The sequence below is a fragment of the Chitinophaga sp. RAB17 genome (assembly GCF_052114225.1).
GTDB lineage: Bacteria > Bacteroidota > Bacteroidia > Chitinophagales > Chitinophagaceae > Chitinophaga.
In genome coordinates this window covers 1,384,115-1,441,785 of sequence record NZ_JBFREI010000001.1, presented here as the reverse complement: position 1 = coordinate 1,441,785, position 57,671 = coordinate 1,384,115, and the positions used below count along the sequence as shown (strand labels likewise).

Below are 57,671 nucleotides of genomic sequence, written 5' to 3'. Positions count from 1 at the left end.
GCCAGCGAATATTTACTCACTGATCTGCAGGATAAATCTGATTATCACTCTGTACAATATTGGAACGATAACGTGATGAACGTCGCATTACCTTCTACTTATCATTTCCTCGATAAAGTAGTGGAAGAACTGCAGGCCATGTATAAAGAAGCAGGAGCGCCGCTCTCCGCTGTGCATATGGGTGGTGACGAAGTTCCCGGTGGTGTGTTTGAAAAATCTCCCGCTTGTATTGCATTGATGCAACAGGATAAATCGCTTACCAGCGTAAATGATCTCTGGTATTATTACTACCGTAAAGTAAATGATCTGGTAAAAGCACGTGGCTTAACGGTAGCCGGATGGGAAGAAGCAGGTATGCGTAAAACTTCTCTGAACGGAGAGGCACAAAGTATTCCTAATCCGGATTTTGTGAATGATAATTTTCAGTTGAACGTGTGGAATAATGTGATCGGTGGTGGCCAGGAAGATTTATCATACCGGCTTGCAAACGCAGGCTACAAGGTGATCCTGTCTGGTGTGAGTAATTTTTATTTTGACATGGCTTACATGAAATCTTTTGATGAACCAGGTTTCTACTGGGGTGGTTTTGTAGATGTGGATAAGCCGTTTTATTTCATTCCGTTCGACTACTACAAAAATTCAAAAGTAGATGGTAGAGGGAATCCGGTAACAGCGGAACTGTTTGTAGGTAAAGACCGTTTAACTGGTTTTGGCGCCTCCAATATTCCGGGTATACAAGGGTTGCTGTGGAGTGAAACCGTTACCAGCTCTGATCGCATGGAATACATGATGCTGCCTAAATTACTGGGCCTTGCAGAACGTGCATGGGCGCAGGATCCAGCCTGGGCTACTGAAAAAGATCCGGCTAAGGCAGATGCGTTATATGCACAGGCATGGAGCGTATTCAGCAATGTAATGGGTAAACGTGAAATGCCTCGCCTGGATTACTACGATGGAGGCTTTAACTGGCGTATTCCTACTGCAGGTGCTGCTGTAGAAAATGGGGTAGTTACCGCTAATGTACAAATGCCCGGTCTGCAGATCAGATACACTACTAACGGTGAAGAGCCTACGTTTAAAAGCCCGCTGTATACTGCACCAGTGTCCGCAGGTGGAAAAGTGGTAAAACTGAAGGTATTCAGTACACGTGGCCGCAGCAGCAGAACTACTACTGTAAAGGTTCCTGTGGCAGATACACAAATGAAAAATAATAAGTTGTAAAATAGCTTTTAGCCATTAGCTTTTAGAAAAAATGCAGCGAGTATGAAACAGTATATTAGTTCATATTCGCTGCATTTTTTCTAAAAGCTAAAAGCTAATGGCTAAAAGCTGTTTCCCCATTCATCCCTTTTTTACTTCCTCTTTTTTCAATTTTTGTATTTTGTTTGTTCAACCCATAACGACCTGATGTTTCGTATCATTCCACTAGTATTTTGTTGTAGCCTGTTTGGTGTCGCTGTAATGGCGCAAAAGAAAAATGAATCGTATCAATTGCAGATGCGTAAGGCTGTTTCACCTGTAAAGATAGATGGCGTAATAGATGAGGCGGCCTGGCAACAGGCAGATGTGACGCAGCAGTTTCATATGGTATTGCCTATGGATACCAGTTTAGCCAGACTTCGCACAGATGTACGGATGACATATGATGACAGGAATATTTACCTGCTGGTGGAAAATTATACCACCGGGGAGGGGCCTTATATGGTAGAGTCGTTGAGAAGAGATTTTGCTTTTCTGAAGAATGATAATTTCCTGTTGTTCATGGATCCGTTTGATGACCAGACCAATGGTTTTTCATTTGGCGCAAACGCTGCCGGTGCACAATGGGATGGGTTAATGTATGACGGGGGGAAAGTGGATCTGAGCTGGGATAATAAATGGACTTCTGTGGTGAAAAATTATCCGGATAAATGGGTATTTGAAGCGGCTATTCCTTTTAAAACCATCCGTTATAAAAAAGGGATTACCAAATGGGGTATTAACTTTAGCCGCAATGACCTGCAAACAACGGAGAAGTCGGCCTGGGCACCGGTACCAAGGCAGTTTGCCACTGCATCGCTGGCATATACAGGGAGTCTCGTTTGGGATGCAGCTCCGCCGGAAGCAGGCGCCAATGTATCACTGATTCCTTATTTATTGGGAGGGATCTCCAGGGATTATGATAAAGGGACCAAAGAAAAATATCGCCGGGATGCGGGGCTGGATGCTAAAGTAGCAGTCACCTCTTCCCTGAATCTGGATTTAACGGTAAACCCGGATTTTTCGCAGGTAGATGTAGACAAGCAGGTGACCAACCTCGATCGCTTTGAGTTATTCTATCCGGAGAAGCGGCAGTTCTTCCTCGAAAACGGGGATCAGTTTTCTAATTTCGGTTATTCCACCATTCGCCCTTTTTTCTCCAGGCGTATCGGTCTGGGGGGCGTGCCTATTCATTTTGGCGCCCGTTTGAGTGGAAAGATCAATAAGGACTGGCGGCTGGGCATCATGAATATGCAAACAGGTAAACAGGAAGAAACCGGGTTGCCGGCACAGAATTTTACCGTAGCCGCCTTGCAGCGCCGGGTATTTTCCCGTTCCAACCTGGGATTCATTTTTATTAATAAGGAATCTGTTAACTATGATCCGGCGAAGGTAACCGATCATCCGGTGTACAACAGGTACAACCGGAACATGGGCCTGGAATATAACCTGGCTTCTTCCAATAACTTCTGGACCGGAAAGGCGATGTTCCTGAAGTCATATAGTCCGAATAAAACCGGCCATGATATAGCCCATGCGGCCAACCTGCAATATACCAGTAAGGAATGGAATATTGGCTGGCAGCATGAGTATGTAGGGCGTAATTACAATGCAGAAGTGGGCTATGTGCCCCGGCAGGGTTATGTGAAAATAGCGCCTCAGATCACTCACTTGTTTTTCCCTTTATCCGGCAAGGTGCTGAGTCATGGACCGCAGGTAACCAGTACCTGGTTTTTTGATGAGAAAAATCTTCACCGTACGGATAATGAAACCATCCTTAACTATGGGATCGTATTTCGCAAGCGGAATACCCTGAATGTATGGGCTTCCAACACCTATATTAAATTATTGCAGCCGTTTGACCCTACCAATACCGGGAAGGATAGTCTGTTAACCGGCTCGCAGCATAACTGGAATACGGTGGGGGCGGATTATGTATCCAAGCCTCAGCGTTTGTTTACCTATGCATTATCTGCCCGTTATGGCGGGTATTATGCAGATGGTACGAGGTTGATGACCAACACCGAGTTGGGGTATCGTTTTCAGCCCTACGTAAGTATTGCGCTCAGTGCGAATTACAATTATATTAGCCTGCCTAAACCCTGGGGCACGAATTCTTTTTGGCTGGTGGGTCCCCGCTTGGATGTGACCATGACCAACACCTTATTTTTTACCGGCTTTATGCAATACAATGGGCAGCAGAAAAATATGAACCTGAATACCCGCTTCCAATGGCGTTATAGGCCTGCCTCCGACCTTTTTATTGTATATACCGACAACTATCTGCCTGAGCCTTTTTACGTAAGAAACAGGGCGTTGGTACTAAAACTGGTGTACTGGTTTAATATTTAAATCCGCTTTTGTATTAACAGTTAAGAAACGATTAACACTTCTGTATTTTATTCCTGCTAACATTGCACCACTAAATTGGTGTATCAAACGGCAATACCCGTTAAAATATATATTAAGTTTTCATTTACTATCGTTGTGAATATTATCTCCCTGTGGTCTTTACCATGGGGATTTTACCATTTAAAATCCTTTTTATGCGTCCTCTTATACCCGGGCAGCTACTGCGTATATGCTGCGTATTCATATTGCTGGCAGGATCCGCTGCAGCACAAACCTCCGCCGTTATTACGGGGAGGGTAACAGATCGTCCGGTACGAAATGTATCGCTGGCTTACTGGTATGATCCGGGTATTTCCCCGGCACTTACGCAGGATACCTTATTAAAACAGGATTCCTTTTATTTCCGTTTGCCACTGTCTGCCGGCAAGCAGGTATTTTTTTATGCAGATGCCGGAAGCGGATACCAGTTTTATGGACTGGTCCGGGAGGGAGACAGTATACATATAAACATGCGGGGAGATAGTTTATCATTTACCGGCAAGGGAGCGGTGGTTTGCCGGGCGATGTATGCTGCGGGGAGAGAACAGGCAGCTGTAGCTATTCCGGCGAAGGCGACTGCGCAGACACTGGCCGCGGCATACCAGCAGCAACTGTTGAAGGGCAGCCAGGTATTGGCTGTTTACCGGGATAGCCTGACTGCCATGACCTGGTCTTTGGTGAATGCGCATGTGCAGGGAGAAGCCGGGGCGAGGTTGGTAAGTACGTTGTGGAAATTGCCGCCTGCGCCGGATAGTACCATGGAGGAGCGGCAGGTGCGTTTTTATCAGCGGGAAATTTTGCCCGCACTTCCGCAGATAATACCTTCAGATACTACGGCGATGGCTATACGTTTTTTAAGTTATCTGCTGCAGAAAGCGGAGGCAGATTATTTTATACAACATCGTTTCGAATGCAATAACAGGGCTATCTATGAATGGATTAAAACGCATTATAGTGGCCGTTTCCGGGATAAATTGCTGGCGCATGCACTTACCCTGGGTTTTGCTGCCGGTAATCAGGCAGAAGAACAGGAGTGGTGTGTGCGGGACTATCTCTCGATGGCACAGGATGACGCCTGCAAACAGGCTATAGGAAAGATTTATGGACGATCCAGGAAAGGAATCAGTAAAGGGAGTGTAGCACCTGCTTTTAGTTTTCCGGACCAGCAGGGGAAGCTGGTAAGTCTGCAACAATTCAGCGGAAAAGTAGTGCTACTGCACTTCTATAACAGCACGGATTCACTGGTGAAGATACTTTCCGAAGTGAAAACATGCTTTAATGAAGGGACGGTTTCGTTTGTGAATATCTGCTGTAATGGTAGCACTGTAAAGGATTTGCCAGGATGGTTGTTATATGCGGATGAGCAGCATCAGGAGGTATTAACGCAATATAATATCAGTAAATATCCATCGTTGATTATAGTGGGGAAGAATGGAAAAATATATGCTACCAGGCCGCCGGATCCCGCAGCAGATCACGGTACAGCCCTTGCCAACATTATCTATGAAGCATTGCTGCAGTAAGCATTTATTTTATACTATTCAACCAATAAAACGAAGGCGCCTACGTTTAATATCCGTACGCAGCTAAACCGCATCAGCGCCATTGTTCCGCAGCTAATTTTTGAAAAACCCGTTTAAACCAGTTTGTTAATATTTACATTTAAATATATATATGCGAATACTGGTTTAATCAAGGCACATATCGTATATTCAGTAAATAACCGTTAAGACCCCTCTATGCCACATGCCAAAGCGTTATTTTGACAGACTACAAACCATTGATTACCTCATCAGGATCAAAGGGACCGGTAAGCCAGCTCAGTTAGCCAAGCGGCTTCGTATTTCCGAAAGAACACTCTATGAATTCCTCAAAATGATGAAGGAGTTAGGTGCTCCCATTGAGTACGACCGGTACAAAGAAAGTTACTACTACTCAGAAAAAGGCGGGTTCAACGTCAGGTTCTCAAAAAACCTGATCACCGTGAGTACGATGTTACTTTTATTCCTGCACATTTGGTAAACATGGTCCGCGCACTGACCAGTTAACCGGCCTCCCTGTTAGCTTTCCTGCGCTCACGCTGCCCGTTTTTCGGGCCTTAGATCTATCCACAGCTGTTAACACAGTTGTTACTGGATCTTTTATGTAAGCCTCCTTAAGTGGTGGACAGGAAAGGTGTTGTCCTTGGGGCAATAGCTTATCTGTCCACCTTCTTTTTCCATAATACTTAACATTGGATTAACTGTTCCTACTTTAAATAGATCCAATTTTATCAGGGAAGTATATTGTCAGCTTTTGATAAAGTATTATGCGAACAATAACTCTTTTTTCATAACGCGGTTTAGATTAGATTTTAGATAATACGCGGGTCTCTATTCAGTCACCTGCCCAACTTAAATCTTCTGTGTCCGCGGGCAACTGACTCGAATAAATTTTCGTACCCATATTTGATCAAAATCAGCTCTATGGTACTAAACTGTATTATTTTGGGTAATGACCCGGAGGGATTCGGGGAGCTGGAGCATTTTTTGTCTGCTATCCCATATGTTTACCTGGTAAACCGTTGCAATACCATGGAAGACGCACGTTTCTGGCTGGAAGCTCAAACCATAGATGTGTTGATTGTTGGAAGCTACGAAGATCCGCTCCCGCCACCGCCCGGACGACAAGATGTATTACCGGTAATGATGATGATGTATACCGAACATCCACCTGGAGGATTTGATTTTCTGCCGGCCGGGCTACTGCAGTTGCCGTTTACACAAACAGCATTGAATGACTTGATTTCTAAAATATATAATACCATAGAAATGGAAGGAATCACCCGCCCCACAAAATATTCTGCTGAATATTTTATACTGAAAACACAACACCGCCATGAAAAGGTATTCTATAACGACCTGCAATATGTAGAAGTGATGGATGATCATATCACTTTACACCTGGGCGATCAAAAACTGGTGACAACAGAAAAGCTGGATTGGATCATCTCCCAGCTGCCCGCCAATGCATTTATGCGGGTACATCGCTGGTTTGTAGTAGGGTTCCGCCATATTACCCACCTCGATCTGGATCATGTAATGGTAGGAGAAGCCAGAATAGCACTCACCTCCGCCATGAGAAATGAACTGGAAAAACGGTACAAGCTGCCGACCTAATTGCACTGATAACTAAGGCATTTGCTCACTCATTCCTATATGTCAGGGATGCAGTGCCGTAAGTATTTTACCCGCTACACCATTAGCGTCTTCATCATACGCATGTCCGCCCGGAAGGATCAGCTTCTGATAAGGAATATTAAGCGCAGAGAAATTAAAGTCTTTTTCTTCTGCCCCAAATACAAGCAATAAAGGCTTATCGGTAATTTTATTGATTTCTCCCGGAACACTCAGCCCTCTATTACTGGACTTCCCCAGCATATCCGACACATGCACTTCCAAATCTGTGTATAAAGAAGGAGACAGTAATACCAGCTGCTTTACCTCGGCGGCTATTTCTGCAGGTAAACTGGTATATATAAATGGCAGCACATCTGCGCCTAAAGAGTAACCAATCAGTAAAACGCCGTGGTTACTGCCCCATTGCGACTGGTAATATTTAACCAGGGCTGCCACATCTTTTGCCGCCTGCTGGGGTGTTTTTTTGCTCCAGAAATATTTAAGGGCATTTAAAGCTACTACCGGGTAGTTCTTTTGGTGAAAGGATTCTATCACGTTGGCAGAAAATTTTTTCATCCCACCATCACCGGTAATATAGATGATCAGCGGTGCCGTAGCACCCGCCGCCGGAACTTTAGTAACCACCGGCAGGTTGTTGATCCCGCTTTGCGCATGTATCTGTAGTACGGCCAATAATAATAATAAACCGCTGAACAGTTTTCCTGTTTTAGAGAACATTCCTGATAATAACATATGGCCTTCTGCTTGCAATTGTTAAAGGGAGCCATTAATGGCTGGCAGCTAAATTAACGCTTGCTTATGAAACAAAATCCATTCCGCAATTGTTCGTCCGCCAACCGGCACTGCATCTTTTAACAATCCTTATGGCTGCATTACTTTGCTCAGCGCAGAAGGTAATTGTATCAGGTCAAAATCATGTTCATATACCAGGTATTTGTTAGTCCATTCGGTAGCATATTTTTCCTTGAACTCACGTAGCCCCTGGTAGTGCCGGAAAAAACGCAATTTCTCATAAGCATACTTCACCATTTTCTCCGCAGTATTTTCAGGTTGAATGATCCCGGACATCGGCACCATGCCCAGGTTCAGAAAATGTAGTTCTTTTTGCTGAGCATCCTGTATCAGCGCAATAATCAACGCATCCATTACGCCACCGGGAGCGTCAGAGCGCTTGCGGATAAGATCGTAGGTACATTCACCCGGCGCATAGTCCGGGATCATGTTCAAAAAGGCGGCTACCTGTCCTTCTGCATCGGTAACAGTAATAACATCCTGTCCACGGATACTGTCGGCATCAAAAAGGCCCTGTGAAAAAGTAAGCTCCTTTACCTCATATTGCTGCAGCCATTCATCGCTGACAGATTTTAACGCCTGCAGCATTGCCGGCGTTTGTGGCGCCGTATGAAAAGTAGTTACATAGCCTTTGTTAGCCAAACTATTCAACCCGTTGCGCAGCGATTTTTTGTCTTTGCCACTCAGGGTAAAATTGCGTATATCCATGATGGCTTCCTGGCCTATCAGCATCTTTTTCTTTTTAAGATGACTGAAATAATAGGTGCTGTCTTCATCTACCCGATAAAAGGCAGGCCGCAGGCCCATCTTACGGCATTGTTGTTCAAACTCCTGCAATAAATCGAGTTTATTATTTTCACTGCATACCGGTTCTTCCAGGACAATGGCAAAGCTGCCTGCCACCCGGTAGGCAATAAAACCTTCGTACTGATCAGATATAAACAACAGTTTATCTTGTCCTACCTTGAAATAATCCATGGGAGAGTCGCCATACTGGCTCAGGTAGAAGCGTGCTTTTTCAAGACTGGTATTGGTTTGTTGTGTTACATGCAGATAAGGACGGATGATGGTATAGAAAAGAAAAGCCCAGGCGCCTACACCCAATACCCTGATTGCCGACATAAATTCTTTTCCGAAACGGGTAACCGGCTGCAGTCCGTCATCTTCCAGCAACATAAAACAGTGGAATGCATGGCGTATGGATTGCTGCCAGGTAAAGTCAATTCCAAAGTGGCGCACATTCAGAAAATAAAATCCAATGGTACCAAAAATCAATACCACAAATAAAGTGGCCAATGCCGTTACTACGCCAATATTCACCAGCTGCGGATTACTTTTTACACGGTATTGTTTGGAGGTGATCAGCAATATCACGCAGGTAACCAGTGCCAGTGAGGCTTCTTCATAGTCGAGTGCTTTTCCGATATGGCCAAATACCGATAGCATAGATACTGCCAGCGCCACTATCCATGCACTGCGCAATCCCCGGAAAAGGAAGGTGGCTGTTACCAGCAATACCAATCCCAGGAAAACCACTAATAAATTGGTGGCATGTATGGAGGTGCCGGGAATATATGCGCGGAGCAAATGCATGCGATTGGCCAGTGGGGGGGTGAGCACAGAGAAGATATTTACCATGCCCAACAAAAAGATCAGAATAGGTGGTAATAAGCGAAGTACCAGCTCACGACCTTTCAATGCAAACGCAAACATCCCTGCAATCAGTGGCAACCAGAACTCAAACAAACGGAACAACAGTGTGATTTCCAATGCCTCTAATGTGCTGAAGCCATAATTGCTCAGCAGATAGGCCAGTGATAATTCAATGGCGCCAAGTCCACGCAGAAAAGGAGATATAATGAGAAAGATGGTAGCTACAATATATCCAACGCAGGCCGCCTCCAGGGAAGGGGTAACGCCAACTGCCAGCATACTCAGGTACAAATGTGCCACCCCTGCTACTTCTATCAGCACGGAAGCCAGCACCGTATTCATAAAGGCAGGTACAGATAATTGAAACGYAAAAATTTCATCTACCTGGTGCGCAGCTCCGGGAAAATATTTAACGAGCAACTGGTAGGCTTTGCCTCTTGTTTGCATAGAACGTACCAACAGGACTACGCTCAACAATAATCCGCAAATAGCCGCCAGTCCCCAGATCGCATCTCTCATACTGCCGGCATGCAGCATGGAATATATCACTACAGGAATACCTACCAGGAAAACAGATAATATCCCCACAAAGCCATAGATCCCGGATGCCTGATGTATTTGTTGTTTATGTAATTGCGTACGACGTAAGCTCTGTGGTAAATAGGCGAGTGAACTGATGCCACCTGCCGGGAGAAATACCGACAAGAGGTTGCGTTTCAGAAAGAGCTCTGTACTTTTTATGGTGTCGAGTCTGGCGCCTATAGCGCGGAAGCTGAACACATACATGGCAGCCTGTAATAAAATATATGCCAGCGTAACGGCTACGCCTATTACTACCCAACCCCTGTCTGCTTTTTCAATAGCGGGAATCAACGAATACAATTCATGGCGTTGTGAACGGAAAAAGTAAATGGCCAGTAATATAAATAACACTGCCAGCAGCTCTTTCAGATGAAGCTTGCGCAGGAATGCCGCAGTAAAAAATTTCTTTCTCAAAGGTTTGTAGGTTTCGTGAAATTGGGTTGTTCGCACTAACCCGCAAAGTTACAGTAACTTTAGTAGCTATCCCTTAACTGTGCGGAGTTTAAGCGGATTTTAATATGTTGCCTATTCCATTATTATTACTTTCTCAGTATGCAGCAGCTCATCATTTTCGCCGATAAACTGCAGGAAGTAAGTTCCTCTGGCCAGGTTAGGAGGCACATTTAGTTCATAATAATTACGTTGTTGTAATGGTTGCTGGAACTTCTGGTATATTAACCGGTGTCCTGGCACATCAACGAGCGACAATGCCTTTATGTGCTGACTGGATCCATAATATATATGTATTACACCGCCTTGTACCGGGTTAGGCCATACGATAATATCACCGCTGCTGTTTTTACCCTTCACCAAACGCACTGGTCCATAGAAGAAGGAACCATCTGTCATGATAACTTTGAGCCGGTAAAAGATAAAGCCATCATTATGTGGCGCGTCTACAGCATCATAGCCTACCGGGTAGAAGCTGATGCCACCAGGTGATTTGCTGTTGACAAACGCGATGGAATCAAAATTTGAGTTAGCGGCAAATCTTCGTTCTATGGCGAAGCCACTGCAGAAGTATTCTCTGCCGGTGATCCAGTGAAGGAGTACACTGTCTTCATTATCACTGCTGCGATATGCGCTGAAGAAATCCAGTGTTGTTCTGTTGGGACTGTTTACCGTTTCTGCTACCAGGCTGGTAAAATAGTTAGACGAGCGCAGGTGCTGAAAGCTGCGTGATACGGCTACTTTTTGTCTGTCTGGTGGGCCGGTGGTATAGCTGCCGGGTGTGCCGGGAGCCGCTCTGATACTGGCAATATCCCAGGCTGTATCCGCGAACCTGGCCAGGTAGGCCGTATTCCGGTTGGCTTCATATACCGGCCCCTCGTCCGACCGATCGAAAACAAGGTGCAGCCTTAATTCTGCATCAGGTTGTGACGCCGTTATTTCCCATGTTTTATTAATACTGGTGAGCATCAGGTTGTCGCCGGTAGTAAGGTTTTTTCTGACACTATCGGAAACGCCCGTACGAATGTTGGTAGTGGCGCCCGGATTATCCAGTACTACAGGTGTATAGCTGGAGGGCCTTGTGCCAATAGGAAAAATCACGTTTTTGTCTGCCGGGGAAATATGGTTACGGTAAAGCGCACCGCCGCCAAAATTACTGCCGGTAACAATAAAATGTTGGGCAGAATAATGCATAATATTTCCGGGAGTATGATGTCCCATCACCAGGTTCCAGCCATTCAGGAAAACATATCCATTTTGCAGATCCAGTCCATTTACAATTTTAAGATCGCTGAGATCATCCAGGAAAACGCCCGGGGAATTTTCCACACTGATATTTGGGAAGCTGGGACCTTCGCCGGTGGCTGCGCTGAATCCTCCGCTGATGTACTGATACAGCGCGGGATTTGTTTGCATGAAGCGGAATAATCCTCCTGCTGCACTGAAGCCGTCACTGCTTTCATCGAGTATGCTGGCGTTGTTGCTGTTACGCCAGCGTAATCCATAGAAGTTTACAACAGATCCACTCACAGAGAGGATGTTGCCTTCATTGACCATATCACCAAAAACAGCAATGGTGTCTGCACTGAATATACCCATCCTGGTGTTGGGATGTAACCAGGTGGCTGACTGTGCCCGGACGGCCATATGAGCCATCAGGGTAAAGCAGAAAATTAATATGGAGTATTTAAGTTTTATAACGTTAACGATTGTATGAAATTGATGAATATTTTGTTTTAATAGCCAATGACCGTGACGAATATTTTTGTGGTATTTGCGGTACTCGGGTCCAATCCTTCTACAGTACCTCCTATCAGAATGCCGGTGGTTTTACTTTCCATCAGGAGAAAATTTATTTTGGTTAAACTATAACCCAATATGGAAACCAGCGGAGCATTAGTCACATCGGTACCACCTTTTGCGGTGGCGGTGATTGACATGATCTTAGTAAATCCTGCGTTGGAAATATCCACAGCCAGTTGTCCGGTTGCGAGCGGTGTTACAGGCTGACTGACGGAATCTGCCCAGATCTTAATATTCTGCGATACCACACCGCCGGCATTATAAAACACTGGAGCCGTTGCTGATCTGACCACATTCCCGCTACCGTCTACGCCCAAGGCTCCCGCCCCCACCGTGATGGTTGCGGTGTTGGTTAGATTTTCCAAGCGTACCCCCGATGTATTGGCAACCCCCGTTTTTACCTGCAATAAGGAAGTAGGTGCGGTATTACCAATGCCCACATTGCCGGTGGAGGAAATCGTGAGTCGTGCTATATTATTGGTGCGGACATTAACGGCGTTTGCATTGGTGCTGCCAATAAATTTTGTGGTACTGTCTGCGAGGGCGTTACCTGTCAGCAGCCATTGGTTGTTGCTGACAGCTGTGCTGTCCGCCAGTTTTGACCAGGAACCATTCCGCCGGATCAGTAAACTGCTGGCCGGTTTGTAATAGATAATCATACCATCCGGAGAGGCGGGAAGTGGTGCTAACGTAGTATCCGTAATCCTGGGCAATAGCAGGCCCTGATTGGTAGTATTCAGTTCCAGCAGTGCGGCTTTGATCGCGGAAGACGTGGGGTCTCCCAGCTTGAGCTGTTGCGCATGTACCTGTACAAGCAGCAACAGCAGCGCGCATAGCAGTATGCTGCTTTTAATTCTTGCTTTCGGCATGAATAACAATTTACGGGTAACAATAAAGAGGTTTTACTTTCTGATCACATACCAGTTAGTGCCATCTGTTTGAATTGTTACGTAGGTATAATTGTTATAAATCACGTAAGAAGTACTGCCTTCGATCTGGGCGCCACCTGAAGGCTGCAGTGTAACTGCATTATCGATGGTGCCGGAGATTTTTTTAATAGTATATACTCTGCCGATAATATTTGCTACCGGTGGCAGGGTGATGGTGGTATTAGCTCCGGTGGCATTTACCAGCAATGTGTTATCTGTTTCTGCCAGCGCCTCTGTAGTATTGCTGGTGGTACGGATATTCAGTGACATGGAACCACTTACCTGCAGGGTGGAGTTAGGGGCTGTGCCGGCACCTACGATGGCGTTTTTGGCTACAGCTAATGTATCGCGGATCGTTTTAAAACCTGCAAAGGTCTGGGCAGAATCATTCACCACACCACGGGCAGTAGCACTTGCATCCGGAATATTCAGGGTGAGGGTGTTAGTCACGCTGGTACTATCCAATGCAATGTCGGTTCCTGCTTTGCCGGTTTTGATATAGATATTGGGGCCGGTTTGATTATTGATTCTGCGGATACCAACGGAGAAAGCAGCGGAATCAACGTCTCTTTTTTCCAGAGCGCCGGTAACAGGATTTCTGAAGAGGACAGTGGTGGTAGCGGTGCTTACATTGGGAGGTGCAGTGTTCAGGGTAACATTGCCGGTAATATTGGCGCCACCAGCAGTTACTTTGATGCCATTGTTAATGGTAGCTTGTCCGGTTACACCCAGTCCGGTGACGATGCTCACGCTGTCGTTAAATGTTTTGGCGCCACCAAAGGTTTGGGCCACTGCGGATATGCCACCGGGGGTGGTAGCTGTGGCGGCTACCAGGTGAAGTACACCGGCGGCGCTGTCCAGTACCAGACCATCGGGACTGCCGGGAGTCAATATAAATGCACCGATGGTAATGGCTTTTTGCTTGGTGCTGAAAGATAACCAATCGGCATAGGTGAGTAACCCCGTTCTGGCACTGGCAGTACCTACTATAGGGATATTCAGGGAAATGGTACTATCCGCAGGGGTAGTCGTTACCCCAAAATTTGCGTTGAGGGTATCTGCCTTTATGGTGAATCCCTGTTTCGCTACACCATTGAGTGTGCGGATCGCGTCTGTGAATGCCGCTGCCGAAAGGTTCCGCTGATTAATCGTTCCTGTGGCAGGATCTATCATCAGTACGCTGATGAGCGTGGCGCTGGCAGGCACCTGTTTCAGCGCCACGGTTTGGGTAGCACTGATATTGATGGCTTCTGTGGCGTTGGTACGGATCGACAACGCCTGGTTGTCGGAGGTACCCAGGTAATTATTTGTGGGATTGGTACCTGTATTACCTTTCAGTAGCCAGGTGCCGGCGGAAGCGTTTAAGCTATCCACCAGTTTTGACCAGTAGCCGGCGCGTCTTACGAGTAAGCTCTGGCTCGGGGTGTGATAAATGATCATCCCGTCCGGTGCCGTGCTAAGCGGAGCAAGCGTGGTATCCAGGATGCGGGGCAGCAATAAGCCCTGCCGGAGACTTTCCAGTTCCAGGATAGATGCTTTGTTGATAGTTGCCGGGTTGTCACCGATCTTCAGCTGTGCAAATGCGGCTGGGGCGGACAACAGAAAGAATAATACCAGCAGCAAACCTTTTGAGGAGTAATTTTTCTTCATAGCAGAGAGTTAGAGATGAAGGGAAAGTTGTGTCAATAAAATTTCGTTACCAGTTTTGGGGCTGGAAGGAGGGTAGTAGGACCGTAGATGTACTTTAATTATTCATTATAAATATAAGCTTTATCATGCGTATATGCGACAGCGTAGTGCCAAAAAAATCCCGGCGAAGCCGCCGGGATCCTGCAACAGCCAGAGCCGTTGCTGTTGTGGTTTTATTGATTGTTGAGTGATAGTTGTTGGGCTGATTAGTGTTCCTGCTGATTATAGGGAACCACCAGTACTGGTATGCGTGAATGCCGGATAATATATTCCGCATTGCTGCCAAGCAGCATATGATCCAGGCCGGTTCTGCCATGTGTACCTACTACCAGCATGGTAGTATTGCCATTATGCGCCTGTTCCAGTGTTTCGTTTTTAGGATTCCCGGTAGTCACCAGGATCTGGATATTATTATTGTCCGGATAATTTTGTTTATAGGCTTCCAGTCTTTCCTCTACTTCGCGGATGCGTGCCGGGATATCATCTGTAAATACAGGGCCGGCCTCCGGTAAACCTAAGCCTATGCCTATTTCTACTACGGAAAAGAGCGTAACCGATGCCTTCATTTTATTGGCCAGTTCTAAGCCTGTCCTGATCAGGTTTTCTGAAAAGCTGCTCAGGTCTACTGCGATCATGATGTCTGACATATGCATGGTGTATTTATTGTGAATAATTATTCATTATAACTTATGCTTTCAGCGCATCCCAGCAAAGATCAAAAGTGGTGTTTACCCGGCTTCTGTTCAAGGTAATGCCGCTGTAATGCGTTTGTTTCACCAGTTCATTCATGGTGCCTATCATAAAGGTGAGTAACAATCCCGTATCCACCTGTTTGATCAGCTGTTCCTTCTTACCTCTTTCCATCAGTTCATAGAAGGGGGCAGACAGTTGCTGCGCCTTCTCCCTTGTGTCGGCGGTGATAAAAGGCGAATGGTAACATTGTTCCAGGAAAACGACTTCTTCGAAATTTGCCAGCTTGTAGCGTAAGATGTTGAGCCAGATATGTCTGAATCCAAGTTTGAACGGAATTTGTGGCTGATAGCCTTTAAAAGCTACCTGTACGGAATTTCCCCTGCAGGCGGCAAACAGGGCATTGATCAGCTCATCCTTGCTCTTGAAGTAAACATAGAGGGTGCCGGTAGCTATCCCGGCCTCTTTGGAAATATCTCCCATCGTCATGCCCGACAATCCTTTCCTGGTCACCAGCTTGAGTGCTGCCTGGAAGATCTGCGCTACTTTTTTATCATCTTTCAGTTTCACACTACAAAGATAAGTGAATATATATTCATTTTCAAGACAGAAAAAAGCCTTCGCAGTGGAAACCGCAAAGGCGCTGTAGCTAGATGATGATTAAATCAAAAACCCATTGGTCGTCAGACCGGTGGGTGCTTGTTCTATCTCTGGTGGCCGGACGGAAATTGCTTCATAGAAGCTCCTATGGGCAATAAAATAACCCCGTCGGCCTGGAGAAGCCAACAGGTACTGCTGAGATATTTGTTAGTTGTATGCATTTTTCAGTTATCGTGAATATTTGCGCAGTCCTGGCAATGGTTTCTTACCGGTTCAACGCAAAACGATGCCACAATATTAAGCGGAAGCGTTACTTGGAGAGTTAACCGAACCTAAACAAGAATTGAAATAACGAGAGCGCCGGGGCAAGTTGAAAGCATCGGGGATACTGTAAATCTTAAACATACAGTTTAGTCCATCTATAAAGGAAGAATGCCATAGATCCAAGCCCTGCCAGCTACCCGAAAACCTGCATCACAGATGTTTTAGAAGGACTTTTATCTTCGTTTTCTCTAAATAGTCGTTTAAGATATAGTGCATTAAGAACCCCCATTATTATAGTCAACATTACCGCTTCATTATGGTGAGACTGTCGATTATATGCCTGAGTCCCGCTATGTACATGCAGTAGCCCTGCAGTAGAGGTGGACTTGATGCGTAGGTGAGTTCCGGAAGCGGCCATAGTAGCGCAGCTATAGCAGACTGTAGCAGGAGAAAATGTATTGTTTAGAGAAAGCAGGTAAAAAGGGTTTTATTCATCAAAATATCTCCTGGAGGCAGTATTGAAAAAGATATTTCCCTGATTTTCAACCTGAATCGCCGGGGGCGGGGTAAAAATAAGAAACCCCTGCTGATGACATACAGCAGAGGCTTTTAAAACATTCACATGGCACCTTGGTATTGCACCAGATGCTTATAACACATTATAGCCTATATAATAGCTTAAATAAGATGATTGCTTAATCTGGAAAGTTACATTAATGCTTAGGTAGTGTAACTTGTCTGAATCGAAATTAAGTATTACTCCTGGTAATATTCGTTAACCGTTGGTTAATACCATTGCAGTCTGTTTAATTGTACCATTTTCCCTTTCCCTGATACCATTTTCCATGCATTTGCTTATACCAGTGGATATGTATATTTTTTACGGCTGGTTACTAAAATTCAGAGCTATGTCCCACCGGGTTCCATGTTTATTGTTGTTTCTTGGCCTGTTGCTGCACGCAAAAACGCAGGCACAGGATATGCCTGATATGTGGAACAAGGCAGCTACTGCTAATCCGGCGCATCCGGGATTAAAATGGTTTCAGCAGGCTAAATTCGGACTATTCATACACTGGGGACTTTATTCCAAACTGGCCGGCCGCTGGCACGACAGTAGTTACTACGGCAGCGGCGAATGGATTATGAACCGCGCCCAAGCACCAGCCGCAGAATATGCCAGAGTAGCACAGTCATTCAACCCCGTTGGCTTTGACGCAAAAGAGTGGGCAGAAACAGCAAAAGAAGCCGGTATTAAATACCTGGTCATTACCGCCAAACATCATGAAGGTTTCAGTATGTTCGATTCCAAAGTAACGGACTTCGATATCATGGATGCCTCCCCTTATAAGAAAGATCCCATGAAAGCCCTGTCGGCGGCATGCAAAGCGCAGGGAATACCATTCGGATTTTATTACTCGCAGTTCCTCGACTGGCACGAACCTAATGGTGGTGGCAACAACTGGGATTTTAATAATAAAGAGAAAGATTACCAGGAATACTATCGCACCAAATCAATACCACAATTAAAAGAACTACTTACCAACTATGGCCCGCTGGGCCTTGTATGGTTTGATATGCCCGGCGGCTTAACGACCGAACAAACCCGGTTGATGATTGATAGTTTGCGCGTATTGCAACCCGGCTGTTTATTTAGCAGCAGGGTAGGACATGACCTGGGCGACTACCGCGATTTCGGTGACTCTGAAGTTCCACCGGTACCTATTGCCGGCGCCTGGGAATCTATTTATACCCACAACGATTCCTGGGGGTATATTCAACACGACCTCAACTTTAAATCTCCCCAAGAAATTATTCACCTTCTTTCCAATGTAGCCTCTAAAGGAGGTAACCTGATGCTCAACGTAGGACCGGATGGCAATGGTAAATGGCCTGCCTATTCTGTGGCCTACCTGAAAGCAACCGGTAAATGGCTGCAGACATACGGTGAAAGTATTTACGGCACCACCTGGGGCCTCATTCCGGCACAACCCTGGGGTGTAACCACCAGCAAGCCAGGCAAATTGTTTTTGCATGTATGGCAAATGCCCGCCAACAGACAATTGCGGGTACCTGGCGTTACAGCAAAAATCAAATCGGTGAAAATACTGGGCAGCAATAAAGCGCTCACCTGGAAACAATTACCGGAAGAAACCATTATCCAGTTGCCTATAACGCTGCCGGATACACGAAATACGGTGCTGCTGATGGAATACAGCGGACAACAACCAGACCTGTCACAGCTCCGTACACAAACCGTCAGCAACGAATATCCGCAGGCGGAAATACCTGCGGTATGGGCTGTCTTCAACGGCGCCGCCAAAAGTAAACTGTTTACCTACTCCCATTATTTCGGCGACTGGAAACATGATAACTGTATTACCGGTATGGTGACGCCTGACGATGCCATTGTATTTCCACTGGACATACAGGATGCCGGAGATTATAAAATTATACTCGACTATGCCTGTGAACCAGGCAGTGCTTCTCAACAGGGAATGGTAACCGTGGGTGGACAACAACTTCCTTTCCTGACACTGACGACAGGCACCTACGACAGTCACAAACCGATGCAGTTTATTCAACATGCCGTTGGCATTGTACATATTGATAAAGCCGGAAAACAAAACCTGGCAGTAAAGCCGGTATCCGGTAATAAAAGTGAGCTATGTTGGTTGAGGAAAATTATCCTGCAGCCCGTAAAATAATTTTATAAGAATAGCATGAACATGAAAAAAACTAACCTCCTGGCAGGACTGGTTACCTGTTTGTATTCCGGTATGGCACTGGCACAGATGAAGCCGCCAGTAAATGACTGGTTGATTAATCATCAGCCGTACACTGCCGCTGTTACAGAAAAGGGTAAAGAAATTACACTCAGCAATGGTTTACTGAGTCGCAGTTTTCGTATAACCCCCAACGTGATATGCACGGATTATCGTAACCTGGTAAGCGGAGAACAATTACTGCGTGCAGTGAAACCGGAAGCCAGGATAACGGTGAACGGACACGACTATATGATAGGTGGTGCGCAGGGACAGCCCCAGCAGGCCTATCTGTTGCCGGCCTGGCTGGATAAGCTGCAGGCGGGTAAATCAGATTTCATGTACAAAGGACACCAGGTCACCAGCATTGCACCTTACTTAAAATGGACGGCACATGGTTGGTGTACAAATCCCAAACAACCTACCGGCAAAGCGCTGATCTTCTCCTACGAGGCACAGGCACCTGAACTGAAAGGGTTATTGGTGAAAGTGCACTACGAAATATTTGATGGCATCCCTTTATTATCTAAATGGCTGGAAATAACCAACCAGAGCGGGGAGCCGGTTAAGCTACAACAGGTAGTGAACGAAATACTGGCTACGCCGGAAGAAGAATCGGCAGTAGTAGGTGGCGTAAATAAAATGCGCGTACCACATGGTATCTATATTGAAAGTAACTACGCTTTCAATAACGCCATGAAAGCAAATCTCAGTGACCAAACCACTCACTGGAAGGCCGATAGCACCTACACTTCACAAGTGAATTATGACTACCAAACGCCCTGTGTGTTGGAAGTATATCCAATAGTACCAGTTGGCATTACCATGGCTGCAGGAGAACATTTTGAATCTGTACGTACTTACGAGTTACTATTGGATGGTTACGACCGCGAACGCAATGGTCTGGCTCAACGCCGTATGTACCGCACCATTGCACCGTGGACAACGGAGAATCCCATTTTCATGCACCTGGTAAGTACAGATCCTGTAAAAGTAAAGGCGATCATTGACCAATGTGCCGCTACCGGCTATGAAGGCGTGATCCTGAGCTTTGGCAGTGGTTTAAATATGGAAGATACCAGCGCTGCCAACATCGCGAAATTTAAAGCACTGGCGGATTATGCACACAGCAAAAAAGTACTGCTGGGTGGCTACTCCCTGTTTTCGAGCAGGCGTATCAGTGAGGAAGACGATGTAATCAGTCCTGTTACCGGCAAACGCGGTGGCGCCTTCTTTGGTAATGCCCCCTGCCTGGGAAGTAAGTGGGGGTTAGGTTACGTGCAGGAGTTAAAGCGCTTTATCAGTGCTACCGGCTTTGATATTTTTGAAAATGATGGTCCATATCCAGGGGATGTATGTGCCTCTACCACGCATCCCGGACATACCGGACTGGAAGATTCTCAATGGAAGCAAATGCAGTTGCAGAAAGCGCTTTACCATTGGTGTAATGAAAGAGGTGTTTATGTAAATGCGCCTGACTGGTACTTTATGGATGGTACCAATAAAATTGCACTGGGTTACCGGGAAGTGAATTTCTCCCTGCCAAGAGCAGAACAGCTGATCCTGAACAGGCAGAATATTTTTGATGGTACCTGGGAAAAAACGCCTTCCATGAGCTGGGGATTTGTACCACTCAGTGAATACCAGGGTGGTGGCGCCGCCGCTACGCTGGAACCGCTGAATGATCACCTGGATTCCTATGAGCAACTGATGGTGCAATACTATGGCGCCGGTGTACAGGCTTGTTATCGCGGTCCACGTTTATACGATACCGATAGTACCAAAACAGTCGTTAAAAATATGATCAATTGGTATAAAAAATACCGGGATATACTCAACACCGATATTATCCACCTTCGCCGGCCGGATGGCCGCGATTGGGATGGTGTCATGCACGTAAGTCCCACATTGCCGCAAAAGGCACTGATCATGTTGTACAATCCAACAGAGCAGGCAATTGTACGGGAACTGACTTTACCGATGTATTATACCGGCGCGAAGCAAAGCGTGCGTATCCGGGAAAAAGAAGGTGCAGCAAAAGCGTATACCCTTGACCGTGAATACCAGGCGCATGTGAAAGTGACCATTCCTGCGGCGGGTTATACCTGGCTGGTGGCAGAATAAAAAATGTATCAAACCAAATTAGCATAAATAATTAGTTATGAAAAAACTATCACTCTGTGCCGTTACTTTCCTACTGTTCCTCCTGCAGGTACAGGCCCAGGAAAAGAAAATTTTTAATGAAACGCCCGAGCAAAAAGAACAAAGATTGGCGTGGTGGGTAAATGACCGTTTCGGTATGTTTATTCACTGGGGCCTGTATTCTATGCCTTCCCGCCACGAATGGGTAAAGAGCAATGAACATCTTACAGACGCCGATTATCAGAAATATTTTGATCTGTATAATCCTGATCTGTACAATCCAAAAGAATGGGCCCGTCAGGCAAAGGCTGCCGGTATGAAGTATGCGGTGATCACCACCAAACACCATGAAGGCTTTTGTTTGTTTGATTCTAAATTCACGGATTATAAAGCGCCAAATACAGCCGCTAAAAGAGACCTGATCAAGGAATTTGTAGAAGCTTTCCGCGCAGAAGGGTTGAAAGTAGGGTTCTATTATTCCCTGATCGACTGGCATCATCCGGATTATACCATTGACCGGGTGCATCCGCAGCGTCCCAATGATCCAAAGGATTACGAGCGCCTGAACAAAGGTCGTGATATGGAGAAATACAGGGCTTATCTGAAAAACCAGTTGAAAGAACTGATGACTAATTATGGTAAAATTGATATCCTGTGGACAGACTTTTCTTTCCCTGRTGATAACGGTAAAGACCATAACGACTGGAATTCACTGGAGCTCATTAAAATGATCCGTAAACTGCAGCCTGGTATTATCGTTAACGATCGCCTGGATTTGGGTGAATACGAAGATGGTGGCGACTTTGCTACACCGGAGCAATACAAAGTATCCGAATGGCCTACGCGTAATGGCAAGCGTATTCATTGGGAAACCTGTCAGACCTTTTCCGGTTCGTGGGGTTATTACCGTGATGAAACTTCCTGGAAGGATAATAAGCAGTTACTGGTACTGCTGATAGAATCAGTGAGCAAAGGTGGTAACCTGTTGCTGAATGTAGGACCTACCTCCCGTGGTACTTTCGATAGTCGCGCACAGGATAGGTTGAAAGGCATGGGTGCATGGATGGAAGTAAACGGTCGTTCTATTTATGGTTGTACAGAGGCACCTGCAGAATTTAAGCGTCCGGACAACAGCCTGTTAACTTACAATCCTACTACCAAGCGTTTATATGTTCACCTGTTGGATTATCCGTTGCAGCGTTTTGAACTGCCTGGCCTGAAAGGGAAAGTAAAGTATGCGCAGTTGCTGAATGATGGTTCTGAAATAAAAATGCATGGTACCGATAAAGGTGATCTGGCGCTGGATTTACCGGTACGTAAGCCGGATACTGAGATACCGGTGATAGAGCTGATATTGCAGTAGGCAGAAAGCGAAAAGCAGAAAGCAAAAAGCTATTGAAGCGAATGATTAACACGTATAGTATATACGCTGAGGTCATTCGCTTCAATAGCTTTTTGCTTTCTGCTTTTCGCTTTCTGCTTTCCTCCCAAAGATTAATTTCATTTTTTATAGGAATTCTCCGGAAGATGTATATTTTTATGGTCACCATTTTTTATTGTTAAACATCCCGGATGAAGAGAGTTTATTTTTGCCTGTCTGCTTTATTTTTGGCGGCTGTATTATTCAGTTTCATCAAGCCTTTGCCAGTCGTTAAAAAGCCAAATATTGTGATCATCTTTATGGATGATATGGGTTACGGTGACCTGGAATGCTTTGCCGGTACCCCCTGGCATACCCCCAACTTAAACCGTTTGGCAGCACAGGGAATGCGATTCACTTATTTTTATGCAGCACAGGCCGTATGTTCGGCTTCCAGGGCTGGTTTGCTGACAGGATGCTATCCTAACCGGGTTGGTATCAATGGTGCTTTATCGCCGGTGGCGCCTATTGCACTTGATACTGCAGAACAAACCATTGCTACCGTATTAAAAAGCCAGGGCTACCGCACGGGCATGGTAGGTAAATGGCATCTGGGATGTAAAGAACCCTGGTTGCCTTTGCAACATGGTTTTGATGAATACCTGGGATTGCCTTATTCCAATGATATGTGGCCGGTGCATTACGATGGCAGGCCTTATGCCGATACCTCCTCTAATCCCCGCAGAAAATATCCGCCGTTGCCGCTGATAGAAGGTAACAAGCCATTGAGATATATTAAAACGCTGGAAGATCAATCCGAGCTCACCACTATTTATACGGACCGGGCCTGCCGGTTTATAAGGGAGCATAAAAAGCAGCCCTTTTTTCTTTACCTGGCGCACAGCATGCCGCATGTGCCGATTGCTGTTTCCGACAAGCACAAGGGAAAAAGTAAAGATGGATTGTTTGGAGATGTGATTGAAGAAATTGACTGGTCGGTGGGGCAGGTGCTGAAAACCCTGGAAGATAATGGGTTGGCGGAAAATACGCTGGTGGTTTTTACCAGTGACAATGGCCCCTGGTTATCTTATGGCAATCATGCTGGTAATACGGGTGGTTTGCGTGAAGGTAAAGGCACTTCCTGGGAAGGAGGGTTACGTGTACCCTGTATTATGCGCTGGCCGGGTAAAATACCTGCTGGTACAGTTTGTAACAAGATGGCTGCTACTATTGATCTGTTGCCTACCATTGCTAATTTTTGTGGTGCTGCTTTACCCACAAGAAAAATTGACGGGGTGGATTTGAAATCATTATTATTTAATGAGGCAGATGCAAACCCAAGAGACGAACTGGCCGTATATTATCAGGTAAATAGTCTGGAGGCTATTCGTAAGGGTCCCTGGAAGCTGGTATTACCGCACAGGAGCAGGACCTATAAATTAAATCTGCCGGGTTATGATGGTTTCCCGGGAGCGCAACCAGAAGTAGAAGTTCCATTAGCATTATATGACATGCGTCGTGATCCGGGGGAAACCTTAGATGTACAAAAGCAGTTTCCTGAGGTGGTAAAAGAGCTGCAGGGGATAGCAGAAAAGTACCGGAATGAACTCGGAGATGACCTGACCGGAAGGAAAGGAACTGAGCGAAGAACGGCCGGAAAGGTGCAATTGTAATATATATGTTTAAATATAATTTGTTTTAAATGAGAGAAGTGCCAACTTTTAAGTAGTTGATTTGTAAGCTATTACATTCCTGTTAATCCATTAAAGGACTACGAACTACCACGTTACACGTTTGTTTTATGGCTAATATAAAACAAATTGTATATTAATATTTATTGAAAAACCATATACGTATCCGATTGACTACTGCATGTAATTGTTTCAAATTTGTTACGGGTATGGAAACCGTGTAATCTTTCCATTTATATTTTATCAGCCATACCAGCTTCCGAGAACTTGCAGTTATCAATGGGAGATTTCATATGAATATACATAACCCAAAAGGAATATTATGAAAAAAGTGCGGCCTATAAGTCCTGGTAATTTGGGAGAAGCGCGTGTTTTGGAAGTTTCGGGATTGCACAACGAATCAACAGAATTGTTACAACAATTAGCAAAAGATATCTGCAACCTGGTTTTTATGGATATAGAGATACCTGGATTGACCGCGATAGAAGCCGCCAGCATAGTAAAAGCAGCTTACCCTGATATAAATGTGCTATTGCTTACCCTGAACGACAAGGAACAGGAATTGAGACCCGTATCGGTAGCACGGCAGGGATATGAACTGGATCATGTACCTCCTGTGTCCTTGTCAGAGTTTATATCTCAGGTGTATGAGACGGCTTTGCAGTCGAATTTAGTGGCGGTTAACAAAGTGCTGGCATTTTTCCGGAAAGAGAAGCATGTCTATCAGGACCCTTATGGATTGTCGCCACGGGAGAAGGAAATTTTACGTTGCCTGGTAAATGGAGACACCTATAAGCAAATCGCTGAAGTGTGTCATATCAGTGTGGGTACAGTACGCTCCCATATCATGAATATTTATCGCAAGCTCGATGTAAATTCCCGCTCCAATGCAATTGTAAAGGCAATGAAAGAACACCTGGTCTGATGCCATAAAAGCTTTAGCCCCAGAAACCCTGTGCCTTTACTTGTCCGCCTTGCTGACGCAACGATTTACGCACCTGCACTACCATCTTTTGATTACCTGCCACATAATAAGTCGTGTCTGCTGCGGGGAAATTGTAATGATACAACCACTCATGCAGATCGGTGAAATAGTGTCCGTTATTGGAAAGCGGTTGCACCGGCATTTCCAGTATTTGCCTGGTCATCGGACGCTCCAGTTGCAGGAAGCAGTGGAAATTTTGCAGGGCTGTTTTACGCTGATAGATTGAATGAAAATGTCCTGCTGCGCTGGCATCGCCTATGCATACGAGGTGTTGGGCAGTAGTAGGCTGATGTATACCGCCACCGGGTCCTGCATAATACACTTCCTGGCCGGGTTGGAGCTGAAGTGCCCAATAGCTGCCTGCGCCATCGTGTCCGCAATCTATCAGCAGCGTGGCAGACTGTGTCACCATATCCCATTGTGCTACCGTGTAATCACGGTAGGTATACGGAGCTACTTCGCATTTGAGGTGTTGTGTGCTGCGGTCAGGCAGCGATTGTGGTAATTGCAGGTCTACCTGTAACAGCAAATTGCCAATGCGTGCTACGTTACGTACGGACGCGGTTTTCCCTATGCGCGACATCAGTAAACTGGTCGCCCTGTCTTTAATTGAAGGCATGAAAAGTTTATTTTTCGGGTGTTATAATTTACCTGCCATATCAGGCCAGGCTTGCAGGATAATAGTTTTGATGTTTTCAGACCGGATGGCCAGGTGTTTAAAAACACCCAGCAGTTCCAGTGCAGGAACTAATTCGAGCATATCTTTTAATGCTTCCATATAGGCCTGGCCGGTAGTATCAATGTTGTTTTCAATAATATTTACATTCGCCAGAAAAGCAGCAACAGAGCCTTTTCTGAGGGTTTGTCCGTTTATTTCTACGTTGTTGATATCATCGGGTAAAATTGCTGATGGTTTCATGTGATGTCTATAATTTAAGCAAAGCTACCGGACCTGCCGTTACCCGTTATTATACTATTCCGGGTTATAATTATACTTTTCCCGGCTGGAGATACGGAAGGCAAGCGGAGTTTGTCCGGTATGCTGTTTGAAGAAACGATTGAAGTAAGTCACTTCATTAAATTGCAGATACCACGCAATTTCTTTAATGCCATGTGTGGAATGCAACAACATCCGTTTGGCCTCCAGTATACGCCTGGCGGCCAGCAGTGCAGACGCTGTTTGCCCGGTTTCCTGCTTTACCACCTCGTTCAGGTGATCAGTGGTCACATGTAATGCCCGGGCGTAATCACCGCAACTACTCCAGCTTAGTAAATGTACCTCCATCAACTCCCGGTAGCGGGTCAATAGCTCTGGCTGTAACTGTTTGCTGCTGGCATTTTCCGGTAAGTAACGCGTAAAGAGCGTGAGTAACAGGGCCAGGTAATGTTGTAACACCGGTTCCTGCAAGGCTTTGCGGTGATTGAATTCCTGCAATAATCGCTGACATAAATACCAGATCTCTTTATATCCTTCCGGATCAGGCGTGATCGCCTTTTCCATACATACCGGTAACGCCGGCGCTCCCGGTGGCAGAAATTCTGATGTAAAGGAAATCAGGAACAGGTCTGATACCAATATAATGTCCTGTGGCAAATGTATCTGCCAGGGGGAGAGTAAAAAAATGCTCTCCGGGGGCATCTCTACCTGCCGGAAATCTACCATATGCAGACTACGCTGATGGCCGGTAACGGCCAGCGTATAAAATTCGTGCCGGTGCGCCTGGGTTAGATCCACATGCGGATGATGATGATCATCCCCGGCTGTTTTGTAGTGAACATCTATCATCAGGCCAGGAACAACCAGTAAATCCTCCAAACGGTAAGATGTGATGACGGGTTGTTTATCCTTCTTCATAACTGCAAATTAAATCTATCTGCCGGTACTGTATCATGTTCCGAAATATGGGTTAAGTCAAATACAGGTATCACCTCGTGACAATGGTTAAAAGCCCTTTGTGCCGCCGCCCAATGTCCTGCTCTTTTAACCAGACGAATGAAAAAAATAATTATTGTACTCCCTGCCCTGAAAAAGATACCTGAAATAGGTAAAATTGCATACATTTATCTGCAACCGATTGCATAGTTTCGGATCTTATTAGCGCAACAAATCTGATAATACCTGTAAATAATGATAATAGTACTGATTTAGGCGCCTGATTTTTTTTGCAAACGTTTGCTATCAATTGATTGAATTCCATAAATGAAAAATTACTGCCACTGATTAAAACAGGGCAGGAATTCCTGCCATATAAAGTATAGTAATAAAAAGAAGACAGACAAGGATTTGTCGTCAGATTTATTCCGGTTATAAAAACAACTGTACGAAAATGTTGATAAGAAGAATAGCTGCCTGCTATGCTATCCTGGCGGCACTACTTTATTCCACACGTGTAACGGCCCAGCAATCTGCCCGTATTAACCAGCCCTGGGAATTCCTGCAGGGTGACCTGGGTGGTATCTGGGAGGCGGTAAGACCCGCTGCAGAAGGCAGCCCTGAATCAGTGACCCTGTGGAAAATCATTACACTCCCTCATTGCTTTAATGCCCGAGATGCTGTAGACCCGGATCAGAACTACTACGAAGGGCCAGGCTGGTACAGAACCTTGCTGGATATCAACAACCCCTACGATAAAGGACGTACGCTGCTGCACTTTGAAGGCGCCGGACAAAAAACTACCGTATATGTATATACGACAAAAGTAGCGGCACATACCGGCGGCTACGATGAATGGTCGGCAGACATCACCACAGCCGTGAACGACTTTCTCCAATCGCCGGCAGCAAAACGTTACAAAGGAAAAATACCCATCTCCATCCGTTGCGATAATACCCGCGACCTGGAAATGATTCCTTCCGGTATGTCTGATTTTAATGTTTACGGCGGATTATACCGGTATGTAAATATCGTATATGCCCCCGCGTTATCCTTTGATGCATTTCACGTACAGGCACAAACAGACGCCGCAGGAAAAGAAGGTATGCTGCACATCAGCACTGGCTTTTCCGATGCGGAAAACATTACCACTGGTACGCTGGAACTGCATGTACTGGACCCGCAGCATAATATCATCAAAACAATTAAACAAACAATTACTCCCACAAAGGACATACAACAACTATCCGTCATCACTGTTAAAAAACCACAGCTATGGTCGCCTGATCAACCACAGTTATATACCGTGGAAGCCACTTTAACCAGTGCTGCCGGCGTGGCCACCTGGTCAGGGAAAACGGGCTTCCGGCATTTTGAATTTGTAACGCAGGGCCCATTTTTACTGAATGGTAAACGCCTCCTGTTACAAGGTACTCACCGCCATGAAGATCATGCCGGCGTGGCTGCTGCTATGACGGAAAACATGATCCGTCAGGAAATGATCCTGATAAAAAAGATGGGCGCCAATTTTATCCGCCTCGGCCACTATCAGCAATCACGCATTGTATTGAACCTGTGCGATAGCCTGGGCATCCTCGTATGGGAAGAAATTCCCTGGTGCAGGGGAGGACTGGGTGGAGAAGTATATAAGGCACAGGCCCGGCGAATGCTGACGAACCTCATTACACAACACCGCAACCATCCTGCTGTGATATTATGGGGCCTGGGAAATGAAAACGACTGGCCGGGCGATTTCCCCGAGTTCGATAAACAACAGATCCGCACGTTTATGTCGGAGCTCAATACACTCGCACATCAGCTGGACAGTACCCGCAAAACCACCATCCGCCGCTGTGATTTCTGTAAGGATATTGTAGATGTTTACTCTCCATCTATATGGGCAGGCTGGTATCGTGGCCGCTACACAGAATACAAACAGGAAAGCCTGAACGAAATAGCCAAAGTGCCACATTTCTTCCATGCGGAATGGGGAGCCGACAGCCACCAGGGACGCTATGCAGAAGATCCTGAAAAATTCATTAAACAGATAGCTACCGGTAAAGGCGCCGATGAACGCACCGGCGATTTTGCCCTCACCGGCGGTAATGCCCGCGCGTCTAAAGATGGCGACTGGTCTGAGTCGTATGCAGTGAACCTGGTGGACTGGCACCTGAAAGAACAGGAAACCATGCCACAACTGACCGGCTCCGCCTACTGGGTATTCAAAGATTTTTCTACGCCATTGCGTCCTGAAAATCCCGTACCTTATGTAAACCAGAAAGGTATCGTTGCCCGTGATCTCAGCCCTAAAGAAATATATTATGTATTTCAGTCTTACTGGACCAAACAGCCCATGGCACACATCCTGGGCCATGCCTGGCCGATACGCTGGGGAAAAGAAGGAGAAGAAAAAGAGATCCGCGTATACTCCAATTGTGCCGAAGCTGAATTGTTTGTAAACGGGAAAAGCGTGGGTATCCGCAAACGCAGCAGTCCCGATTTTCCTGCCGCCGGTTTGCGCTGGAAGGTAGCGCTGAGCAACGGTAATAACATCGTGAAAGTAATTGCCCGCAACGGAAAACAAACCATCACTGATGAAGTAAACTGGCAATACCAAACTGCCTCCTGGACAGCACCTGTGAAACTGATACTGGAACATACCGGAGACCTGGTGAAAGTGAAGGCAGTAGATGCCGCCGGTGTATTATGCCTGGATGCCGCCAACGAAATCGTATTTTCTATTGCCGGTAACGGCCGGCTGATAGATGATCTGGGCACTGCCGGAGGATCACGCAAAGTGCAACTGGCCAACGGACAAGCGAGTATTCGTGTAGCCGTTAACGATGGAGAAGTGGTAGTAGCGGCCGCCGGAGAAGGAATGGAAACAGGCATGACTCAAATTAAAAAATAATGAATTAATGATAAAGTATCTGTTAGCATCTGCTGTAATGCTTTTTGGGCGCAACACCTGTGCCGCGCCACCTGCAGACTCTCTGCTGAAACTCTGGTATAGGCAGCCTGCCCAAAACTGGGTAGAGGCATTACCGGTAGGAAACGGCCGTATCGGCGCCATGGTATTTGGTGGCGTGCAACAGGAAGAACTGCAGCTGAATGAAGGCTATCTCTGGTCAGGCGTGCCCCGTGATGGCAACAATCCGCAGGCAAAAGAAACGCTGCCGGAAATGCGTAAACTGTTGTTTGAAGAGAAATATGCAGAGGCGAATGTGCTGGCAAAAAAAATGATGGGTACCTATAGTGCCCGTTATCTTACACTAGGCAGCCTGCTGATTGATAACGATATACCGCAGGAAGCAACACAATATAAGCGCGAACTGGACCTGAATAAAGGAATCGCACGCGTAAGCTATATGGCTAACGGAATTGCCTATACGAGAGAAGTGTTTTCCAGTTATCCGCAACAACTGCTGGTGATACGCTATACCGCAGGTAAAGCCGGACAACTGAATTTCAGTACCCGTTTTGCCAACGGCATGCCGCATACCAATAGCGTAGTGAATAATCATTACCTGGTGATGAAAGGCAGATGTCCGGAATATGTGGCAGCCAGACCTTATGAACCTAAGCAAATCGTATATGGTGAAAAAGGTATTCGCTATGAAGTACACCTGGATGCCCGTGTTAGCAGCGGACAGGTAAAAACAGATACCGCTGGTGTACATATATCAGGCGCTACAGAAGCAGTATTGCTGCTCTCCATTGGTACCAGCTTTAAAGATGGCCAACCCAATGGGAAAGATGAACATGCTGCCGCTGCCGCGCCACTGCTGAAAGTGGGGAATTATGCACAGCTGCTACAGGCACATTTAAAAGATTATACCACATTATTTAACCGCGTGACTATCAACCTCGGTGTAGACGATGCTGCCACGCTGCCAACAGACGAACGACTGAAAGTATACACTGAGCATGGTGGTAACCGCGATCCGCAGCTAACCACACTGTTGTATCAATATGGCCGCTACCTGATGATTGCAGGTTCCCGCAAAGGCGGACCAGCTATGAATCTGCAGGGGTTGTGGAATAAGGAAATGCAGCCACCGTGGGGATCCAACTATACCATTAACATCAATACTGAAATGAACTACTGGCCATCAGAAACGGCTAACTTATCAGATTGCGGTATCCCTTTATTTGAGTTTATTAATAAGCTGTCGCAGAGTGGACGTGTAACCGCTGCCGTTAACTATGGCGCAAAAGGTTGGACAGCGCATCATAATTCAGACATCTGGAATATGACCAATCCCGCCGGCGGCATAGATTTCAAAGACCCCAATGGTAACCCTAAATGGGCTATCTGGCCTATGGGCGGCGCCTGGCTTAGTCGCCACCTGTGGGAACATTACCAGTTTACCGGCGATAAAAAGGCACTGCAGCAAATGTATCCTGATCTGAAAGGCGCTGCTGAATTTATGCTGGACTGGCTCGTGAAAAATGAAGCCGGACAATGGGTGACCAATCCATCTACTTCTCCGGAGAATAATTTCCGTATCGATGGCAAACCTACTGGTACCGTGAGCATTGCTTCTACCATGGACCTGTCGATCATTCATGACTTGTTTAATAATACCATACAAGCCGCCACGGTATTAAAGCAGGATGCACCATTGGTAACACGTATCAAACAAACTATGTCCGAAATGTATCCTTTTCATACGGGGCAGTATGGTCAATTGCAGGAGTGGTACAAAGACTGGGATGATCCAAAGGACACCCACCGTCACGTATCTCATTTGTATGGCCTGTTTCCTGGTAATTTCATCTCTCCCCGCAGGGATAGTACACTCGCGGCTGCGGCTAAACGTAGTTTACTATTGCGCGGCGATGGTGGTACCGGATGGTCCAAGTCGTGGAAAATTAACTGGTGGGCGCGGCTGGAAGACGGCAATCACGCCTATACCATGTTAAACAAACAATTATTCCTTGCTGGCGGACAAACTGTGAGTGTGGCAGATAACAGCGGAGGTTCCTATCCTAACCTGTTTGATGCACATCCTCCTTTCCAGATAGACGGCAATTTTGGTGTAACCTCCGGTATTACAGAAATGTTGCTGCAAAGCCATGATGGCGTAGTATACCTGTTGCCTGCGCTGCCGGACGCATGGCCTGCAGGTAATGTAAGGGGACTGAAGGCGAGGGGTGGTTTTGAAGTAGATATGGAATGGAAAAACGGACAACTTACTCATGCCGTCATCAGATCTGCTTTGGGTGGTAATTGCCGTATTCGTACACGCGTTGCCGTGAACGTAGATGGTAAACCGGCGAAAGCAGCAGCAGGTAACAATGATAACCCATTCTATCAATTACAGGTACCAGGCAAAACGGTAGTAAAAGACCCAACGAAATTGCCAGTGTTGCAGTTGGAAAAAGTATTTGAGTATGATATTTCAACTGCACCTGGTAAAACTTATCATATTTTATGAGCATCCGAAAAGCGATTTTGAGTGTAGCCGTTGGCGTAATAGCTTATTCGGCTGTAGCGCAGGTAAAAGGAGATGATGAAGGTATACTGACACAGCGCGCTGCTACACGCGACAGCATCGCTGTGAGTACTGCTGTGAATGGCTGGTGGACAGCTTCTATGAAAAATCATGATGCACGCATTGCCTGGTGGCGGGAAGCTAAGTTTGGCTGCTTTATTCACTGGGGAGTATACTCTGCTGCTGGTGGAGAATGGAAAGGAAAGAAGGTGGATGGCTATGCAGAGCACCTGATGAGAAAAGAAAAGATCAGCCGGCAGGAGTACGCCGATCAACTGATAAAAACATTTAACCCTGTTCACTTCAACGCTGATGCCTGGGTGCGTATGATCAAAGCAGCAGGCATGAAATACCTGATCATCACCGCCAAGCATCATGATGGAGTAGCCATGTATCCTACCGGCATCGGGGATTATCATATTCAACAGGACCCGCTGGCGGAGCTGTCTGCCGCCTGTAAAAAGTATGGTATCCGCTTCGGTTTCTACTACTCCCATGCATTCGACTGGGAGCATCCTGATGCGCCGGGTAATGACTGGGATTATAAAAATCCGGGGGGAGATAAAAACCTTTATGGTGGCACCACCTGGTATGATGCACATCCCGAGCTGCTGCCTAAGGCAGTGAAGTATGTGAATGAAAAAGCTATCCCGCAGATTGTAGAATTGCTGAAAAGATATCATCCGGATATTTTATGGTTTGATACACCACATAAATTACCCCTGAGTGAAAACATCCGGGTATTACAGGCTATCCGTGCAGTGGATAAAAATGTAGTGGTAAATGGTCGTTTGGCCCGGAGTAGCCATATTTCTTTTGGTGATTATATCAATACTTCTGACAGGCCCGCGGAGTTTTATCCCGTTACCGGCGATTGGGAAGCAATTCCCACCACCAATGAATCCTACGGTTACTCAAAATACGACAGCAGTCATAAGCCCGCTTCCTTCTTTATCCGTTTGCTGGCTAAGGCGGCAGACAGGGGAGGCAATCTGCTTATGAACATCGGTCCCGAAGGAGATGGCAGCATTGATCCAAGGGATACGATCATACTGCATACCATTGGTACCTGGATGCAACAGAATGGAGAAAGTATTTACGGCAGCAGCAGTAGCCCGTTGCCGGTACAGCCCTGGGGCGAAAGCACCCGTAACGGCAACAAATTATACCTGCATGTTTTCGACTGGCGGACGGCCCTGTATGTAGGTGGTCTGGAAAGCAAGGTTAGTAAAGCTTACCTGCTAATTGATAAAACTAAAAAAGCTTTACCGGTACAACGCAAGAATGCAAAGGATATCCTTATAACGCTGCCAGCAGTAGCACCAGACAGCATTAACAGCGTGGTGGTGCTGGAGATGGAAGGTATTAAAACAGATACAGTGCGTGTGCTGGATACGCAGGATATTACCAACGTATTGCGGGCATTTGACGGCATACTTCATGGCCGCGGCTGGCAGAATGGTGATGGCAAGAAGGCCGCGTATTTTGTACATAACTGGAAAGATACCACACAATACGTGAGCTGGAAAGTTCGTACAGTGGAGGACGCCACTTATCAGATCGGTATAAAGTATAGTGCGGATCAGTCGGCAGCGGGAAGCTACCGTATTCGTGTAGGTGATAATGTTATTACCGGAGATGTTCAGCCGGCGAAAGTAACAGTGAAACCGTTGAAGGCAATTTATCTCCCTGCAGGTGAGTATGAAATAACTATCCGGGCGAATGAAATTAAGGGGAGTGAGTTGATGAAATTATTTGAATTAACAATGCAACCAAAATAATATCCACGATGAAAAAATGCAACTTGCTTTTACTGTGTTGTTTGCTGGGAAGCGTTATTACAGCCATGGCAGGAGATCCGGAACGGTTTGTACAGGCATTGAAAAATAGTATGCCGTTGGCATATACTGCTGATGGCAGCCCGGCGCCTTCATTTATTAAAGTAATCCGCAGTTGGAAAGGAACGTTCTGCGAGGTGCGTGTAGTCAATACCGGTAGTACACCCGTGCGATTGAAAGAAGTGATTACTGGTGTTGTGGGTAAAATACTTCCGGCGGCTACACCTTTTTATGCAGAAGGGTTTCAGATGCTGACGCAAACAGCCGGTACACTGGCTAAGCCGGAAAACCTGGGCAACTACACAGATGCAGGGCATTACAAAATACCACAACCGGATGGCTACCTGGCCGTATATAACCTGTTGCGTTTATATCCTGCCGGTGATGTACAGTTGCTCTTAGGATATACTTCCAGTAAACGCTTTGTAGGCAAGTTTTATTTATCTGCCGATACCATTAAAGTAGTAACAGACCTGGAGAACCTGGAATTATTACCCGGCGCCACTTTTAACCTGGAAGAGCTGATGCTGGATACCGGCAAAGATGGTAACCAGCTGCTGGATCGTTTTGCAGATCGTATCCATCATTTTCATCCCCGGCTGGAATTTAAGCAACCACCTACCGGCTGGTGTTCCTGGTATTGCTTTGGCCCTAAAGTAACGGCGCAGAATATTTATGATAACCTGGATTATATCAAGAATAATATACCGGCATTAAAGTATATACAAATCGATGATGGATATCAGCCGCATATGGGTGACTGGCTGGAAGTGGGCAATTCCTTTGGTGGTAATGTACAGCAGGTATTGCGCAGTATCCGGGACAAAGGATTTGAACCGGCTATCTGGGTGGCGCCATTTATATGCGACAGTAATTCGACCATCTATAAAAATCATAAAGACTGGCTCGTAAAAGATGCAACGGGTGCACCCTTGCGCAGCGACCTGGTTACCTTTGGTGGCTGGCGCTGGAAGCCATGGTATGTACTGGATGGTACAAACCCGGCGGTACAGCAGCACCTGGAGCAGTTGTTCCGCACCATGCGCAACGATTGGGGCGTAACGTATTTTAAACTGGACGCCAATTTCTGGGGCGCTATTCATGGTGGCTATTTTTATGACAAGCAGGCTACGCGTGTGGAAGCTTACCGCCGTGGCATGGAAGCAGTGATCAAAGGGAGTAAAGATGCGTTTTTACTGGGTTGTAATCATCCGCTGTGGCCTTCTTTAGGCCTGGTACATGGCAGCCGTAGTTCTATGGATATCAAGCGTAACTGGACGGTGTTTGAACGCTCGGGCCGCGAAAACCTTTATCGTGCCTGGCAGAATGGCCGTTTGTGGTGGAATGATCCGGACTGCCTGGTGTTAACAGGCGCCATGCCGGATAATGAGTTTAACTTTCACGCTGCGTTATTATACGCTACAGGTGGCATGTTGCTGAGTGGAGATGACCTTACTAAAATATCACCTGAACGACTAAACGTTTTGAGGAAAGCTGTGCCACCAACCGCTAAAGCAGCAGCTTTTGAGAATACAGATTTCGAAGCGGGAAGGGTCACTACAGCGGCAGGACAACAGGTGATCTTACTCAACTGGCAGTCATCTGCCAAAAAAATATCCGTAAAACTTGATAAAACATACGAGGTAACAGACTATTGGACAGGCAAGGTGTTAGGCAGCTTCAGTGGTAATTTCTCTTTGGAATTAGCCGGACATGATGGTCGCGTATTATCATTAACTTCAAAAAAATAGGCTATGCGCAAACATACGACCTGGCTGTTGGCATTGCTGTTCAGTGTAACCTATACTGCCCATGCACAGTCGCCTTTCGTGAAGCAGTTAATAAAAGATACCCGCCCCGCTATTGTAACCCGTGCCAATTGGGCTTTACAGCAGGCGCCGGAAACAATTACGGCTTTTCGTTGCGATCGCAGTGCGGGAGGTTTGCATGATTTCTATTCTGAAGGAGATTACTGGTGGCCGGATCCGGCCCATCCGGATAGTCCTTACATTCAGCGGGATGGACAAAGTAACCCGGACAATTTTGTGGCACACCGGCTGGCGATGATAAAGCTGAGTCGTGTAATGGGCGCGCTGGCAGCGGGATATGTGGCTACGAAAGACAATACCTATCTGCAACATGCACTATTGCATGCAAAGGCCTGGTTTGAAGATAGCGCCACCCGTATGAATCCTTCCCTGTTATATGCACAGGCAATAAAAGGAAGGGCTACGGGCAGGGGCATTGGTATTATCGATACTATTCACCTGATGGAAGTAGTGCAGGCATTAAGCATTATGGAAAAGGCAGGAGCTATTCCACCCGCTGATCTGAAAGCGTTTAAAGACTGGTTTAGTACTTACCTGCAATGGCTTACCACGCATCCTTATGGCAAAGATGAAATGAACGCTGCCAACAATCATGGTACCTGCTGGGTGATGCAGGTAGCGGCTTTTGCCCGGTTTGTGAACAACCGGGAGCTGATGGACTTTTGTATAAACCGGTATAAAACGGTATTGCTGCCTGGGCAAATGGCGGATGATGGCAGTTTTCCACGGGAGTTGAAACGTACTAAACCTTACGGCTACTCGCTGTTTAACCTGGATGCGATGAGCACTGTTTGCCAGTTGCTGAGCACTAAAGAAAATAACCTGTGGCAGTATACCCTGGAAAATGGCCGGAGTATCGGCAAGGGCATGGCATTCCTGTCTCCCTATGTAAAAAATAAAAGTAGTTGGCCCTATGCTCATGACGTGATGTACTGGAATAACTGGCCGGTAGCGCAGCCGTTCCTCATTTTTGGCGCTGCTGCCCTGAAAAATGGGGAATATTACCATTTATGGCTGTCCCTGGACCCCGATCCCCAGGAGGAAGAAGTGTTACGTAACCTCCCTGTAAGGAACCCTGTTATCTGGTTCTGAGCACTTTAGAATTTACAATTAATTAAGATTCAGATGGTATATTTTGTTAATGTAAATGCTTAACTTTAGGGGACTATACACTATGTTTAAACTTTAGAGATATGAGTTGGATGGACGACTTGTATGTAATTTACCAGAAACTGGATGCCACCGGTTGTCAAGAGGTAAAGCATAACATTCTTAAAGCCCAGATTGACGGCTGTAACAGAGGCGAAATTTACTTCCTGGTATTACAACAATTGGTACGTATTAAAACAGACAAGGCGCCTGTTTATGAATTGATTAAAGGAGAAGTGGAAAATATTATCCATTGTAGTAAAGGACAATACCTGAGTTAATTATTTTAATTCTTCTATCAGTTTCTGCACTTTGAGGTAATTAGGGGCACCGGGTGGAATTTTCAACAGCCACTCCAGGCATTGTTGCTTGCGCCCTTCCTTCAGATAACTCAATGCCATATAAAAGGCTGCTTCATTACGAAGATCGCCGCTGTTGTTATAAACGGTGAGGAGATCTTTACGTGCATTTTCCAGTTGGTTTTGGTCTATCAGTGCTACACCGCGATAATAGCGGGCGTATAAGTTGCCCGGATTGATGTTGAGTGCATTATTCAACAATACAACGGCTTCATTGAAATGACCATGGTTAAACTGTATAATGGCTTCTTCCGGCAGGCGTAAGCTGTCGATATCCGGTATCTGCATTTCTGTAGAGGCAAACTGCCGGTAAATATTTTTACTCCACGGACTTACGTACAGCAGGATTGCCATGGCTGCTGCTATCATTGCTGTTAGTATCACGTAATTACGAATGGGAATAGTGGAGTTGTCTTTCAGTGTATACCAGGCATTGCGGTGGGTAAACAACAGGTGTTGCAGTTCATCCCTGCCGGCATCACTACATATTTTTTGTGCCAGCAATTGCCGGACGATATCAAATCTTTTCACCTGTTGATTCAGCAACGCGTCTGTTTGCAAGCGTTCTGTGAATGCTTTCCGTTCTCCCTCACTCATTTGTGCGCTCAGGAAACGGTCTGTTTCCAGCAGGTCTTTTTCAGAAAGACTATTGGCTTTCAGTTTTGTATCGATATCTCTGAACAGGCTGCGGAAGCAGGCAGTTCTGCGTTCAGGTAATTCAGCAACAGGTATTTTAGTTTCTGCAGCAATGTCTTCCTGCAGGCAGCCCTCAGTCAGGGACCAACGGAGGAGTTCTTTGCATTCATCGGATAATGCGAGGTAATAGTGATAGGCCAGTCTTCTTTTTTCTCCTTCTTTCAGTACGTCTTCCACATCCTGGATATCATCCCTGCTCATGGTAGACAATTCTTCTGCTTCCAGTCCCGGGATGCGTTGTCCCCGTCTTTCCAGTTCCTGTTCCCAGACGCGCTTGCACAATAGTTGCAGAAAGGGTTCGAAGTCGGTTACTTTGAGAGGGTGACGGCGGGCAAAATAGTAGATATCCATGAGGGCTTCTTCAAAGATATGGGCGGCATCTTTTACATGACCGCTTTTTTGGAGAATAAATCGCTTTTCCTTGGAAGCAAACCGCTGATAAATACTTTCTATTACTGCTGGCTGATGGTGAAGCAATCCCTCAATATATTCCTGGTCGTTATGAATTAAAGGTTCAGGTGACATACATATCGTTTTTGCCTTGTTCGTCTTTACTAAAAATATTAAACCTTGCCGAAGTGACCTAATTATTTATTCTGTGTGTATGCAAATGCGATGCCTGTGCGGCGGAACTTGTATGGAAGTTAAGTATCTTGCCGGACATACCAGCTATAGCCGACAGTACCCATTTAATATGTATCAACCGCAACAGGATGTCAGTGACCTGATATCAAGATATATACAGTCTCCGCAAGACCCGCTTTTACAGGAACAAATAGCTGCGCTGATAGCTGCTGGTCCTGAGCAGGCGGCGTATGTGGAACGGCGGTTGACCGACTGGCTGGGGGAAGGCACACCTGTTGTTGTGAAACCAGCCATTCCTGTTGTTCCCGTGTTGCGTGAACCTAAGGCCCGCTCTTTTCACCCGAAGTGGGTAGTTTTAGCAACAATTACTGTACTCGCTCTGGCCGGATTTATTTTTTACAAATGGCGTCCCGATGGCCGGATGTTGCAATACGTTAATCATACCGGTCATATTGATACCTTGCGCCTGGCAAAGAATAGCCGGGTTATCACCAATAAGGAAACAACGATCTCCTATGCGGCTAAGTTTGATGTAACACCACAGGTGCAGATGGTGAATGGTGACGCCTATTTTGAAATCAGTCAGCCGGCACGTATCAGGATGCAGCTGGATGAGCACACTGTTTTATACACGGTGAATGCCGTATTTAATGTGCATAAAACCGCTACGGTTTCCCAGGTATTCGTGGTAAAGGGAAGAGTTACCCTCGTGCCGGATAAGGGCAATAAGATGCAGCTAACGGCCAATATGCAGGCAAAAAGGGAGCTGCACCATCCATTACAAAAGAAAACGGTTAAAAGTCAGTCGCAGCTGGCCTGGAAAACAGGTCACCTGAAGTTTCGTAATATTCCGCTGGAAGAAGTGCTCGATGCGGTGAATGGTTACTACGGTCTGGAAATCCTGTTGCCACCTTCTGCGGGCAATTTATATAAACGCAGGCTCACCGCAGATTTCGAAAATAAATCTGCTGATGAAACACTGGTCATATTACGTAAAATGCTGAATGTGCCTATCGTGAAAGATAGTGCGAACAGGTATTATGTAAGCATGAAATAACTCCGCAGATCAATCTAATTTTAAGCCTGCATTTAATTTTTTGAGGATAGTTTTCAGTTCTGTGAGTGCATCCGTTCCGATAATGCTTTCATACAACGCCTGTATTTCATCTACACCTTCGTATACACTGATCATAAATTCTTTTCCTTTTTCGGTAAGGAAAATGATGCTGGCGCGGTTATCAGTATCGTGTTTGCGGGTGCTGATATAGTTTTCAGCTTCCAGGTTTTTCACCACCTTGCTCATGGCTTGTTTGCTGATACGTGCTTTTCTGGCGAGGTCGTTGTTAATAGTGCCTTGTGCATCTATATGCACCAGTAATACCATGTCTCCCAATTTAAAATTCCTGTATCCGCGTTCCTGAATTCTTTGGGTAATACGCAGGTCTATATCTTTTTTGAACAAGTTGATCAGGCGGGCGAGGCTATCAGGTCTTTTAGCCAGGCATGCCTCGTATCTCGCATCGACAGTTGCGCTCATCGTATTGTAGGTTTAGTAAAAGTGTACAGTTGATAAAATCTCGTATCCTGATGCAATGCTACAAAAAAGCAGTGATTTTTTCGATTATAAAAAGAAAGACCCAACCGTGATGGGTGGGTCTTTTATATTTTAACGAAGCAGTGTCATTTGTACGCGTAATCAGCCATTACGGTATGTGTTCAAATACGCTTTCTGCTCTGGTGTAGCATCTCAGTCCGACGATGGTATTGCTTATCCCCACCTTTACTCGTTGTGCAGACCTGATGCTGGTAGATGTCAGTCAATCAGAGCCTAAGGCCCCCGCGATGCCCATTTCAAGGCCACGCAGCTCTGCCAGTCCGCGTAAACGGCCGATGGCGCTGTAGCCAGGATTGGTTTTTTTATGGAGGTCATCCAGCATCTGGTGTCCATGATCCGGCCGCATAGGAATGGAAACATTGCGGCGTTTCATGGTGGTGAGGATGTTTTTCACGACAGCAAACATGTCTACATCGCCTTCCAGGTGGTTAGCTTCGTGGAAGTTGCCCAATGCATCCCGCTGTGTGCTGCGGAGATGGATGAAGTGAATATGATCGCCCAGGCGTTCTATCATACCCGGCAGATCATTGTCGGCCCGAACGCCATAGGAACCTGTGCAGAAGCACAAGCCATTAGACGCATAAGGTGCTGCTATCAACAGTTCCCGGGCATCCTGCTCCGTGCTTACCACGCGTGGCAGCCCGAAGATAGGGAACGGAGGATCATCCGGATGGATGGCCAGTTTTACCCCTGCTTCTTCTGCAATAGGTGCTATTTGCTGGAGGAAATAGAACAGGTGCAGTTTGAGCTGGGTGGCATCAATGCCTTTGTATTTATCTAATGCGGCCTGGAACTGTTGCAGCGTAAAGCTTTCTTCAGATCCGGGTAGTCCGGCAATAATATTTTTTTGTAACAGTACACGGTCTTCATCGGTCATGCTGTCGAAATGCTCTTTCGCACGGGCAATGTCATCGTCACTGTAATCCTTTTCTGCATCTGGTCTTTGCAACATGAACAGGTCGAACGCCATAAAGGCTGCTTTTTCAAAGCGTAATGCTTTGGAGCCGTCTTCTACGGTGTAGGAAAGGTCCGTGCGGGTCCAGTCCAGTACAGGCATGAAATTGTACGTTACCGTACGTATGTCGCATGCAGCCAGGTTACGCAGGGTTTGCTGGTAGTTGTTGATATAATCTCTAAAACGCCCGCTCTGCGTTTTAATATCTTCATGTACCGGCACACTTTCTACGACTGACCAGGTAAGACCTGCCGCTTCGATGATGGCTTTCCGCTTTAATATCTCTTCTCTCGTCCATACCGCGCCATTAGGTACATGGTGCAATGCAGTAACGATTCCGGTAGCTCCTGCCTGTTTTATATCAGACAAGCTTACCGGATCATTAGGCCCGTACCATCGCCATGTCTGTTCCATTCTCAGCATAATGCAAATACGTTTAGTAAATCCAGAATTTCTAATTCCAAACCCCAAAAATATAATCTATCCACACATATACAAACTTTGATTTTAAATTTTAGGGGTATCTGCGGTGATGAGGAGGATCATCAGGTCCATTACATTGGTTTGAGTAGGCCCTGTAATCAGTAGTCCGCCTGCTTTTGAGAAGAAATGCCATGCATCATTGTGCTGTAAAAAACTATTTGCATCCAGCTGCATATTTCTGGCATTTTGCATCGTAGATGCATCCACGATAGCCCCTGCGGCATTGGTAGGTCCATCGCTGCCATCGGTGCCTCCACTTAAAAAAGTGAGTGTGGGGTGATGGGCGAGTGCCATACCTGCTGCCAGCGCCAACTGCTGATTGCGGCCACCAAGGCCGTTTCCGGTGATGGTGACGGTGGTTTCGCCTCCTGCCAGCAAACAGGCAGGAAGGGAACCGGAATAACCGAGCGCTGTTTGTACCAATGAAGTGGCCACAGTATGTGCATCTCCGTTAATAGTATCCGACAACAGCAACGGATAATAGCCCAGCTCCCGGGCCTTGCCGGCTGCGGCTTCCAGGGCAATGCGGTTGGTGCCGGCCAGGTAGTTGTGTACATGCCCGAAATCCTTATCACCCGGTTTGGGCGTTTCCGGTATTGCACCAGCCACTCCATTTTCGATATGCTGCAGGAGAGCAGCGGATATTTTTTCGGGGAGATGATATTTGCGAAATACCGCCATCGTGTCGGCAAAGGTAGACGGGTCGGGCACTGTAGGGCCCGACCCTATCACACTCAGATCATCACCCACTACATCGCTCAGGATAAGGGTACATAACGTAGCCGGATATATGCTTTTTGCCAGCTGCCCGCCTTTGATACCCGATATATGTTTGCGGACCACATTCATTTCGCGGATATCCGCACCACTTTTGAGCAGTGCTTCAAACAGCTGTTGTACTTCCTCCAGGTGACTGCCGGCCGGCACATCGGCCAGCAGGGCGGAAGCACCACCCGATAAAAGGAAAATAACCAGGTCGGACGGCTGCACCTGCGCGGCGATGGCCTGTAGTTTAACGGAAGCGGCTACACTGTTTTGATCGGGTACCGGATGCCCTGCCTCCAACAATCCGAGCTGTTGTAACGGTAACGCATGCCCGTATTTGGTGATGACCATTCCTTGCAGGGAGAAATGGGGGAGCAGTATTTTTTCCAGTTCCTGTGCCATCGCAGCAGCAGCTTTACCTGCTCCCATGACCCATACACGACCATCCTCCGGGATCTCGTAATCATCTCCTGAAATAGTGATTATACGGGAACCCGGCTGCACCTGCACATTTTTCCGCATCAGCTCCTGCGGATGCACCGCCGCTACGGCATGCAAAAAAATATCTTTTATATCCGCTGTTGTCATCCGTTTTGGGAATAAAAAAAGCAGTGAGTTGACTCACTGCCGGTAGGTTTAAATGTAAGTTATTTATTGTTGAGGTGTCGCATTCTTCGCCTCTTTCCTCATTCTCTTCTTTTCCATTTTTTCTTCGAGATGCTCCTTTTTAGTCATTTCCCAGTCGTTCCACTTCTTATACTGGGCCGCTGTAAATACGGTTTTAAAACGCTGGCTGCGCTCTGAATCCAATGCTTTGAACTGTGTCATCCGCTCTTTTTTAGTGAGGGCAGGATTGTTTTTTACCGCATCCATCCGGCGCACAATATCTTCATTGATTACATAAATCTTTTTGGACTGCTCTTTATTCAACCCGATTTTATGGGAAATTTTATCAGTTATTTTATCAGCCCTTCCCTCAACCCCCCAGCGGCCCGTAGTAGCGGAACTATCTTTTGCCTGGGCAAAAGTGGTGGTCGAAACGGCTACAAAAAAACAGGCGAGCAGCACTTGTATATAAACGGAAATAAACTTCATAGTCAGCAAATATTGAACGAATTTAAACAAACTTAGGATGTAATTCCCTGTCAAATTATCCCTTTTTCGTGTGAATCCAAAATTTTAGGATAGCCTTACCATTCATAAAAAATATCGCTTTTTATTAAACTCCGCTTTAATGATTTACTACATTTAACGAATCAACTAGATCCGAACCGAAAAATTAAAGATTTACATGAAAAGAGCTTTTGAGAAACCCGGGATGGCCCTGCTATCACGGTGTATTACCTATGCCATGAACCGGTATCGCAGTCAGGTGGTTTTGCTGGCTTTACTGGCAACAGGCACCTACGCCAGTGCACAGGAAACTTTTCCCGTAAATGGTATTGCTGACCCCCGGGAAGGATGTTTCGCCTTTACCCACGCCACTATAGTAAAGGATGCACAAACAACCCTGCAAAATGCCACCCTCGTAATCCGCGATGGGAAAGTGATAGATGCCGGTCCGGCTGCTGTTATCCCGAAAGATGCGGTGGTATTGGATTGTAAGGGAAAGTACATCTATCCTTCCTTTGTGGATATTTATAGCAGTTATGGGCTGTCTGATTCGAGAAAGGGCGGCTCCGCCTGGAATGCAGCGCCGCAGTTCCTGTCTAATACTAAAGGAGCATATGGCTGGAACCAGGCTATTAAAAGTGAGGTAAATGCCGTGGATTTGTTTTCAGGAGATGAAGGTAAAGCCAGTCCATTAAGGGAAGCCGGTTTCGGCACGGTACTTACCCAGCAGCCGGACGGTATCGCCCGTGGCACTGCGGCCCTGGTTACCCTGGCCACTGCAAAAGAAAATAAGGTGATTATCCGCGAAAAGGCCGCTGCGGTCTATTCTTTCGATAAAGGTACTTCTACCCAAAATTATCCCAACTCGCTCATGGGCTGTATTGCATTGCTGCGCCAAACTTATCTGGATGCACAATGGTATAAATCCCTGCCAGCCAAAGAAGGGGTGAACCTTAGTCTGCAGGCATGGAATGCCAACCAGCAGCTGCCACAGCTGTTTGAGGCAGCAGATAAATGGGATGTACTCCGGGCAGATAAAATCGGCGATGAATTTGGCGTACAATATATTATCAAAGCCGGCGGTAACGAATACCAACGTATCCCTGAAATGGCCGCTACCAAAGCTACTTTCATTTTGCCCCTGAACTTCCCCGGCGCCATCGACATGGAAGATCCGGGCGATGCCCGCTTTGTATCCCTGTCGGACATGAAACACTGGGAAATGGCTCCATCAGAACCGGGTGCCTTCGAAAAAGCAAATATCCCTTTCTGCTTAACGGCTGCTGATCTGAAAGATGTTAAACAATTTATGGCCAACGTACGCAAGGCCATAGAATACGGCCTCAGCGAACAAAAAGCACTGGAAGCATTAACAAAAACACCCGCCACGCTTTTAAAGGCATATGATAAAGTAGGTAGCCTGGAAGCGGGCAAACTCGCTAACTTCCTCATTACCTCCGGACCCATTTTCAGCGAAAAAACCATCCTGTATCAAAACTGGGTACAAGGCAACCGCTATGTGATTAAAGGCGATGGCTGGAATGATATCCGTGGTATTTATACTGTGACACTTACACCGGGCAACAGCTATAGCGTGGAAGTAAGAGGCACTGCCAGCGCACCATTGCTGTCTGTTTTGCAGCAGGATACCCTGCCAGGACGTATAGATGTAAATGGAAAACTGGTGTCTATGTCTTTGCCGCTGGCAAAGAACAGCAAGAGCAGCATCCGTTTGAGTGGTATCATCAGTGGCAATAACTGGACCGGTACCGGTGCTGATACCAGTGGCAACACCGTAAAATGGACGGCTGTATTTGTGAAAACAGCACCAGAGAAGGTTGATTCCGTAAAGAAGAATGCCGCCATCACTTTAGGCCCGTTACTGTATCCTTTTAATGGCTATGGCTGGGATAAACTGCCTAAACAGGAAGACCTGCTTATCAAGAATGCCACGGTATGGACCAACGAAAAAGAAGGTAAACTTGAAAATACCGATGTTTTGCTCCGCAATGGAAAAATTGCCCAGATAGGTAAACACCTGTCTGCCGGCAACGCACGTGTAATTGATGGTACCGGAAAACACCTGTCTGCCGGCATTATTGACGAACATTCACATATCGCTATCAGCAGAGGCGTCAACGAATCATCACAGTCTGTGACCGCAGAAGTAAGGATTGCAGATGTATTGAATCCGGACGATGTCAACATTTACCGGCAGCTGAGTGGTGGCGTTACCGCTTCTCATTTATTGCATGGCAGTGCCAACGCCATCGGCGGACAATCTCAGCTCATCAAACTGCGCTGGGGACAAAATGCAGAAGACCTGAAAGTCACTAACTGGGATCCCTTCATCAAATTTGCATTGGGTGAAAATGTGAAACAATCCAACTGGGGCGACCGTAATACTGTACGTTTTCCACAAACCAGGATGGGAGTAGAGCAGATATATACAGATGCGTTTACCCGTGCCCGTGACTATGAAAAACAGGGTGCCGGCAAACGCCGTGATCTGGAACTGGACGCACTCGTAGAGATTTTGCATCAGCAGCGCTTTATTACCTGTCACTCTTATGTACAAAGCGAAATTAATATGCTGATGCATGTAGCCGACAGTTTCCATTTCCGTGTGAACACCTTCACACATATCCTGGAAGGCTACAAAGTCGCGGATAAAATGAAAGCACATGGCGCCGGTGCAGGTACCTTCGCCGATTGGTGGGCGTATAAAATGGAAGTACAGGATGCTATTCCTTACAACGCGGCCATCATGCAAGGCGTAGGAGTAGTAACCGCCATCAACTCTGATGATGCGGAAATGGCCCGCCGCCTGAATCAGGAAGCCGCCAAAACAATCAAATATGGCGGTGTGAGTGAAGAAGATGCCCTTAAAATGGTGACCATCAATCCCGCTAAATTATTACATGTAGACAACCGCATGGGTAGTATTAAAGTAGGAAAAGATGCAGATGTGGTACTGTGGAGCGATAACCCGCTGAGCATCTACGCCAAAGCCGAGAAAACCATCGTAGATGGTATCGTGGAGTTTGATCGCGATAATGACCTGCTGTTGCGCAAACGCATCACCGCAGAACGTAACCGTCTTACCCAGCAATTGCTGACCGAAAAGAAAAAAGGTACGCCTACACAGAAAGCGTCTTTTGTGGCGGATGAAATGTACCACTGTGAAGACTTACAGGGGGGGCACCAGTCAGCTGTTGGCTACTAGCTTTTAGCTATTAGTCAGCGATTATTGAAAATATTAAATGCTAACAGCTAAATGCTAACAGCTATGAAAAGTATCATGATTTTATTTGGCCTGGCTATCGCGTTACATACCGCTTATGCACAGGAAACTATATCCCCGGCGGCGCCACAGGATAAGCCGGTATATCTTACCAATGCCACTATTCACGTGGGCAACGGTGAGGTAATCAGCAATGGAACGATTGCATTCAGCAAAGGAAAAATCACGGCAGTAGGTAGTAACGTGCCTGCCGCCGGTAGCGATGCTACCGTAGTAGATCTGAAAGGGCAGCATGTATATCCGGGCATCATTGCGCCGGAGTCCCAGCTGGGCCTGATAGAATTTGAAAGCGTGCGTGCTACCATTGATGTGAAGGAAGTCGGAGAAATAAATCCATCAGTACGGTCCATCATTGCCTATAATGCGGATTCAAAAGTGATCAATACCCTGCGCTCCAATGGTATCCTGCTGGCACAGATAACTCCGGAAGGAGGTATCATCAGCGGTGTTTCTTCTGTAGTACAACTGGATGCCTGGAACTGGGAAGATGCGGCGTATAAAACAGATAATGCCCTGCATTTTTATATACCCAGCCTGTTGCCCGTAAACAGTGGTGGGCGCGGCAACGCTGCTCCGGCCGTTGATCGCCTGAAAGCTGCCATGGAACAGATTGAAACCGTAAGGACATTTTTCCGCGAAGCAAAAGCATATCAGCAGGAAGCCAAACACACAGCTACCAATCTGAAGTTTGAATCCATGCGCAAGCTGTTTACCAAAGAACAAAAGCTTTTTATTCATTGCAACCTGGTGAAGGAAATGCTCATCGCCATTGATTTTGCAAAGGAATTTAATATAGATGTTACTATCGTAGGAGGCACTGATGCCTGGCTCATCGCAGACATCCTGAAACAAAATAATGTGCCGGTGATTTTAACACAACCGCATAGCTTACCAGTGATGCAGGACGATGACGTGGACCAGCCCTATAAAACTGCGGGCCAGCTGCAAAAAGCAGGGGTGTTGTTTTGCCTGAGCAATGAAGGCTTCTGGCAACAACGTAACCTGGGCTTTGAAGCCGGTACTGCCAGCACTTTCGGACTCAGCAAAGAAGAAGCCCTGACCGCCGTGACGCTGAATGCCGCCAGAATATTGGGCATCGATAAAATAACAGGTTCGCTGGAAGCGGGCAAGGATGCTAACATTGCGATCAGTACAGGCGATATGCTGGATATGAAATCCAGCGTGATTACAAAAGCATTTATTCAGGGCAGAGAAATCAACCTGGATAATAAGCAGAAGCAATTGTATGAGAAGTATGAGAAGAAGTATGGATTGAAATAATATGGGTAATGAGTATAAAAAAGAAAGGCTGGTAGTGATACCAGCCTTTTCTGTTTATGTAGGTGTTATATACTATACCGCCTTTACAAGGAAATAACTTTTCCCTTTTTGTAGCAGAATGTATTTGTCTCTCAGCAATGAAGAGGTGTTGATCACCATATCAATACCGGGAACTTTTACTTTATTTACGCTGACACCACCACCCTGCACTGTTTTACGGGCTTCACTTTTACTGGGGAAAATGCCGGTTTCTGCCAGCAGACTTACAATGTCCTTGCCGGCTTCCAGGTCTGTTCTGGGTACATCATATTGAGGCACTCCGTCCATTACTTCTATCAGATCTTCTTCAGAAAGTGACAGCAGGAGAGCTTCCGTATTTTTATTGAACAATATAGCAGATGCCTCTACTGCATAGTTGTAGCTTTCTTCACCATGTATGAACACCGTTACTTCTTTTGCCAGGCGTTTCTGTAGCAGTCGTTGTCCGGGATCCTGCTGATGTTGTGCAATTAATTCTTCTACTTCGGATTGCTCCAAGAACGTAAATATCTTAATATAACTCTCTGCATCCACGTCTGTTGTTTTCAGCCAGAACTGGTAGAAAGCATATGGAGATGTGCGTTTGGGATCCAGCCATACTGTTCCTGATTCGGTTTTACCGAATTTGGTGCCATCCGCTTTTTTAATGAGCGGGCAGGTAAATGCGAATGCCTCACCGCGTGCTTTACGGCGTACCAGTTCAGTACCGGTAACAATGTTACCCCACTGATCGGAGCCACCCATCTGTAGTTTACAGTTTTTGGCAGTATACAAATGATAAAAATCGTAGCCCTGTATCAGTTGATAGGTAAATTCTGTGAATGACATCCCGTTGTCGCCTTCGATTCTTTTTTTAACAGAATCTTTGGCCATCATATAGTTTACGGTGATGTGTTTACCGGTATCGCGGATAAAATCGAGGAAGGAAATGTGTTGGAACCAGTCGAAGTTATTCACCATTTCTGCCGCATTGGGTTTGGCAGGGTCAAAGTCCAGGAAGCGTTCCAGCTGTGTTTTGATACCATTCACATTTGTTTGCAGGGTATCGAGGTCCAGCATTTTTCTTTCTTCCGCTTTAAACGAGGGGTCGCCTACCATGCCGGTAGCGCCGCCCACCAGCGCGAGGGGCTTATGTCCTGCCTTTTGCAGGTGCACCAGCAGCAGAATAGGTACCAGGCTACCGATGTGCAATGAAGCTGCAGTAGGGTCAAAACCAATATAAGCAGTGGTCATTTCCTTTTGCAGTTGCTCTTCCGTTCCAGGCATCATATCCTGTAGCATACCCCGCCAGCGCAGTTCTTCTATCAGATTCATGATTTTAATAACAATTTTTGCAAACCTACATAAAATTAACAGGATTCGCCCATTTTAAGGGAGGTCGGTCAGATCTAACAAATATCTATGTAAATTTATAGTAGCAGTCAACCGGCTGAGTCATCCATCGTAAGGTTAATTCATAAGATATCTATTTTTCATCTTCCCCAAAACACCTTGTTTTATGAAAAGCTTACTTATTTTTTTATTACCCCTCTGTTATGTTACCCCCGCAATAGCACAGGATTGTAAAGGATTCTATTACCTGCTGAATAATGCCGAAATCGAAATGACCGTGTACGATGGCAGTGGCGCGGCCACCGGTAAAACCATCTATAAAGTCAATAATGTGCATAAAGATGGCGATGGTGTCATATCTGATTTCTCCAATACCTATTATGACAAGAATAGTAAGCAAGTAGCCACCAGTACCGGGCATTTCAAATGCAGTGGTAATGGGGCGGCAGTAGACATGAAAATGAACTTTCCATCTATGCCTAACACAACAGACACAAAAATGGAGGGTAAATCCAACGGGGCCTTCCTGGATTACCCTTCTCATATGCAGGTAGGACAGGAGTTACAGGGAGGTTCGTACGAAATGAAGAATAAGGTAAAGGGCATGGAAATGGTGCTCAGTTATACTATCCGTAACCGGAGGGTAACAGGAAGAGAAAATGTTACCACCGCTGCCGGCAGCTGGAACTGTTATGTTATCAGCTATGACCTTGATTTCCAGATGACAATGATGAACAAAGTAATACCCAGGAAGTTTACCGCGGTGGAATGGTTTGCCCCTGCCTTTGGTCCGATAAAGACGGCCTCTTTTAGTGAGGGTAAAAAAATGGGAGGAACTTTGATTACGGGGCTTAAGAAGTAAACCGCCCATAAAAAGGTCCGGCATGAAAAGCATGCTTTTCATGCCGGACCTTTTTAATCAGCCTTGTAAGGTGTTATATATTTTTCAAACATTTCGCCAGGCTATCTCTCCAGTAGGGGATAGTAATACCGAAAGTGCTTTTTATTTTTTCCTTGTTCAATACGCTGTAGGCCGGGCGTTTTGCTGCAGTTTTATATTTATCGGATGTAACGGGGTGGATGGTGGTCGCTGCATTGGTCATCTCTTTAATAGTTACTGCAAAGTCGTACCAGCTGGTCACTCCTTCGTTACTATAGTGGTATACGCCTCCAATAGCCACATCTGTGTTGGCTGCTTTGTATTGCAATATATCCAGGATGGCTTTGGCCAGATCACCGGCATAAGTGGGGGTACCCGTTTGATCAAATACAACGTTTAATTCCTGTTTTTCCTCCATCAGTTGCTTCATGCGTTTAACAAAGTTCACCGCAAATTCGGAATAGAGCCAGGAGGTACGGAGTATAATGGTATCAGGATTATAGCCTGCTGCTGCGGCTTCCCCACGCACTTTGGAGGCGCCGTAAATGCTCTCCGGATCTGTATCATCGGTTTCTGTATAAGGCACATTTTGTTTGCCGCTGAATACATAATCGGTAGAAATATGCAGCAATTGTGTTTGATGTTCTGCGCATATTTCTGCGAGGCTCAGCACCGCCTGGAAGTTCAGCAAAAAGGCATTGTCTTCATCTTCCTCTGCTTTATCTACAGCTGTATAAGCAGCACAGTTGATGCAGGCATCAATTTGCTGTGCGGAGAAATAAGCAGCCAGTGCATCTGCATCAGTGATATCCAGGTCCTGGTAATCGGTAAATAACAGGTTAAATTGCGGATAAGCGCCGGCTACTTTTTGTAAGGACTGTCCTAATTGACCGTTTCCGCCGGTAACAAGAATGTTTTTCATAGCAAAAGATCAGCTGTTAAAAATAAAATTATGATGTATGTCTGCCAGTGTTGGCAGAATAAGGTCTTTATCAGAAACGATCGCATCTTTCAAATCAATTCCCCAATCAATATCAAGGGCGGGATCATTATAAATGATACCACCTTCACTGCCTTTCTGGTAGAAGTTATCGCATTTGTACATTACTTCTGCTGTTTCGCTGATAACAGCATAACCATGTGCAAATCCTTTGGGGACGAGCAGTTGCAATTTGTTGGCAGCGCTTAATTCGATGGTATAGGATTGGCCATATGTAGGAGATCCCTTACGAATATCTACAACTACATCCATAATGCTGCCTTCCACTACCCTTATTAATTTGGTTTGTGCATAGGGCTCCAGCTGGTAATGTAATCCGCGTAAAACGCCATAGGAAGAGCGGGCCTGGTTATCCTGAACAAATTTGTATTCAATGCCGGCTTCATTGAAAGTATTGGCATTATAGCTTTCAAAGAAGTAGCCGCGATGATCGCCAAACACCTTCGGCTCGTAAATTAGTAGGTTAGGTATGCCTGTTTGTTGAAAGCCCATGGGTAATAATTATTAGTATTTAATAATTAGCCATTAGTGGTCATCACTAATGGCTAATCATTAAATACTATCTTTTTTGATATTGTTCGTTATAATATTTCTGATAGTCACCGCTGGTTACATTGTTTAACCATGTTTCATTTTCAAGATACCAGTCCACCGTTTTTTTCAGACCTTCCTCGAACTGGAGAGACGGCTCCCAGCCCAATTCCTTGTTGAGTTTGGTGGCATCTATTGCATAACGCAGATCATGTCCTGCGCGATCTTTTACATAAGTAATCAATTGAGCAGAAGTTCCTTCCGGGCGTCCCAGTTTTTGATCCATAATCCTGCATAGCAGCTGAATAAGATCAATGTTTTTCCACTCATTAAATCCGCCAACGTTATATGTTTCTCCAATTCTTCCGTGATGGAAAATGGTATCAATAGCCCTTGCATGGTCATTCACAAATAACCAGTCACGCACATTTTCTCCTTTACCATATACGGGTACTGGCTTGTTGTTTTTGATATTGTGTATGGCCAGTGGAATGAGCTTTTCCGGAAAATGGTGAGACCCATAATTATTGGAACAATTTGAAATAACAGCGGGCAAATGATACGTATGATGATAGGCCATCACAAAATGATCTGAGCTGGCTTTGGAAGCGGAGTAAGGTGAACGGGGATCATATGCCGTTGTTTCGAGGAAAAAACCTTCTTCCCCAAGAGAACCATACACTTCATCAGTAGATACATGATAGAAAAGCTTTCCGTCCATGTTGTCTTTCCAGTGTTTCCGCGCATTATTGAGCAATACTGCTGTTCCCAGTACATTTGTTTTGATAAACGCCAGCGGGTCCATGATAGAACGGTCTACATGACTTTCTGCCGCCAGGTGGATAACACCATCAAACTGATATTTTTCAAAAAGAGAATCAATGAAAGATTCATCTGTGATATCGCCTTTCTCGAAAATGTAATTAGATTTATCTTTTACATCTGTCAGATTTTCCAGGTTCCCCGCATAAGTGAGTGCATCCAGGTTTACGATTTGATAGTCGGGATATTTATTTACAAATAACCGTACTACATGTGAACCAATGAACCCGGCCCCGCCAGTAATCAATAGTTTCCGCTTCATTCCAGATAATTTTATTTTAATAACGCCTCTTTAAAGTACTCGTAGGTAATCTTTAAACCTTCCTGTCTGCCCACCTTAGGCTCCCATCCCAGGAGGGTACGAGCTTTGGTAATATCGGGCTGACGTTGTTTAGGATCATCTTTTGGTAATGGATGATAAACGATTTTCTGTTTAGATCCGGTTAATGCAATAATTTCTTCTGCAAATTGATTTAACGTAATCTCCTGTGGATTACCAATATTTACCGGCAGGTGATAGTCGCTCAATAATAAGCGGTAAATACCTTCTACCAGGTCATCTACATAACAGAAAGAACGGGTCTGGCTGCCATCCCCAAATACGGTAAGGTCCTGACCATTTAAGGCCTGGCTCATAAATGCCGGTAAAGCACGGCCATCGTTGAGTCGCATACGTGGACCATAAGTATTGAAGATACGTATGATACGGGTATCTACGCCATGGAAGTTATGATAAGCCATGGTGATAGACTCCAGGAATCTTTTAGCCTCATCATATACTCCTCTTGGACCTACCGGGTTTACATTACCCCAGTATTCTTCCGGTTGAGGGTGTACATTAGGATCACCATATACTTCTGAAGTAGAAGCAACGAGGATACGTGCCTTTTTTTCCTTTGCTAATCCCAACAGGTTATGTGTACCCAATGAACCAACTTTCAGTGTCTGAATAGGCATCTTCAGGTAGTCTATAGGACTGGCCGGGGATGCAAAGTTCAGTATGTAATCCAGCTTACCCGGAACATGTACAAATTTGGTGACATCGTGATGGTAATATTCGAAATCCGGCAAAGGGAAAAGATGCTCGATGTTTTTGATATTACCCGTGAGGAGGTTGTCCATGCCTATTACATGGAAACCTTCTTTTATAAAACGATCGCAAAGGTGGGAGCCGAGAAATCCGGCAGCGCCAGCAATGAGAACTCTTTTCTTTTCCATATGTCTGGTATAAGTTGTTAAATAGTAGCAGGTATACGTCCTACACTTTCGTAGTGGTATCCCAATTCTCTCATACGAGTTACTTCGAAAAGATTTCTGCCATCAAAAATAGCTTTGTTCTTCAGGCTGGCGGAAATTTTATTAAAATCCGGTGTTCTGAATACGCTCCATTCTGTAGCAATAATCAAGGCGTCTGCATTTTCCAGGCAGGTATACTGATGTTCTGCATAAGTAACTTTATCGCCTACGACCTGTTTCACATTATTCATCGCCTCCGGATCAAAAACGGTTACAGTGGCACCTTCTGCCAGCAAAGCATCAATGATGTATAAGGATGGGGCTTCCCTGATATCATCAGTATTAGGTTTGAAAGCAAGTCCCCACAGTGCAAAGTGTTTTCCTTTAAGATCGTTGTTAAAGAAAGCCTTTATTTTAGGTAACAGAAAGAGTTTTTGTTTCTCGTTCACATCCATTACGGCATTCAGTATTTTAAATTCATACTGTGCATCTTCAGATGATTTTACCAATGCCTGTACATCTTTAGGGAAGCAGCTACCACCATAGCCTATGCCAGGGAACAAAAAGCGTTTGCCGATACGATCATCACTACCTATGCCTCTGCGAACCATATCTACATCGGCACCAAGTTTCTCGCACAGCACCGCTATTTCGTTCATAAAAGAAATCTTGGTGGCCAGGAAAGAGTTGGCTGCATACTTGGTGAGTTCTGCAGATTTTTCATCCATGAACAATATCGGATTTCCCTGCCTTACGAAGGGGGCATACAATTCTCCCATTACTTTACGTGCTCTTTCAGAAGTGGTACCAATGACTACTCTGTCTGGCTTCATGAAATCATCTACTGCTACGCCTTCGCGTAAAAATTCGGGGTTGGAAACTACATCAAATGGGGTTGTACAGTTTTCGGCAATTGCTGCTGCTACTTTTTCTGCCGTGCCAACCGGTACTGTACTTTTGTCAACTATTACCTTGTAGTCAGTCATAATCTTACCTAAATGCGTTGCTACATTTAGCACAAAGGAAAGATCTGCTGCGCCATCTGCTCCTGGAGGAGTCGGCAATGCCAGGAAAATCACTTCCGCATCTTTAATACCTTCTTCCAGGTTGGTAGTAAAAAACAAACGTTCTTCCTTGAGGTTACGTTCAAATAGTTTTTCCAGCCCTGGCTCGTAAATGGTAATCTGACCCGCAGATAGCTTTTTTACTTTGTTGGCATCAATGTCTACGCAGGTGACATCATTTCCTGTTTCGGCAAAACAGGTGCCGGTTACGAGACCTACGTAACCGGTACCTACTACTGTAATCTTCATGTGGGGGAATTGTTTAAAAATGATTTAACGGACTGGATAATGTGTTCCAGTTGATCGGCATCCATTTCAGTGTGTATTGGCAAGGAAATCACCTTGGTGGTGAGATTATCGGTTACTGGAAGGTCAAATGAAGCGCCGCCGAAATGTTCAAACATCTTTTGGCGATGGCCTGGAACAGGATAGTAGATCATAGCAGGCACTCCCTTTGTTGAAAGGTATTGCTGCAGTTCATTCCTATCGGCTCCGTTTAATTGCAGGGTGTATTGATGAAATACGTGATAGCTGTACGGGGCGCGGTAAGGCGTTGTGATTTGTGGTACATCGGCAAAAGCAGCATCATAGGCATCTGCTACTGCACGACGTGCACTGATATATTCATCCAGTAATGGCAGTTTAATATTTAATACGGCTGCCTGCACAGAATCCAGACGGGAATTGCAACCTACTACATCATGGTAGTAGCGGGCAGACTGGCCGTGGTTGGCTACCATCCGAAGCTTGGCTGCCAGTTCATCATCATTGGTGAAGATAGCGCCACCATCTCCGTAGCAACCCAGGTTTTTTGAAGGGAAGAAAGATGTGCAGCCAATATGACCAATCGCACCGGCCTTCTTTTTAGTTCCATCTTTAAAAGTATAATCGGCACCTATTGCCTGGGCATTGTCTTCAATTACATACAAGTTGTGTTTGGCTGCCAGTGTCATCAGCGGTTCCATATCTGTTACATGACCATATAGATGAACAGGCACAATTGCTTTGGTTTTGGGTGTAATCGCTTTTTCTATGGCGGTAATATCCAAACAATATGTTTGGGGGTCTACATCCACAAAAACCGGTTTCAGATGCAGCAGCGCAATTACTTCTGCAGTAGCAATAAAGGTAAAAGAAGGAGTGATTACTTCATCGCCGGGTTGCAGTCCAAGTGCCATCATGGCGATTTGAAGTGCATCAGTTCCATTGGCGCAGGGAATCACATGTTTAACACCCAGATACGTTTCTAATTCTCCGGCAAATTTCTGCACTGCACCGCCATTAATAAAAGCGGAGCTTTCTAAAACTTCCTCGATGGCTGCATCTACCTGGGATTTAATCTTCGTATACTGGCGTTTCAAGTCCACCATCTGAATAGGAACCATATGATCGTATATTTTTATTTTGTTTAAAGTGTGCAAATTTACAAATTTTGGGATTGGCTGGGGATTATCTTTGCATTCAGCTGAAAATTAAGTAAAAGTACGCAGGCGAATGATAGCAACAGGGATTTATAATGCAGGGCTCCAATTATACAAGGGAGGGGTACACCTGGCCGCGATGGCAGGTAAAACGAAAGCGCAGCGGTGGCTCAAGGGCCGCGAACACTGGCAATCCCGTATGCAGCAGGCTGGTGTAGGTGCCCAACCCGTGGTATGGATCCATGCAGCCTCCCTTGGGGAATTTGAGCAGGGAAGACCCGTTTTGGAAGCCATCCGCGCTGCCTGGCCCTCATATAAAATTTTGTTAACTTTTTTTTCACCCTCCGGCTACGAAGTCCGGAAAGACTATAAAGGGGCCGATTTTGTATATTATCTCCCCCTCGATACTAAAAACAATGCCCGTGAGTTTTTGGATATTGTACAGCCTGCATTGGCCATCTTCATAAAATATGAATTCTGGTATCATTATCTCACGGCGCTGCATACACGCCACATTCCTACCCTGCTCGTATCCGGCATCTTCCGGAAAGACCAGGTATTTTTCAAAGGGTATGGAGGCATGTTCCGTCGGCTCCTGCAACAACTGACACATATTTTTGTACAAAATGATATGTCCCTGCAATTGTTGCAAAGCATAGGTCTACACAATAGCAGCATCAGCGGAGATACCCGTTTCGACCGGGTATTTGCCCTCTTATCCGAACAAACGGCTATTCCAGCCATCGCCTCATTTGCTGCCGGTAACAGCCTGCTGGTGGCAGGAAGCACCTGGCCGGAAGAT

43 protein-coding genes (2 of these 43 running past the window's edge) are annotated in these 57,671 nt (G+C 45.9%); 21 read left to right on the top strand and 22 right to left on the bottom strand.

Annotated elements, in window-relative coordinates:
* The 5 genes from AB4Z08_RS05695 to AB4Z08_RS05675 all read left to right on the top strand — a co-directional run.
* Positions 1 to 1,221, top strand: partial view of a family 20 glycosylhydrolase gene (locus tag AB4Z08_RS05695; protein WP_441572762.1) — the final stretch only. 1,392 nt of this gene lie to the left of the window's left edge; only the last 1,221 of its 2,613 coding nucleotides appear in the window; the start codon falls outside the window, past its left edge; it ends in the stop codon at positions 1,219 to 1,221.
* A gap of 186 nt (positions 1,222 to 1,407) precedes the next feature.
* Positions 1,408 to 3,591, top strand: coding sequence for a DUF5916 domain-containing protein (locus AB4Z08_RS05690; protein ID WP_441572761.1), 2,184 nt, complete (start codon positions 1,408 to 1,410; stop codon positions 3,589 to 3,591).
* A 194-nt stretch (positions 3,592 to 3,785) separates the two neighbouring features.
* Positions 3,786 to 5,153 (top strand): peroxiredoxin family protein, encoded by a 1,368-nt coding sequence (locus AB4Z08_RS05685; RefSeq protein WP_441572760.1) that lies wholly within the window; start codon positions 3,786 to 3,788, stop codon positions 5,151 to 5,153.
* 223 nt (positions 5,154 to 5,376) lie between these two features.
* Positions 5,377 to 5,652 (top strand): HTH domain-containing protein, encoded by a 276-nt coding sequence (locus AB4Z08_RS05680; RefSeq protein WP_133808462.1) that lies wholly within the window; start codon positions 5,377 to 5,379, stop codon positions 5,650 to 5,652.
* 443 nt (positions 5,653 to 6,095) lie between these two features.
* Entirely contained in the window at positions 6,096 to 6,788 is a 693-nt protein-coding gene (locus AB4Z08_RS05675) for a LytR/AlgR family response regulator transcription factor (protein WP_441572759.1), read from the top strand.
* Positions 6,789 to 6,830: 42 nt separating this feature from the next.
* Here AB4Z08_RS05675 and AB4Z08_RS05670 read toward each other — a convergent pair whose 3' ends face one another.
* From AB4Z08_RS05670 to AB4Z08_RS05640, 7 genes are all read right to left on the bottom strand, one after another.
* Positions 6,831 to 7,541, bottom strand: a complete 711-nt coding sequence (locus AB4Z08_RS05670) for an AcvB/VirJ family lysyl-phosphatidylglycerol hydrolase (RefSeq protein ID WP_441572758.1) — start codon at positions 7,539 to 7,541, stop codon at positions 6,831 to 6,833.
* A 129-nt stretch (positions 7,542 to 7,670) separates the two neighbouring features.
* Entirely contained in the window at positions 7,671 to 10,250 is a 2,580-nt protein-coding gene (locus tag AB4Z08_RS05665; protein WP_441572757.1) for a phosphatidylglycerol lysyltransferase domain-containing protein, read from the bottom strand.
* 111 nt (positions 10,251 to 10,361) lie between these two features.
* Positions 10,362 to 11,942, bottom strand: coding sequence for a T9SS type A sorting domain-containing protein (locus tag AB4Z08_RS05660; protein WP_441572756.1), 1,581 nt, complete (start codon positions 11,940 to 11,942; stop codon positions 10,362 to 10,364).
* 80 nt (positions 11,943 to 12,022) lie between these two features.
* Complete coding sequence (locus AB4Z08_RS05655; protein ID WP_441572755.1) at positions 12,023 to 12,958, bottom strand: hypothetical protein; 936 nt, start codon at positions 12,956 to 12,958, stop codon at positions 12,023 to 12,025.
* 33 nt (positions 12,959 to 12,991) lie between these two features.
* Positions 12,992 to 14,668, bottom strand: a complete 1,677-nt coding sequence (locus AB4Z08_RS05650) for a hypothetical protein (RefSeq protein WP_441572754.1) — start codon at positions 14,666 to 14,668, stop codon at positions 12,992 to 12,994.
* Positions 14,669 to 14,913: 245 nt separating this feature from the next.
* Complete coding sequence (locus AB4Z08_RS05645) at positions 14,914 to 15,354, bottom strand: universal stress protein (RefSeq protein ID WP_441572753.1); 441 nt, start codon at positions 15,352 to 15,354, stop codon at positions 14,914 to 14,916.
* 40 nt (positions 15,355 to 15,394) lie between these two features.
* Positions 15,395 to 15,967, bottom strand: a complete 573-nt coding sequence (locus tag AB4Z08_RS05640; RefSeq protein WP_441572752.1) for a TetR/AcrR family transcriptional regulator — start codon at positions 15,965 to 15,967, stop codon at positions 15,395 to 15,397.
* Positions 15,968 to 17,169: 1,202 nt separating this feature from the next.
* On the opposite strand from AB4Z08_RS05640, the gene AB4Z08_RS05635 reads away from it, so the two are divergent.
* The 5 genes from AB4Z08_RS05635 to AB4Z08_RS05615 all read left to right on the top strand — a co-directional run bounded on the left by AB4Z08_RS05635 (position 17,170) and on the right by AB4Z08_RS05615 (position 25,141).
* Positions 17,170 to 18,966 (top strand): alpha-L-fucosidase, encoded by a 1,797-nt coding sequence (locus AB4Z08_RS05635; RefSeq protein ID WP_441572751.1) that lies wholly within the window; start codon positions 17,170 to 17,172, stop codon positions 18,964 to 18,966.
* Positions 18,967 to 18,987: 21 nt separating this feature from the next.
* Entirely contained in the window at positions 18,988 to 21,147 is a 2,160-nt protein-coding gene (locus tag AB4Z08_RS05630) for an alpha-galactosidase (protein ID WP_441572750.1), read from the top strand.
* A gap of 37 nt (positions 21,148 to 21,184) precedes the next feature.
* The gene (locus AB4Z08_RS05625; protein WP_441572749.1) at positions 21,185 to 22,528 is read left to right on the top strand and encodes an alpha-L-fucosidase; all 1,344 of its coding nucleotides are present in this window, start codon (positions 21,185 to 21,187) and stop codon (positions 22,526 to 22,528) included.
* 209 nt (positions 22,529 to 22,737) lie between these two features.
* The gene (locus tag AB4Z08_RS05620) at positions 22,738 to 24,198 is read left to right on the top strand and encodes a sulfatase family protein (protein WP_441572748.1); all 1,461 of its coding nucleotides are present in this window, start codon (positions 22,738 to 22,740) and stop codon (positions 24,196 to 24,198) included.
* 340 nt (positions 24,199 to 24,538) lie between these two features.
* Positions 24,539 to 25,141, top strand: coding sequence for a response regulator transcription factor (locus tag AB4Z08_RS05615; RefSeq protein ID WP_441572747.1), 603 nt, complete (start codon positions 24,539 to 24,541; stop codon positions 25,139 to 25,141).
* Between the two features lie 13 nt (positions 25,142 to 25,154).
* On the opposite strand, the gene AB4Z08_RS05610 is transcribed toward AB4Z08_RS05615, so the two are convergent.
* Genes AB4Z08_RS05610 through AB4Z08_RS05600 form a run of 3 tightly spaced genes read right to left on the bottom strand, consistent with a single transcriptional unit; the run spans position 25,155 to position 27,056 of the window.
* Positions 25,155 to 25,820, bottom strand: a complete 666-nt coding sequence (locus tag AB4Z08_RS05610; protein ID WP_441572746.1) for a siderophore-interacting protein — start codon at positions 25,818 to 25,820, stop codon at positions 25,155 to 25,157.
* Between the two features lie 21 nt (positions 25,821 to 25,841).
* Positions 25,842 to 26,120, bottom strand: a complete 279-nt coding sequence (locus AB4Z08_RS05605) for a hypothetical protein (protein WP_441572745.1) — start codon at positions 26,118 to 26,120, stop codon at positions 25,842 to 25,844.
* 54 nt (positions 26,121 to 26,174) lie between these two features.
* Positions 26,175 to 27,056: a helix-turn-helix domain-containing protein gene (locus AB4Z08_RS05600; protein ID WP_441572744.1), complete on the bottom strand. Its 882-nt coding sequence runs from the start codon at positions 27,054 to 27,056 to the stop codon at positions 26,175 to 26,177.
* 472 nt (positions 27,057 to 27,528) lie between these two features.
* On the opposite strand from AB4Z08_RS05600, the gene AB4Z08_RS05595 reads away from it, so the two are divergent.
* The 6 genes from AB4Z08_RS05595 to AB4Z08_RS05570 all read left to right on the top strand — a co-directional run bounded on the left by AB4Z08_RS05595 (position 27,529) and on the right by AB4Z08_RS05570 (position 37,669).
* Positions 27,529 to 29,985 (top strand): glycoside hydrolase family 2 TIM barrel-domain containing protein, encoded by a 2,457-nt coding sequence (locus AB4Z08_RS05595; RefSeq protein ID WP_441572743.1) that lies wholly within the window; start codon positions 27,529 to 27,531, stop codon positions 29,983 to 29,985.
* Between the two features lie 7 nt (positions 29,986 to 29,992).
* Positions 29,993 to 32,515, top strand: coding sequence for a glycoside hydrolase family 95 protein (locus AB4Z08_RS05590; RefSeq protein ID WP_441572742.1), 2,523 nt, complete (start codon positions 29,993 to 29,995; stop codon positions 32,513 to 32,515).
* Positions 32,512 to 34,353: an alpha-L-fucosidase gene (locus AB4Z08_RS05585; RefSeq protein ID WP_441572741.1), complete on the top strand. Its 1,842-nt coding sequence runs from the start codon at positions 32,512 to 32,514 to the stop codon at positions 34,351 to 34,353. The genes AB4Z08_RS05590 and AB4Z08_RS05585 overlap by 4 nt, the downstream gene beginning before the upstream one ends.
* An 8-nt stretch (positions 34,354 to 34,361) precedes the next feature.
* Complete coding sequence (locus AB4Z08_RS05580; protein WP_441572740.1) at positions 34,362 to 36,161, top strand: alpha-galactosidase; 1,800 nt, start codon at positions 34,362 to 34,364, stop codon at positions 36,159 to 36,161.
* Positions 36,162 to 36,164: 3 nt separating this feature from the next.
* Positions 36,165 to 37,331 carry an alginate lyase family protein gene (locus tag AB4Z08_RS05575; RefSeq protein WP_441572739.1) on the top strand — a complete coding sequence of 389 codons (1,167 nt, stop codon included), beginning with the start codon at positions 36,165 to 36,167 and terminating at the stop codon, positions 37,329 to 37,331.
* A gap of 101 nt (positions 37,332 to 37,432) precedes the next feature.
* Positions 37,433 to 37,669, top strand: coding sequence for a hypothetical protein (locus tag AB4Z08_RS05570; RefSeq protein WP_441572738.1), 237 nt, complete (start codon positions 37,433 to 37,435; stop codon positions 37,667 to 37,669).
* Here the strand turns inward: AB4Z08_RS05570 and AB4Z08_RS05565 are convergent, their stop codons facing one another.
* Positions 37,670 to 38,968: a hypothetical protein gene (locus tag AB4Z08_RS05565; protein WP_441572737.1), complete on the bottom strand. Its 1,299-nt coding sequence runs from the start codon at positions 38,966 to 38,968 to the stop codon at positions 37,670 to 37,672. It abuts the gene before it with no gap.
* Positions 38,969 to 39,080: 112 nt separating this feature from the next.
* Between AB4Z08_RS05565 and AB4Z08_RS05560 the strand changes: the two genes are divergently transcribed.
* Positions 39,081 to 40,085, top strand: coding sequence for a FecR family protein (locus tag AB4Z08_RS05560; RefSeq protein WP_441572736.1), 1,005 nt, complete (start codon positions 39,081 to 39,083; stop codon positions 40,083 to 40,085).
* A 9-nt stretch (positions 40,086 to 40,094) separates the two neighbouring features.
* On the opposite strand, the gene AB4Z08_RS05555 is transcribed toward AB4Z08_RS05560, so the two are convergent.
* The 4 genes from AB4Z08_RS05555 to AB4Z08_RS05540 all read right to left on the bottom strand — a co-directional run bounded on the left by AB4Z08_RS05555 (position 40,095) and on the right by AB4Z08_RS05540 (position 43,941).
* Positions 40,095 to 40,565 carry a MarR family winged helix-turn-helix transcriptional regulator gene (locus AB4Z08_RS05555; RefSeq protein WP_441572735.1) on the bottom strand — a complete coding sequence of 157 codons (471 nt, stop codon included), beginning with the start codon at positions 40,563 to 40,565 and terminating at the stop codon, positions 40,095 to 40,097.
* Between the two features lie 280 nt (positions 40,566 to 40,845).
* On the bottom strand, positions 40,846 to 42,021 hold the full coding sequence (uxuA, locus tag AB4Z08_RS05550; protein WP_441572734.1) for a mannonate dehydratase: 1,176 nt from the start codon (positions 42,019 to 42,021) through the stop codon (positions 40,846 to 40,848).
* A gap of 84 nt (positions 42,022 to 42,105) precedes the next feature.
* Positions 42,106 to 43,434, bottom strand: a complete 1,329-nt coding sequence (locus AB4Z08_RS05545; RefSeq protein ID WP_441572733.1) for a glycerate kinase type-2 family protein — start codon at positions 43,432 to 43,434, stop codon at positions 42,106 to 42,108.
* Positions 43,435 to 43,497: 63 nt separating this feature from the next.
* Positions 43,498 to 43,941 carry a hypothetical protein gene (locus AB4Z08_RS05540; RefSeq protein ID WP_441572732.1) on the bottom strand — a complete coding sequence of 148 codons (444 nt, stop codon included), beginning with the start codon at positions 43,939 to 43,941 and terminating at the stop codon, positions 43,498 to 43,500.
* 196 nt (positions 43,942 to 44,137) lie between these two features.
* On the opposite strand from AB4Z08_RS05540, the gene AB4Z08_RS05535 reads away from it, so the two are divergent.
* Both AB4Z08_RS05535 and AB4Z08_RS05530 read left to right on the top strand, forming a co-directional pair.
* Positions 44,138 to 47,185, top strand: coding sequence for an amidohydrolase family protein (locus AB4Z08_RS05535; protein ID WP_441572731.1), 3,048 nt, complete (start codon positions 44,138 to 44,140; stop codon positions 47,183 to 47,185).
* 63 nt (positions 47,186 to 47,248) lie between these two features.
* Entirely contained in the window at positions 47,249 to 48,544 is a 1,296-nt protein-coding gene (locus AB4Z08_RS05530) for an amidohydrolase family protein (RefSeq protein ID WP_441572730.1), read from the top strand.
* A 72-nt stretch (positions 48,545 to 48,616) separates the two neighbouring features.
* Here AB4Z08_RS05530 and tyrS read toward each other — a convergent pair whose 3' ends face one another.
* Positions 48,617 to 49,897, bottom strand: a complete 1,281-nt coding sequence (gene tyrS / locus AB4Z08_RS05525; protein ID WP_441572729.1) for a tyrosine--tRNA ligase — start codon at positions 49,895 to 49,897, stop codon at positions 48,617 to 48,619.
* A gap of 184 nt (positions 49,898 to 50,081) precedes the next feature.
* Between tyrS and AB4Z08_RS05520 the strand changes: the two genes are divergently transcribed.
* A complete protein-coding gene (locus tag AB4Z08_RS05520; RefSeq protein WP_441572728.1) occupies positions 50,082 to 50,777 on the top strand; it encodes a TapB family protein in 696 nt (231 codons plus the stop codon).
* 73 nt (positions 50,778 to 50,850) lie between these two features.
* On the opposite strand, the gene rfbD is transcribed toward AB4Z08_RS05520, so the two are convergent.
* The 6 genes from rfbD to AB4Z08_RS05490 form a co-directional block, all read right to left on the bottom strand.
* On the bottom strand, positions 50,851 to 51,717 hold the full coding sequence (gene rfbD, locus AB4Z08_RS05515; protein WP_441572727.1) for a dTDP-4-dehydrorhamnose reductase: 867 nt from the start codon (positions 51,715 to 51,717) through the stop codon (positions 50,851 to 50,853).
* A 9-nt stretch (positions 51,718 to 51,726) separates the two neighbouring features.
* Positions 51,727 to 52,287, bottom strand: coding sequence for a dTDP-4-dehydrorhamnose 3,5-epimerase (gene rfbC / locus AB4Z08_RS05510; RefSeq protein WP_441572726.1), 561 nt, complete (start codon positions 52,285 to 52,287; stop codon positions 51,727 to 51,729).
* A gap of 67 nt (positions 52,288 to 52,354) precedes the next feature.
* Positions 52,355 to 53,410 (bottom strand): dTDP-glucose 4,6-dehydratase, encoded by a 1,056-nt coding sequence (gene rfbB, locus AB4Z08_RS05505; RefSeq protein ID WP_441572725.1) that lies wholly within the window; start codon positions 53,408 to 53,410, stop codon positions 52,355 to 52,357.
* 11 nt (positions 53,411 to 53,421) lie between these two features.
* Positions 53,422 to 54,366: a UDP-glucuronic acid decarboxylase family protein gene (locus AB4Z08_RS05500; RefSeq protein ID WP_441572724.1), complete on the bottom strand. Its 945-nt coding sequence runs from the start codon at positions 54,364 to 54,366 to the stop codon at positions 53,422 to 53,424.
* A gap of 17 nt (positions 54,367 to 54,383) precedes the next feature.
* The gene (locus AB4Z08_RS05495; protein WP_441572723.1) at positions 54,384 to 55,697 is read right to left on the bottom strand and encodes a UDP-glucose dehydrogenase family protein; all 1,314 of its coding nucleotides are present in this window, start codon (positions 55,695 to 55,697) and stop codon (positions 54,384 to 54,386) included.
* Positions 55,694 to 56,833, bottom strand: coding sequence for a DegT/DnrJ/EryC1/StrS family aminotransferase (locus tag AB4Z08_RS05490; RefSeq protein WP_441572722.1), 1,140 nt, complete (start codon positions 56,831 to 56,833; stop codon positions 55,694 to 55,696). Before AB4Z08_RS05490 ends, AB4Z08_RS05495 begins: the two co-directional genes overlap by 4 nt.
* Positions 56,834 to 56,942: 109 nt before the next feature.
* Here AB4Z08_RS05490 and AB4Z08_RS05485 point away from each other — a divergent pair, with 109 nt between their 5' ends.
* A protein-coding gene (locus tag AB4Z08_RS05485; RefSeq protein ID WP_441572721.1) for a 3-deoxy-D-manno-octulosonic acid transferase crosses the window boundary here: on the top strand, positions 56,943 to 57,671 show its 5' portion. The gene runs 528 nt beyond the window's last position; only the first 729 of its 1,257 coding nucleotides appear in the window; its start codon is at positions 56,943 to 56,945; the stop codon falls past the right edge of the window.

Excerpts from the sequence above, each read along its gene's own strand:
- AB4Z08_RS05690 (WP_441572761.1), top strand. The coding sequence starts at position 1,408 with ATGTTTCGTATCATTCCACTAGTATTTTGTTGTAGCCTGTTTGGTGTC.
- AB4Z08_RS05685 (WP_441572760.1), top strand. The coding sequence starts at position 3,786 with ATGCGTCCTCTTATACCCGGGCAGCTACTGCGTATATGCTGCGTATTC.
- AB4Z08_RS05680 (WP_133808462.1), top strand. The coding sequence starts at position 5,377 with ATGCCAAAGCGTTATTTTGACAGACTACAAACCATTGATTACCTCATC.
- AB4Z08_RS05675 (WP_441572759.1), top strand. The coding sequence starts at position 6,096 with ATGGTACTAAACTGTATTATTTTGGGTAATGACCCGGAGGGATTCGGG.
- AB4Z08_RS05670 (WP_441572758.1), bottom strand. The coding sequence starts at position 7,541 with ATGTTATTATCAGGAATGTTCTCTAAAACAGGAAAACTGTTCAGCGGT.
- AB4Z08_RS05660 (WP_441572756.1), bottom strand. The coding sequence starts at position 11,942 with ATGGCTCATATGGCCGTCCGGGCACAGTCAGCCACCTGGTTACATCCC.
- AB4Z08_RS05655 (WP_441572755.1), bottom strand. The coding sequence starts at position 12,958 with ATGCCGAAAGCAAGAATTAAAAGCAGCATACTGCTATGCGCGCTGCTG.
- AB4Z08_RS05650 (WP_441572754.1), bottom strand. The coding sequence starts at position 14,668 with ATGAAGAAAAATTACTCCTCAAAAGGTTTGCTGCTGGTATTATTCTTT.
- AB4Z08_RS05645 (WP_441572753.1), bottom strand. The coding sequence starts at position 15,354 with ATGTCAGACATCATGATCGCAGTAGACCTGAGCAGCTTTTCAGAAAAC.
- AB4Z08_RS05635 (WP_441572751.1), top strand. The coding sequence starts at position 17,170 with ATGTCCCACCGGGTTCCATGTTTATTGTTGTTTCTTGGCCTGTTGCTG.
- AB4Z08_RS05630 (WP_441572750.1), top strand. The coding sequence starts at position 18,988 with ATGAAAAAAACTAACCTCCTGGCAGGACTGGTTACCTGTTTGTATTCC.
- AB4Z08_RS05620 (WP_441572748.1), top strand. The coding sequence starts at position 22,738 with ATGAAGAGAGTTTATTTTTGCCTGTCTGCTTTATTTTTGGCGGCTGTA.
- AB4Z08_RS05615 (WP_441572747.1), top strand. The coding sequence starts at position 24,539 with ATGAAAAAAGTGCGGCCTATAAGTCCTGGTAATTTGGGAGAAGCGCGT.
- AB4Z08_RS05610 (WP_441572746.1), bottom strand. The coding sequence starts at position 25,820 with ATGCCTTCAATTAAAGACAGGGCGACCAGTTTACTGATGTCGCGCATA.
- AB4Z08_RS05605 (WP_441572745.1), bottom strand. The coding sequence starts at position 26,120 with ATGAAACCATCAGCAATTTTACCCGATGATATCAACAACGTAGAAATA.
- AB4Z08_RS05600 (WP_441572744.1), bottom strand. The coding sequence starts at position 27,056 with ATGAAGAAGGATAAACAACCCGTCATCACATCTTACCGTTTGGAGGAT.
- AB4Z08_RS05595 (WP_441572743.1), top strand. The coding sequence starts at position 27,529 with ATGTTGATAAGAAGAATAGCTGCCTGCTATGCTATCCTGGCGGCACTA.
- AB4Z08_RS05590 (WP_441572742.1), top strand. The coding sequence starts at position 29,993 with ATGATAAAGTATCTGTTAGCATCTGCTGTAATGCTTTTTGGGCGCAAC.
- AB4Z08_RS05585 (WP_441572741.1), top strand. The coding sequence starts at position 32,512 with ATGAGCATCCGAAAAGCGATTTTGAGTGTAGCCGTTGGCGTAATAGCT.
- AB4Z08_RS05580 (WP_441572740.1), top strand. The coding sequence starts at position 34,362 with ATGAAAAAATGCAACTTGCTTTTACTGTGTTGTTTGCTGGGAAGCGTT.
- AB4Z08_RS05575 (WP_441572739.1), top strand. The coding sequence starts at position 36,165 with ATGCGCAAACATACGACCTGGCTGTTGGCATTGCTGTTCAGTGTAACC.
- AB4Z08_RS05570 (WP_441572738.1), top strand. The coding sequence starts at position 37,433 with ATGAGTTGGATGGACGACTTGTATGTAATTTACCAGAAACTGGATGCC.
- AB4Z08_RS05565 (WP_441572737.1), bottom strand. The coding sequence starts at position 38,968 with ATGTCACCTGAACCTTTAATTCATAACGACCAGGAATATATTGAGGGA.
- AB4Z08_RS05560 (WP_441572736.1), top strand. The coding sequence starts at position 39,081 with ATGGAAGTTAAGTATCTTGCCGGACATACCAGCTATAGCCGACAGTAC.
- AB4Z08_RS05555 (WP_441572735.1), bottom strand. The coding sequence starts at position 40,565 with ATGAGCGCAACTGTCGATGCGAGATACGAGGCATGCCTGGCTAAAAGA.
- uxuA (WP_441572734.1), bottom strand. The coding sequence starts at position 42,021 with ATGCTGAGAATGGAACAGACATGGCGATGGTACGGGCCTAATGATCCG.
- AB4Z08_RS05545 (WP_441572733.1), bottom strand. The coding sequence starts at position 43,434 with ATGACAACAGCGGATATAAAAGATATTTTTTTGCATGCCGTAGCGGCG.
- AB4Z08_RS05540 (WP_441572732.1), bottom strand. The coding sequence starts at position 43,941 with ATGAAGTTTATTTCCGTTTATATACAAGTGCTGCTCGCCTGTTTTTTT.
- AB4Z08_RS05535 (WP_441572731.1), top strand. The coding sequence starts at position 44,138 with ATGAAAAGAGCTTTTGAGAAACCCGGGATGGCCCTGCTATCACGGTGT.
- AB4Z08_RS05530 (WP_441572730.1), top strand. The coding sequence starts at position 47,249 with ATGAAAAGTATCATGATTTTATTTGGCCTGGCTATCGCGTTACATACC.
- tyrS (WP_441572729.1), bottom strand. The coding sequence starts at position 49,897 with ATGAATCTGATAGAAGAACTGCGCTGGCGGGGTATGCTACAGGATATG.
- AB4Z08_RS05520 (WP_441572728.1), top strand. The coding sequence starts at position 50,082 with ATGAAAAGCTTACTTATTTTTTTATTACCCCTCTGTTATGTTACCCCC.
- rfbD (WP_441572727.1), bottom strand. The coding sequence starts at position 51,717 with ATGAAAAACATTCTTGTTACCGGCGGAAACGGTCAATTAGGACAGTCC.
- rfbC (WP_441572726.1), bottom strand. The coding sequence starts at position 52,287 with ATGGGCTTTCAACAAACAGGCATACCTAACCTACTAATTTACGAGCCG.
- rfbB (WP_441572725.1), bottom strand. The coding sequence starts at position 53,410 with ATGAAGCGGAAACTATTGATTACTGGCGGGGCCGGGTTCATTGGTTCA.
- AB4Z08_RS05500 (WP_441572724.1), bottom strand. The coding sequence starts at position 54,366 with ATGGAAAAGAAAAGAGTTCTCATTGCTGGCGCTGCCGGATTTCTCGGC.
- AB4Z08_RS05495 (WP_441572723.1), bottom strand. The coding sequence starts at position 55,697 with ATGAAGATTACAGTAGTAGGTACCGGTTACGTAGGTCTCGTAACCGGC.
- AB4Z08_RS05490 (WP_441572722.1), bottom strand. The coding sequence starts at position 56,833 with ATGGTTCCTATTCAGATGGTGGACTTGAAACGCCAGTATACGAAGATT.